This is a genomic window from Thermomonospora catenispora, assembly GCF_006363815.1.
GTDB classification, from domain to species: domain Bacteria; phylum Actinomycetota; class Actinomycetes; order Streptosporangiales; family Streptosporangiaceae; genus Thermomonospora; species Thermomonospora catenispora.
Genome location: NZ_RRYT01000004.1, coordinates 115,344 through 171,326 on the forward strand (window position 1 = coordinate 115,344; position 55,983 = coordinate 171,326).

General features: G+C 73.7%; 55 protein-coding genes (1 of these 55 cut by a window edge). 36 read left to right on the forward strand and 19 right to left on the reverse strand.

Going from position 1 to position 55,983, the window contains the following annotated elements; genetic code table 11:
- The first annotated feature begins 323 nt into the window (after nt 1–323).
- Complete coding sequence (locus EIO00_RS05100) at nt 324–1,439, forward strand: XRE family transcriptional regulator (RefSeq protein WP_241661120.1); 1,116 nt, start codon at nt 324–326, stop codon at nt 1,437–1,439.
- A 151-nt stretch (nt 1,440–1,590) separates the two neighbouring features.
- Nucleotides 1,591–1,935: an NUDIX hydrolase gene (locus EIO00_RS05105; RefSeq protein ID WP_241661121.1), complete on the forward strand. Its 345-nt coding sequence runs from the start codon at nt 1,591–1,593 to the stop codon at nt 1,933–1,935.
- A 300-nt stretch (nt 1,936–2,235) separates the two neighbouring features.
- Here EIO00_RS05105 and EIO00_RS05110 read toward each other — a convergent pair whose 3' ends face one another.
- From EIO00_RS05110 to EIO00_RS05130, 6 genes are all read right to left on the reverse strand, one after another.
- Nucleotides 2,236–2,571 carry a hypothetical protein gene (locus EIO00_RS05110; RefSeq protein WP_140175758.1) on the reverse strand — a complete coding sequence of 112 codons (336 nt, stop codon included), beginning with the start codon at nt 2,569–2,571 and terminating at the stop codon, nt 2,236–2,238.
- A 291-nt stretch (nt 2,572–2,862) separates the two neighbouring features.
- A complete protein-coding gene (locus EIO00_RS05115; RefSeq protein ID WP_140175759.1) occupies nt 2,863–3,684 on the reverse strand; it encodes a WD40 repeat domain-containing protein in 822 nt (273 codons plus the stop codon).
- Nucleotides 3,681–4,043 carry a protein kinase domain-containing protein gene (locus tag EIO00_RS05120; protein ID WP_140175760.1) on the reverse strand — a complete coding sequence of 121 codons (363 nt, stop codon included), beginning with the start codon at nt 4,041–4,043 and terminating at the stop codon, nt 3,681–3,683. Before EIO00_RS05120 ends, EIO00_RS05115 begins: the two co-directional genes overlap by 4 nt.
- Before the next feature lie 283 nt (nt 4,044–4,326).
- Nucleotides 4,327–5,184 carry an SAM-dependent methyltransferase gene (locus EIO00_RS05125; protein ID WP_140175761.1) on the reverse strand — a complete coding sequence of 286 codons (858 nt, stop codon included), beginning with the start codon at nt 5,182–5,184 and terminating at the stop codon, nt 4,327–4,329.
- Nucleotides 5,185–5,518: 334 nt separating this feature from the next.
- Nucleotides 5,519–5,758, reverse strand: coding sequence for a WD40 repeat domain-containing protein (locus tag EIO00_RS25780; RefSeq protein ID WP_338325907.1), 240 nt, complete (start codon nt 5,756–5,758; stop codon nt 5,519–5,521).
- Nucleotides 5,759–5,794: 36 nt separating this feature from the next.
- Nucleotides 5,795–6,481, reverse strand: coding sequence for a GntR family transcriptional regulator (locus tag EIO00_RS05130; protein WP_140175762.1), 687 nt, complete (start codon nt 6,479–6,481; stop codon nt 5,795–5,797).
- Nucleotides 6,482–6,752: 271 nt separating this feature from the next.
- On the opposite strand from EIO00_RS05130, the gene EIO00_RS05135 reads away from it, so the two are divergent.
- The 4 genes from EIO00_RS05135 (at nt 6,753) to EIO00_RS05150 (ending at nt 13,522) form a co-directional block, all read left to right on the forward strand.
- Nucleotides 6,753–8,009, forward strand: a complete 1,257-nt coding sequence (locus tag EIO00_RS05135; protein WP_241661122.1) for a CoA transferase — start codon at nt 6,753–6,755, stop codon at nt 8,007–8,009.
- Entirely contained in the window at nt 8,006–8,851 is an 846-nt protein-coding gene (locus tag EIO00_RS05140) for an HTD2 family dehydratase (protein WP_140175763.1), read from the forward strand. The genes EIO00_RS05135 and EIO00_RS05140 overlap by 4 nt, the downstream gene beginning before the upstream one ends.
- Entirely contained in the window at nt 8,848–10,008 is a 1,161-nt protein-coding gene (locus EIO00_RS05145; RefSeq protein WP_140175764.1) for an acyl-CoA dehydrogenase family protein, read from the forward strand. The genes EIO00_RS05140 and EIO00_RS05145 overlap by 4 nt, the downstream gene beginning before the upstream one ends.
- Before the next feature lie 172 nt (nt 10,009–10,180).
- Nucleotides 10,181–13,522 (forward strand): DUF4132 domain-containing protein, encoded by a 3,342-nt coding sequence (locus tag EIO00_RS05150; RefSeq protein ID WP_140175765.1) that lies wholly within the window; start codon nt 10,181–10,183, stop codon nt 13,520–13,522.
- A gap of 100 nt (nt 13,523–13,622) precedes the next feature.
- On the opposite strand, the gene EIO00_RS05155 is transcribed toward EIO00_RS05150, so the two are convergent.
- Complete coding sequence (locus EIO00_RS05155) at nt 13,623–14,348, reverse strand: hypothetical protein (protein WP_140175766.1); 726 nt, start codon at nt 14,346–14,348, stop codon at nt 13,623–13,625.
- Nucleotides 14,349–14,370: 22 nt separating this feature from the next.
- Nucleotides 14,371–14,709 carry a HEAT repeat domain-containing protein gene (locus tag EIO00_RS24100; protein WP_161602653.1) on the reverse strand — a complete coding sequence of 113 codons (339 nt, stop codon included), beginning with the start codon at nt 14,707–14,709 and terminating at the stop codon, nt 14,371–14,373.
- 553 nt (nt 14,710–15,262) lie between these two features.
- Between EIO00_RS24100 and mbhE the strand changes: the two genes are divergently transcribed.
- The 8 genes from mbhE (at nt 15,263) to EIO00_RS05200 (ending at nt 23,343) form a co-directional block, all read left to right on the forward strand.
- Nucleotides 15,263–18,136 carry a hydrogen gas-evolving membrane-bound hydrogenase subunit E gene (mbhE, locus tag EIO00_RS05165; RefSeq protein ID WP_140175768.1) on the forward strand — a complete coding sequence of 958 codons (2,874 nt, stop codon included), beginning with the start codon at nt 15,263–15,265 and terminating at the stop codon, nt 18,134–18,136.
- Complete coding sequence (locus EIO00_RS05170) at nt 18,133–18,516, forward strand: Na(+)/H(+) antiporter subunit C (RefSeq protein ID WP_140175769.1); 384 nt, start codon at nt 18,133–18,135, stop codon at nt 18,514–18,516. Before mbhE ends, EIO00_RS05170 begins: the two co-directional genes overlap by 4 nt.
- On the forward strand, nt 18,513–20,144 hold the full coding sequence (locus tag EIO00_RS05175; protein WP_140175770.1) for a Na+/H+ antiporter subunit D: 1,632 nt from the start codon (nt 18,513–18,515) through the stop codon (nt 20,142–20,144). The genes EIO00_RS05170 and EIO00_RS05175 overlap by 4 nt, the downstream gene beginning before the upstream one ends.
- Complete coding sequence (locus tag EIO00_RS05180; protein ID WP_140175771.1) at nt 20,141–20,749, forward strand: Na+/H+ antiporter subunit E; 609 nt, start codon at nt 20,141–20,143, stop codon at nt 20,747–20,749. Before EIO00_RS05175 ends, EIO00_RS05180 begins: the two co-directional genes overlap by 4 nt.
- The gene (locus tag EIO00_RS05185) at nt 20,746–21,012 is read left to right on the forward strand and encodes an MrpF/PhaF family protein (protein ID WP_140175772.1); all 267 of its coding nucleotides are present in this window, start codon (nt 20,746–20,748) and stop codon (nt 21,010–21,012) included. The genes EIO00_RS05180 and EIO00_RS05185 overlap by 4 nt, the downstream gene beginning before the upstream one ends.
- Complete coding sequence (gene mnhG / locus EIO00_RS05190; RefSeq protein ID WP_175596135.1) at nt 21,009–21,338, forward strand: monovalent cation/H(+) antiporter subunit G; 330 nt, start codon at nt 21,009–21,011, stop codon at nt 21,336–21,338. Before EIO00_RS05185 ends, mnhG begins: the two co-directional genes overlap by 4 nt.
- Before the next feature lie 10 nt (nt 21,339–21,348).
- Nucleotides 21,349–22,524 (forward strand): AI-2E family transporter, encoded by a 1,176-nt coding sequence (locus EIO00_RS05195; RefSeq protein ID WP_140175773.1) that lies wholly within the window; start codon nt 21,349–21,351, stop codon nt 22,522–22,524.
- 222 nt (nt 22,525–22,746) lie between these two features.
- On the forward strand, nt 22,747–23,343 hold the full coding sequence (locus tag EIO00_RS05200) for an exonuclease (RefSeq protein WP_140175774.1): 597 nt from the start codon (nt 22,747–22,749) through the stop codon (nt 23,341–23,343).
- Nucleotides 23,344–23,365: 22 nt separating this feature from the next.
- Here the strand turns inward: EIO00_RS05200 and EIO00_RS05205 are convergent, their stop codons facing one another.
- The 3 genes from EIO00_RS05205 to EIO00_RS25535 all read right to left on the reverse strand — a co-directional run bounded on the left by EIO00_RS05205 (nt 23,366) and on the right by EIO00_RS25535 (nt 27,406).
- The gene (locus tag EIO00_RS05205; RefSeq protein WP_140175775.1) at nt 23,366–23,977 is read right to left on the reverse strand and encodes a hypothetical protein; all 612 of its coding nucleotides are present in this window, start codon (nt 23,975–23,977) and stop codon (nt 23,366–23,368) included.
- Nucleotides 23,978–23,991: 14 nt separating this feature from the next.
- Nucleotides 23,992–24,180: a hypothetical protein gene (locus EIO00_RS05210; protein ID WP_140175776.1), complete on the reverse strand. Its 189-nt coding sequence runs from the start codon at nt 24,178–24,180 to the stop codon at nt 23,992–23,994.
- Nucleotides 24,181–24,682: 502 nt separating this feature from the next.
- Nucleotides 24,683–27,406 (reverse strand): helix-turn-helix transcriptional regulator, encoded by a 2,724-nt coding sequence (locus tag EIO00_RS25535; protein ID WP_140175777.1) that lies wholly within the window; start codon nt 27,404–27,406, stop codon nt 24,683–24,685.
- 109 nt (nt 27,407–27,515) lie between these two features.
- Between EIO00_RS25535 and EIO00_RS05220 the strand changes: the two genes are divergently transcribed.
- Genes EIO00_RS05220 through EIO00_RS05230 form a run of 3 tightly spaced genes read left to right on the forward strand, consistent with a single transcriptional unit; the run spans nt 27,516 to nt 31,245 of the window.
- Nucleotides 27,516–28,934, forward strand: a complete 1,419-nt coding sequence (locus tag EIO00_RS05220) for an MFS transporter (RefSeq protein ID WP_140175778.1) — start codon at nt 27,516–27,518, stop codon at nt 28,932–28,934.
- The gene (locus tag EIO00_RS05225; RefSeq protein WP_140175779.1) at nt 28,931–29,569 is read left to right on the forward strand and encodes a hypothetical protein; all 639 of its coding nucleotides are present in this window, start codon (nt 28,931–28,933) and stop codon (nt 29,567–29,569) included. Before EIO00_RS05220 ends, EIO00_RS05225 begins: the two co-directional genes overlap by 4 nt.
- Nucleotides 29,569–31,245, forward strand: coding sequence for a multicopper oxidase family protein (locus EIO00_RS05230; RefSeq protein WP_206664037.1), 1,677 nt, complete (start codon nt 29,569–29,571; stop codon nt 31,243–31,245). Before EIO00_RS05225 ends, EIO00_RS05230 begins: the two co-directional genes overlap by 1 nt.
- A gap of 177 nt (nt 31,246–31,422) precedes the next feature.
- On the opposite strand, the gene EIO00_RS05235 is transcribed toward EIO00_RS05230, so the two are convergent.
- The 5 genes from EIO00_RS05235 to EIO00_RS05255 are packed head-to-tail and all read right to left on the reverse strand — an operon-like array spanning nt 31,423 to nt 35,503.
- Nucleotides 31,423–31,968, reverse strand: a complete 546-nt coding sequence (locus EIO00_RS05235; RefSeq protein ID WP_140175780.1) for a hypothetical protein — start codon at nt 31,966–31,968, stop codon at nt 31,423–31,425.
- 37 nt (nt 31,969–32,005) lie between these two features.
- Nucleotides 32,006–33,103, reverse strand: a complete 1,098-nt coding sequence (locus tag EIO00_RS05240; protein ID WP_175596136.1) for an NAD(P)H-dependent flavin oxidoreductase — start codon at nt 33,101–33,103, stop codon at nt 32,006–32,008.
- The gene (locus tag EIO00_RS05245) at nt 33,103–33,855 is read right to left on the reverse strand and encodes a CoA-transferase subunit beta (protein ID WP_140175781.1); all 753 of its coding nucleotides are present in this window, start codon (nt 33,853–33,855) and stop codon (nt 33,103–33,105) included. Before EIO00_RS05245 ends, EIO00_RS05240 begins: the two co-directional genes overlap by 1 nt.
- Entirely contained in the window at nt 33,852–34,697 is an 846-nt protein-coding gene (locus EIO00_RS05250; protein WP_206664053.1) for a CoA transferase subunit A, read from the reverse strand. The genes EIO00_RS05245 and EIO00_RS05250 overlap by 4 nt, the downstream gene beginning before the upstream one ends.
- Before the next feature lie 26 nt (nt 34,698–34,723).
- Entirely contained in the window at nt 34,724–35,503 is a 780-nt protein-coding gene (locus tag EIO00_RS05255) for an enoyl-CoA hydratase family protein (protein WP_140175783.1), read from the reverse strand.
- Nucleotides 35,504–35,981: 478 nt separating this feature from the next.
- On the opposite strand from EIO00_RS05255, the gene EIO00_RS05260 reads away from it, so the two are divergent.
- The 4 genes from EIO00_RS05260 to EIO00_RS05275 are packed head-to-tail and all read left to right on the forward strand — an operon-like array spanning nt 35,982 to nt 39,860.
- A complete protein-coding gene (locus EIO00_RS05260; protein WP_140175784.1) occupies nt 35,982–36,761 on the forward strand; it encodes an SDR family oxidoreductase in 780 nt (259 codons plus the stop codon).
- Between the two features lie 20 nt (nt 36,762–36,781).
- Nucleotides 36,782–37,723 carry an enoyl-CoA hydratase gene (locus EIO00_RS05265; RefSeq protein ID WP_241661123.1) on the forward strand — a complete coding sequence of 314 codons (942 nt, stop codon included), beginning with the start codon at nt 36,782–36,784 and terminating at the stop codon, nt 37,721–37,723.
- On the forward strand, nt 37,723–38,904 hold the full coding sequence (locus EIO00_RS05270) for an acyl-CoA dehydrogenase family protein (protein ID WP_140175785.1): 1,182 nt from the start codon (nt 37,723–37,725) through the stop codon (nt 38,902–38,904). Before EIO00_RS05265 ends, EIO00_RS05270 begins: the two co-directional genes overlap by 1 nt.
- Nucleotides 38,901–39,860, forward strand: a complete 960-nt coding sequence (locus EIO00_RS05275; protein WP_140175786.1) for an acyl-CoA dehydrogenase family protein — start codon at nt 38,901–38,903, stop codon at nt 39,858–39,860. Before EIO00_RS05270 ends, EIO00_RS05275 begins: the two co-directional genes overlap by 4 nt.
- A gap of 95 nt (nt 39,861–39,955) precedes the next feature.
- On the opposite strand, the gene EIO00_RS05280 is transcribed toward EIO00_RS05275, so the two are convergent.
- Complete coding sequence (locus tag EIO00_RS05280; protein WP_206664038.1) at nt 39,956–40,702, reverse strand: TetR family transcriptional regulator; 747 nt, start codon at nt 40,700–40,702, stop codon at nt 39,956–39,958.
- Between the two features lie 128 nt (nt 40,703–40,830).
- Between EIO00_RS05280 and EIO00_RS05285 the strand changes: the two genes are divergently transcribed.
- From EIO00_RS05285 to hypE, 15 genes are all read left to right on the forward strand, one after another.
- Nucleotides 40,831–41,772 (forward strand): ABC transporter ATP-binding protein, encoded by a 942-nt coding sequence (locus EIO00_RS05285; RefSeq protein ID WP_140175787.1) that lies wholly within the window; start codon nt 40,831–40,833, stop codon nt 41,770–41,772.
- On the forward strand, nt 41,769–43,391 hold the full coding sequence (locus EIO00_RS05290; RefSeq protein ID WP_140175788.1) for an ABC transporter permease: 1,623 nt from the start codon (nt 41,769–41,771) through the stop codon (nt 43,389–43,391). The genes EIO00_RS05285 and EIO00_RS05290 overlap by 4 nt, the downstream gene beginning before the upstream one ends.
- A 123-nt stretch (nt 43,392–43,514) precedes the next feature.
- The gene (locus tag EIO00_RS05295; protein WP_241661124.1) at nt 43,515–45,704 is read left to right on the forward strand and encodes a DEAD/DEAH box helicase; all 2,190 of its coding nucleotides are present in this window, start codon (nt 43,515–43,517) and stop codon (nt 45,702–45,704) included.
- A gap of 250 nt (nt 45,705–45,954) precedes the next feature.
- On the forward strand, nt 45,955–47,304 hold the full coding sequence (locus EIO00_RS05300; RefSeq protein ID WP_140175789.1) for a hypothetical protein: 1,350 nt from the start codon (nt 45,955–45,957) through the stop codon (nt 47,302–47,304).
- Nucleotides 47,301–47,798, forward strand: a complete 498-nt coding sequence (locus EIO00_RS05305; protein ID WP_140175790.1) for a hydrogenase maturation protease — start codon at nt 47,301–47,303, stop codon at nt 47,796–47,798. The genes EIO00_RS05300 and EIO00_RS05305 overlap by 4 nt, the downstream gene beginning before the upstream one ends.
- A gap of 1 nt (nt 47,799) precedes the next feature.
- Entirely contained in the window at nt 47,800–48,174 is a 375-nt protein-coding gene (locus EIO00_RS05310; RefSeq protein WP_241661138.1) for a hydrogenase maturation nickel metallochaperone HypA, read from the forward strand.
- The gene (locus tag EIO00_RS05315; RefSeq protein ID WP_140175792.1) at nt 48,171–49,232 is read left to right on the forward strand and encodes an NADH-quinone oxidoreductase subunit B family protein; all 1,062 of its coding nucleotides are present in this window, start codon (nt 48,171–48,173) and stop codon (nt 49,230–49,232) included. Before EIO00_RS05310 ends, EIO00_RS05315 begins: the two co-directional genes overlap by 4 nt.
- Before the next feature lie 33 nt (nt 49,233–49,265).
- Nucleotides 49,266–51,059: a nickel-dependent hydrogenase large subunit gene (locus tag EIO00_RS05320; protein ID WP_140175793.1), complete on the forward strand. Its 1,794-nt coding sequence runs from the start codon at nt 49,266–49,268 to the stop codon at nt 51,057–51,059.
- Nucleotides 51,052–51,606, forward strand: coding sequence for a NifU family protein (locus EIO00_RS05325; RefSeq protein WP_140175794.1), 555 nt, complete (start codon nt 51,052–51,054; stop codon nt 51,604–51,606). Before EIO00_RS05320 ends, EIO00_RS05325 begins: the two co-directional genes overlap by 8 nt.
- A complete protein-coding gene (locus EIO00_RS05330) occupies nt 51,603–52,265 on the forward strand; it encodes a DUF5947 family protein (RefSeq protein WP_241661125.1) in 663 nt (220 codons plus the stop codon). Before EIO00_RS05325 ends, EIO00_RS05330 begins: the two co-directional genes overlap by 4 nt.
- Nucleotides 52,266–52,296: 31 nt before the next feature.
- Complete coding sequence (locus EIO00_RS05335) at nt 52,297–52,506, forward strand: hypothetical protein (RefSeq protein WP_140175795.1); 210 nt, start codon at nt 52,297–52,299, stop codon at nt 52,504–52,506.
- Between the two features lie 45 nt (nt 52,507–52,551).
- The gene (locus EIO00_RS25870) at nt 52,552–52,662 is read left to right on the forward strand and encodes a DUF6893 family small protein (RefSeq protein ID WP_422100026.1); all 111 of its coding nucleotides are present in this window, start codon (nt 52,552–52,554) and stop codon (nt 52,660–52,662) included.
- Nucleotides 52,663–52,669: 7 nt separating this feature from the next.
- Nucleotides 52,670–52,948 carry a HypC/HybG/HupF family hydrogenase formation chaperone gene (hypC, locus tag EIO00_RS05340; RefSeq protein ID WP_140175796.1) on the forward strand — a complete coding sequence of 93 codons (279 nt, stop codon included), beginning with the start codon at nt 52,670–52,672 and terminating at the stop codon, nt 52,946–52,948.
- 11 nt (nt 52,949–52,959) lie between these two features.
- Nucleotides 52,960–54,087, forward strand: coding sequence for a hydrogenase formation protein HypD (gene hypD / locus EIO00_RS05345; RefSeq protein ID WP_140175797.1), 1,128 nt, complete (start codon nt 52,960–52,962; stop codon nt 54,085–54,087).
- Nucleotides 54,084–55,148 carry a hydrogenase expression/formation protein HypE gene (gene hypE, locus EIO00_RS05350; RefSeq protein ID WP_140175798.1) on the forward strand — a complete coding sequence of 355 codons (1,065 nt, stop codon included), beginning with the start codon at nt 54,084–54,086 and terminating at the stop codon, nt 55,146–55,148. The genes hypD and hypE overlap by 4 nt, the downstream gene beginning before the upstream one ends.
- Nucleotides 55,149–55,179: 31 nt before the next feature.
- Here the strand turns inward: hypE and EIO00_RS05355 are convergent, their stop codons facing one another.
- On the reverse strand, nt 55,180–55,839 hold the full coding sequence (locus EIO00_RS05355; RefSeq protein ID WP_140175799.1) for a response regulator: 660 nt from the start codon (nt 55,837–55,839) through the stop codon (nt 55,180–55,182).
- Nucleotides 55,836–55,983: the 3' end of a sensor histidine kinase gene (locus tag EIO00_RS05360; protein WP_140175890.1), read on the reverse strand. Its footprint extends 1,013 nt past the window's final position; only the last 148 of its 1,161 coding nucleotides appear in the window; the start codon falls outside the window, past its right edge; the stop codon is at nt 55,836–55,838. Before EIO00_RS05360 ends, EIO00_RS05355 begins: the two co-directional genes overlap by 4 nt.

Here is a 55,983-nt window from a genome sequence, read left to right on the forward strand (position 1 = left end):
AGACGGTGTCTCTTAATTGAAAGAGTGGTCAGAGTGTCGCTTGTGTTTGCATGCGAGCCGTTCAAGATTTGATCGTGTAGGTCGCAGGCTGGCTAACAGTCAGGTAGCTCAATCGTGAAACAGCAAAACTTTTGCTTGTTGCACGGCGCTCAGGAGTCATGATTTGTAGGGCCGAGGATCTGAGAGTGGTCGCTGCTGGATGGGCAGCATCTCTTCGGTCTGTGCGGCTAGAGCTAAGTACTGGCCAGCCGATCACGCTAGCTGACGCTCGGACCTGTGCGTTCGAGGCCTATGTCAAGCAGTGGGAGTCAGGTAAGGAAAATGTGTCCGGTCCGCGATATCGGGCTGCCTATGCCGAGGTATTCGGCGTTTCCGAAGATGAGCTGTTCAATGGCGGGATGTTGCCGAGTACCGTGAAGGACGGCGTCGATCCCGAGGATGCGGGGGACGACATGAGACGGCGTGCCGCTTTGCACCTGCTGGCCGCGCTCGGAGCCGGGGCCGCGATCCCGCCCGGCGTCCTCGAGGAAGTCCTCGGCGGGGTCGAAGACGCATTGGGCAATCCCCTGGATGTGGACGAGTGGGACCGCACCGTTCATGAGTACGGCCAGTTGCTCATGGTTCGTCCCGCCGGTGCTCTGATCAAGGACCTGACCGCCGATCTCGTGTCCGTCGGTGAGCTGCTCAAACGGAAGATGGCCGAGTCCGAGCGGCGGCGGATGCTGCGGGTGAGCGCCGGTCTGTCGGCGTGCCTGGCGATCGATCTGGGCGATGTGGGTGAGGTGCGTGCCGCACGTACCACCTGGGCCACCGCCAAGCGCGCGGCCGACGCCTCCGGGGACACAGCCCTGCGTGCGTGGGTACGCGGTCGGGCCGCCGAGGATGCGTGCTGGATAGGCCGTCCGGCGAGTGTCATTGACAGCCTGACGTCCGAAGCCGTCGCGATCGCGGGCGGAGCACCGTCCGCCGGTCTGGCCCGCGCGTATGCCGCACGTACCTATGCTGCGGTCGCTCGAGGTGACGTCGCCCAGGCTCGCAGCTCTCTGGCTGAGACTGAACGCGTGTTCGAAGCACTTCTCGGTCAGGATGGGCAGTCGGTGTTCGCCTTCCGGGAGACCCAGATGCGCTGGGCCGAGTCTTACGTGCACACCCTCGTAGGAGACAACCGCTCCCGGGAGACAGTGGCACGGGCCTTGGACCTCTATCCGCCTGCAGCGCACGGTCCTCGCTCGAACCTGGCGCTCATGGACGCGATCGCGCTCATCCGGGAACGGGAGATCGACGCCGGCCTGCAACGTGCCCTCACCACCCTGGAAGATCACCGGGACGCCACGACTGCCGGCAGAGCGGTACTGGTGGGGCACATCCTGCAGGCATTGCCACCCACGGCCCGCCAGCTGCCCGCCGCTCGCGAGCTGCGGGCGTTGACGTCCGCATGACCGTTGGACGGCGACGGGCAAGTGGGCAGGCGACGGGTACGTGGGCAAGAAGACGAGTCGGGCCGACCACTGGAAGGACCCGCACGCTCCGGAACCGACCCCGTGAACCGTCCGCGAGCGCGCTGGTGCGTGAGCGGCCGGGCGGGTGCTGTTGCTTCAGCGCGCCGACAACGGGCTGTGGACCATCCCCACGGGCGGGCTGAAGAAGGACGAGACCATCCGCGGGTGCGCCGTCCGCGAGTGCCGGGAGGAAACCGGCATCGAGATCACGGACCTGGGCGGAGTGTTCACCACCCCCGACCATGTGATCGAGTGCATCAAGGGCGGCAAGGTCACCGAGGTCCGCCGGCCGGTGAGCATCTCCTGCACGCCCGCTCGAACGGCGGGCGGCTCACCGTCACCGACGAGGCCGCCGCCGTGCGCTGGGTCGCTCCGGAAGACCTTGCCGAATACGACACCCATCCGGCGTTGCGCCGCCGCATCGACCACGGCCTGACCAGCACCGTTCCGCACGTCGGCTGATCGCCTGGATGGGAACGGCGGGGTCTGCCGGAGGAGATGTCGGCGCCGGTGGTCGAGTAGGAAGGCGGATTGAGAGGCGGCCGGCGGGCCGCATGGCGCCCGCTGCGAAGATCCAGATGGTGCCGGCCGTTCCGGCGGATGGATGAGACTGCGAGTCCCTCAGTGCTTGAGCATCATTCGGCGGATCAGGAGCTTCACCGCTCCAGGGTCAGGAGCGACCGTGCCGCAGGCAGCCGATGATCGGCACGGTCGGGTCTGCGCAGCTCGGCGGCGTCTATGCCAGGCTTTCGCTGCCGCTCACAAAGGACAGGGCGATTTCGATTGCGTTGCGAAGATGGTGGCGCGCATCCCCTGCGTCAGCTTTTTCGATCAGGATTGAGAGGAAGTCGGAGTCTGGATAGCCTCTGACGTTTTCGTCGTTCACCGCCCACACCTGAGACCAGATGGCGATCATCATCTCGTTGCAGGCCCGAGCCTCTCGCTGCCCATTCAGGGGATCGCCGGTGAACGTGTCACGTGCAGAGATTCCAAGGTGATGCCCCAGGGCTATCAGGAACGTCTCTTTGGAGTCCGAATTCAGGGCCTCTAGAAACTTGGTTCGGATGTTCATTGTCCCTATTCGTCAAGCTCGGGTCTTGCGGAAGGGGCGGCCTCGGTGATGCGGTCGGCACGGTAGGAGCGGCAGCCCGGCCGTCGCAGGTCGGCACTTCGTTTCAGGAGCCGCTCGAATCTCAGACGGGGCACCGATACGACCAGGGCTCACGGTGATGCGCTGCAGGGAGCACCGCCGAGGCCGAAAATGGCTCGTGGCGTCGGCGTTCCTGGGGCCACGGCAGGTCACAAGGGCAGCGGGGCGCAGGCGACCGCCCCGGCCCGGCGGAGCGATGTCACCGGAGCCGCGTCACAGTCGCCACAATTGTACGGCTCCGTGCCGGTCGCCGGCGGCCAAGGTCTCGCCGTCCTGACTGAACGCCACCGATATGACGCTGGCGTCATGTCTGACAAAGAGTATGCCGATCGGCTTGCGGGTGGCCATCTCCCAGAGCTGTATCGTGCCACTCTTATCGGCAGTGGCCAGGATTTTGCCGTCTCGGCTGAACGCCAGCATACAGACGTCATCGATGAGTTCGGCGAGGGGCGTGCCGCTCTGCTTGTGGGAGGTCACATCCCACAACCGCACGGTATTGTCCGCGCTGCCGGTGGCCAGGATCTCGCCGTCCGGGCTGAAGGACATCGCCATGAAGATTTCGGAGTGATCCGACCTTTCGGAGGGAGGCGGCGTGAAGGGATGACCGATCGGTCCATGGGCGGCCGTATCCCACAATTGCAGGGTGCCGTCCCAACTGCTGGAGGCCAAGATCCTGACGTCCGGGCTGAACGCCACCGCACTGACGGCTCCGGTGTGCGTGACGAAAGATGGGCCGAGAGGAGTGGGGTGGACTGTTGTGGTCCCGAGCCTGGCATCGGACGCGGGAAGGGCATAGCAGGAGAGCGGGAGGACGAGGGCGAGACCGGTGGCGCCCGCTCCCATCAGCACCCGCCGGCGGGTCAGGCGGCGCTGCAGCGCGGTGCCGGTGAGGGCGGATGTTCCAGGTGCTGGTTGTCGCCTCTCGTGTCCATGAGCGCCGGATGCAGGGGCGATCAGGCCGGTTTCGATGGCCTGCCGCATCGCCGCCACGCTCGGGGGACGCCGCCGAGGGTCCTTGGCCAGCGCGGTCGTCACGACCTCGTCCCAAAAGACGCCGCCTGCGGGTTCACCCGGGAGGGAGGGAGCGGGGTCTCGTGCAGGTGCCGAGAGGGCACCTCGGCGGGCGAGTCCCCGGTGAACGGCGGGCGGCCGGTGAGCATCTCATACAGCACGCACCCGAGCGAGTACAGGTCGAAGCGGGCGTCGGCGGGTCTGCCGTCGGCCTGCTCGGGCGACATGTAGGCCGGGGCGCCGAGCTGCGTTCCGGAGGCGGCGAGGCGGCCGGCGCTCTCCGAGACCAGCGCGGCGATCCCGAAGTCCATCACCTTCACCCGCACCTGCTCGCCGCTGCGGTGGAGCATGATGTCGGCGGGCTTGATGACACCGTGCGCCACCCCTGTCGGTGGCCGTGGGCCAAGGCGTCCAAGACCGCCACCGCGACCTGCCCTGTCTCGTCCTGGGTGAGCAGCCCCTGCCGCCACCACACCGCCGGCCCGGCCGACCGATCCTCGAGCAGGTGAAGAGCTCTGTGCAGCCCTTCGAGGACCCTTATCGGGCCTGCGGAGCGCGCAGTGGAGCGCGCTGCTCGCCGGAGGCGGGTGTGCCGGGCGGGGGCGCAGGGGCCGGTCTCCTCCGAGCGTCCCCGGGCCGTGAAGGTGAGCCCGCTCTTGATTCGGATTACGGCTTCCTGAGCAGGCCGCCGTACTCGAAGCGGTCCTTGCGGAGCTTGGAGGCCCCCTCGTAGGGCTTCAGCTCCTCGGGGACGGGCGCCAGCGGCGGCTGGTCGGGGTCGGGACGCCAGTTGTTGATGTCGACCAGGCCCGGCTCGACCGGCTCCAGCCCGTGCCCCAGCAGCAGAGCGTCGACCTCCTCGGGGCTGCGGGTCTGCCAGGGCACGCCGCCGGCGTTGGCGATCGCGTCCAGCTCGGCGCGCCGCTCGGGGGAATCGGTGCTCACCACCTGGGTGAAGGCCAGATAGCTGCCGGAGACCGCCCGGTCGATGTAGGTGTACAGGACGCGGTGGGGGTCGTCCTCGTCCTTGATGTGGTGGCCCACCGACAGGTACAGCACGGCCAGCGGCTCATCGAAGTCGATCAGGCGCTTGGTGTCGGGGTGCTCCAGGACGGCCTCGGGATCCCGCATGTCGGCGGTGATGACCACGGTGGAGCCGTCGCCGGCCAGCAGGGCGCGGGCATGGGCCAGCACGATCGGGTCGATGTCCACGTACAGCACCCGGGCGTCGGGGGCGAACTTCTGGGCGACCTGGTGGACGTTGTTCTCGGTGGGCAGGCCGCAGCCCAGGTCGATGAACTGGCGGATGCCGGCCTCGGCCGCCAGGTAGCGCACCACCCGGTACAAAAACAGCCGGTTCTCCCGCGCGGCGTCGACGATCTCGGGGCTGTAGTGGATGTTCTGCAGCGCGAACTGCCGGTCCACCTCGAAGTTGTCCTTGCCGCCCAGAGCCCAGTTGTACATCCGGGCCGAGGTCGGCTTGTCCGTGGGGATCTCGGTCGGGACGGTGCGCTCAGCGTCCAAGGTCTGCTCCCATGCTCCACGGGGATCCTGCACCGGGATCTCGGAATGATCAGACTATCGACACGAACCGGCACCGTGGGTGGTTTTCTTTCGCGTTTCGGACACCATCGGTGGGCAAGTCACCCCGTCCCGAAGGACGAAGGGGCGGCCTCCACGCCGCGGGACGCTCCGAGGCCGGCCCGGGCGGCACGAGAGCGGCGGCGGCCGTGGGCGGCTTGTTCGGAGGCGCCGATCCGATCGTCCGGGACTGCGGCAGGGGCGTCGCCGGCCGGTCCCCCCGGCCTGCCGCGGGGAATCGCCGGTGTCTCGTCGCCTCCGGACCCCTGGGCCGAGTTCAGGCTTCCGTCTGCCACAGCTTCACGGCCTTGTCCCGGCTCACGGTGGCGAGGGCGGTGCCGTCCGGACTGAATGCCGCCGAGATCACCCGGTGCCGGTGTCCCTCGAGGCGGAGCGGAGCAGGAGCGAGCCGTAGTCGACGCCGCCGGCGCGGCGGAGTGCCTCGGACGGGAGCGGAAGGGCGGGGGAGGACCCGTGGGAACCACCCGTGCCGGACGCGGTTGAAGGAGCCGGCGATGGGGCCGACGGGTTGGTCGTCGAGCCGCCGCGGTGGTCACCGCGGCGGCTCCTCCAGGACGCCCCGGGCGCGCAGGTGGTCGATGAGCAGGCGGCCGACGTGGCGGATGTGGGCGGACATGGCGGCGCGGGCGGCCTCGGCGTCGCGGGCGCGCAGGGCGGCCAGGACGGGCGCGTGGTCGCGGGCCGAGGCCTCGGTCCAGCCCTCGACGGTGCCGAAGAACCGCAGCGGCACATAGTGGACGGTCGACGTCAGCAGCGCGGTCAGCCGGTGCGAGCCGGAGGAGCGGTTGATCGTCCGGTGGATCTCGTGGTTGAGCCGGTCGACCAGTTCGGTGTCGCCGTCGCGGGCGGCCCGCTCCAGGCGGGCCTGGAGGTCCTCCAGCCGGTCGAGGTCCTCCTCCCGCAGCGCGGCGGCGGCGCGGGCGGCCAGCTCGCCGGCGAGGTGGGCCTGCACGTCGAACAGGTCGGCGACGTCGCGTTCGGTCAGCGGCAGCACCCGGAAGCCGCGGCGGGGCTCCCAGCGCACCGCGCCCTCGCTGTGCAGGATCATCAGCGCCTCCCGCACCGGGGTGGCGCTGACGCCCAGCTCGGCGGCCAGATGCTCGGTGCGGATGTAGGCGGGGGCGCGCAGCTCGCCGATCATGATGGCCTCGCGCACGTGCCCGGCGACCTGCTCGCTGAGCTGCCGGCCGTCCACGGCGGGGCGGCGCCGCGTCCCCACCGTCCCGGCGGCGGCCCGGGCGCCGTGCGGTCGCGGAGCGGCCTGCTCTCGGCCCGCCCTCGGCCCGGTCGGGCCGGACGGGGGAGGGGGTCCGCCGGAGTCTGTTGGCCTTGTGCCGGGCACCGTCCGTCCTCTCACCGACGCTTCGTCGATTCTGGACCGGCCGAGTCGCCGGTGAGCCCTGGAAAACGTGTGAATATTCTATAGAATCCAGAATTCTTCGAGGCGGTCCCACGCCTCGGAACCGCTCCGGACCTGGGGAGGGACGCCAGTGGCCGGTGAAGTGGCCGGTGAAGCGGTCGGTGAGACGAGCACGCCGGAGGGGCCGAGCGGGCTTCCGCTGGAGGGGATGCGGGTGATCGAGCTGTCCAGCTTCGTCGCCTCCCCGCTGGGCGGGATGACGCTGGCGCAGCTCGGGGCGGACGTGATCCGGGTCGACCAGATCGGCGGCGGTCCCGACATCGACCGCTGGCCGCTGGCCCCGTCCGGGCGCAGCCTGTACTGGGCCGGGCTCAACAAGGGCAAACGCTCGGTCACCGTGGACCTGCGGTCGGCTGAAGGACGCGGGCTCGTCGCCGACCTGATCGCCGCGAGCGGCATCGTCCTCACCAACGCGCCCCGCCGCGACGGGCTGACCTATGAGGAGCTGCGCGAGCGGCGGCCCGACCTGATCCACGTGCAGCTCATCGGCCGGCGCGGCGGCGGCAACGCCGTGGACTACACGGTGAACGCCGCCCTGGGCTTCCCGCTGGTCACCGGCCCAGAGGACCACGACGGCCCGGTCAACCACGTGCTGCCCGCCTGGGACGTGGCCTGCGGGCTGTACCTGGCGGTGGGGCTGCTGGCCGCCGAACGGCACCGGCTGCGCACCGGCGCCGGCCGGCGCCTCGAGGTCGCCCTCAGCGACGTGGCGCTGGCCACCGCCGGCAACCTCGGCTACCTGGCCGAGGCCCAGTTCGGCGAGCCCCGCCGGCGCATCGGCAACGACCTCTTCGGCGACTTCGGACGGGACTTCGCCACCGGCGACGGACGGCGCGTCCTGGTGGTGACGCTGACCGCCCGGCACTGGCGCGACCTGCTCGCCGCCACCGGCCTGGGCGAGGTCGCCGAGGCGCTGGAACGCGCCCTGGGCGCCGACTTCACCAAGGCCGCCGACCGCTACGCCTACCGGGAGGCCCTGTGCGGCGTCCTCGCCCCCTGGTTCGCCGCCCGCACCTGCGACCAGATCGCGAAGGCGTTCGAGGGCACCTCCGTGCTGTGGTCCCGCTACCGCGACTTCGCCGAGCTGGCGGCCGACGACGGCGCCGCGCTGCGCGCCGAGCCGCTGATGGGCGAGCTGGACCAGCCCGGCATCGGCCGCCACCTGGCGCCCGGCTCGCCCCTGGTGTTCGACGGCGTCCAGCGGCCCCCCGGCCCGGCGCCCCTGCTGGGCCAGCACACCGACGAGGTGCTGGGCGAGGTGCTGTCGCTGCCCGAGGACGCCCTGGCCGACCTGCGCGCCCGCCGCGTGATCGGGGAGCGGGAATGACCGGGGGACTCGCCGCGCACGTGGCCGGGTGGCACCCGGAGCCGCAGACGACGACCGACGAGCTGCCGCCCGGGCCGGCCGCGGCGCTGGCCGCGATGCTCGACCGCCCCGGCGACGCCCCCGCCGCCGGGGAGCCGCTGCCGCCGCTGTGGCACTGGCTGTACTTCCTGGAGTGGACGCCGCAGGCGGAGCTGGGGGCCGACGGGCATCCGGCGCACGGGCGCTTCCTGCCGCCGATCCCCGACCGCACCCGGATGTTCGCCGGCGGCAGGCTGCGGCTGCACGCCCCGCTGCGGGTGGGCCGCCCGGCCGAGCGCACCTCGACCCTCGCCGGGGTGAACGTCAAACAGGGCAGGTCGGGAGAACTGGTGTTCGTGACCGTCCGGCACGAGATCCGCCAGGACGGCGAGCCGCGGATCACCGACGAGCAGGACCTGGTGTACCGGGCGGGCGCGGCGCCCGCCCGGCACCAGGTGCAGGACGGGCCGGTCCCCTCCTCGCCGGCCCCCTGGCGGCTGCCGCTCGTGGCCGACCCGCCGCTGCTGTTCCGGTTCAGCGCGCTGACCGCCAACGCCCACCGCATCCACTACGACCTGCCGTACGCCCGGGACGTGGAGGGGTTCCCCGCGCTGGTGGTGCACGGCCCGCTGCTGGCCGTCCTGATGGCGGAGCTGCCGCGCCGCCACGCCCCCGACCGGCGGGTGACGGCCCTGACCTACCGGTTCCGCCGCCCGGTGTTCGCCGGGGAAGGGGTGCTGGTGACCGGCTCCCCGGACGGGAGGCTGGCCGTGATCGACGCCGCCGGGCTGGCCCGGGCGCAGGCGGAGGTGGAACTGTCGTGATCGACTACGAGCTGATCCCCGAGGAACGCGCGATCGTCGAGACCGTCCGGGAGTTCGTCGACCGCGAGGTCCGCCCGGTCGCCCGCGACCTGGAGCACGCCGACGCCTACCCCGAGGACCTCATCGAGCAGATGAAACGGCTGGGGATCTTCGGGCTGGCCGTCCCCGAGCCGTACGGGGAGACCAAGGTCTCCACCCCCTGCTTCGCCCTGGTCACCGAGGAGCTGGCCCGCGGCTGGATGAGCCTGGCCGGGGCGATGGGCGGCCACACCGTCGTCTCCGCGCTGATCCGCGACTTCGGCACCGAGGAGCAGAAAGAGCGCTATCTGCCGCGCATGGCCACCGGCGAGCTGCGCGCCGCGATGGCGCTGACCGAGCCCGGCGGCGGCTCCGACCTGCAGGCGATGCGGACGACGGCGCGGCCGGAGGGCGACCACTACGTCGTCAACGGCGCCAAGACCTGGATCACCAACGCCCGCCGCGCCGGGCTGATCGCCCTGCTGTGCAAGACCGACCCCTCCGCCCGGCCCGCCCACAAGGGCGTCAGCATCCTGCTGGTGGAGAAGGTCCCCGGCCTGACCGTCTCCCGCGACCTGCCCAAGCTCGGCTACAAGGGCGTCGAGAGCTGCGAGCTGACCTTCGACGACTGCCGCGTCCCCCGCGCCGCCCTGCTCGGCGGCGAAGAGGGGCGGGGGTTCGCGCAGATGATGAAGGGTCTGGAGATCGGCCGCATCCAGGTCGCCGCCCGCGCCACCGGGGTCGGCCGCGCCGCCTTCGACGACGCCTTCCGCTACGCCCGGCAGCGGGAGAGCTTCGGCAAGCCGATCTGGCAGCACCAGGCGATCGGCGGCTACCTGGCGGACATGGCCACCAAGCTGACCGCCGCCCGCCGTCTGCTGCTGCACGCCGCCGAACGCTACGACTCCGGCGCCCGCTGCGACATGGAGGCGGGGATGGCCAAGCTGTTCGCCTCCGAGACCGCCATGGAGATCGCCCTCAACGCCGTCCGCATCCACGGCGGCTACGGCTACTCCACCGAGTTCGACGTGGAACGCTACTTCCGCGACGCCCCGCTGATGATCATCGGTGAGGGCACCAACGAGATCCAGCGCAACGTCATCGTCAAACAGCTGATCAGCCGGGGCGGCCTGGTCTGACGCCGCCCGAGGCGGCCGGCGCTCCCTCCGCGGGAGAGCGCCGTCCCGCCCGAGGCGCCGGAGCGGATGACGGCGGGCGCCGGTGCAGGGGGACGCGGTCCTGACGAAGAGCCCGCCCCGCGCACGGGGAGGGGAGGACGATCCTGTCGGTGCGGGATGCCACGATGTCGGCGTGGTCGACGAGGACATCCCGGTATTCCCCGATTCCTGGCTGACGTCGTTGCATCCGCGGCGGGGCGGGGTGAGCGCGCCCCCCGTCACACTGGACGAGGACGCCGTCGCATGGGCCCGAGCGGTCTGCATCGAGCTCCAGGCCGACGTCGAGGAGGCGTTGAGGCACCCCGACAGTGACCCGGTCCTGACGGCCGCCCTGCGCCGGCGGCTGGACGGCGCGGCGGACCCGCTCGGGGCGGCCGTGCAGGCCCTGTTCCTGACCCGCAGGGGCCGGTGGTACGCCGCCTCGCGGGAGTGGACGCGGGTCGTGGACTGGTGGGTCGCCGAGCACGGCCTGCCGTTCGCCGCGCACGCCTGCGCGGAGACCTTCCGGCTCCAGGGCTCCGATCGCGGTGAGCCGATCCAGTGCCTGAAGTTCATCGCACCGGGCGAGGAGTTCCCCGCGCATCTGGGCCTGGAGTACGGCGCGGCCCGGGTGCGGAGGCTGCTCGCCGCGGCCGGAGAGGAGGAGCACCGGCGGGCGGTGGAGCGGCTGGCGGGGTGCCGGGAGCATCCCGCCCAGCGGATCGCCGTGTCGTTCCTGGTCCCGGACCAGCGGGCCTGGGTGGACGAGTGCTGCCAGGACCCTCCTGTGCACGAGCCGCTGGTGAAGATGCTGTGGTGCTCGCTGAGCTCGCCCGACCAGCTCGCCGACTTCCGGACCCGGGACCGGCTGGCGTGGTGGCGATACGACCTGGATCTGCTGATCACGGTCGCCGACGGGCTCAGGGCCGCCGCCGTCCCCCTCCTGACCGCCGCCGCGGAGGGGCACCTGGGGCCGGAGGCCTTCCAGAGGATCTTCGCGCTGCTCGCCGCGCTGCCCTGTGACGAGGCGATGGAGGCCCTGGTGGAGCGCCTGGGCCGCCCGTACGCCCACACCGCGCTCCGGCAGGCGGCGCTCAACCACCCGGTCCGGGCGATGCGGCTGCTGGCGCCCCGGCTGGCCCGGGCGCAGGCGTACCCGACGGGCGAGATGACGCCCGACGCCCATACGGTCGTCGCGGTACGGGACGTCCTGCTCACCTGCCTGCGGGAGCGGCCCGGGCTGGCGGGCGCCCTGCCCGAGCTGCCGGCCGCCGCCCGCGCGGTCGTGCGGACACTGGCCGCCGAGGCGGAACGGGCGCCCACGGCGCCGGTGGAGGAGCTGCCGCCGGTGCTGGCGGACCCGCCGTGGCGGTCGGCCGACCGGGGCGGGAGGCGCGCCGGGCGGAAGGCCGGCAGGGTCGCGAAGGTCGCCGGGTTGGAGCCGCCGGCGGAACGGCGGGTGGTGTGGGGGCCCGGCGAGCGCGAGGCATGGCATCTCACCGCGGGCACCAACCTCGACCTGGAGCCGGGGCTGCGCGCCGCCTCCGACGGGCCGCCGGCGGGCGCCCCGGAGCCGCCGTTCACCCCCGTCCGGCTGCTGCTGTGCCCGGCCGAGCAGGCCGGCCCGGCGCTGCGCGACTGGACGCCGGGCATGGAGGAGACCTGGGCGTTCTCGGACTGGGCCAAGTCGATGGTGGCGCGTTTCGAGGCCGATGCGCTGCCGATCGCGCTCAGCGCCGCGGAGCTGGGCCCGGACTTCCTGGAGGCCCTGCTGCCGCTGCGGAGCGCGGAGACGGCGCGGCTGATGGCCTCCCGGCTCACCAACGGCGTGCAAAAGAGCCGGCGCGTCGTGCTCGACTGGTTCGCCCGGCACGGGACCGAGGCGGTGCCGCTGCTGGTGCCGGACGCGGTCGGCGACGCCGAACCCAAGCTCCGCCGTCCCGCCCAGGCCGCGCTCCGGCTGCTGGCCTCCCGGCACGGGGACGAGGAGGTCGCCGCGGCGGCGCGGGTGCACGGCGAGGAGGCCGCGGAGGCGGTGCGGGCGCTGCTGGCGGCCGACCCGCTGGCACGCGGCAGGCAGCCGAAGATCCCGGAGTGGGCGGATCCGGCGTCGCTGCCGGACCTGCTGCTGCGCGATCGCCGCCGCGCCCTGCCCGAGCAGGCGGTGCGGGATCTGCTCATGATGTTGGCGAAGAGCCGCCCCGGCACCCTCCACCCCGGCCTCGCCCAGGTCGCGGAGGCGTGCGACCCGCGGTCGCTGGCCGAGTTCGGGTGGGCGCTGTTCCGCCGCTGGGAGGCCTCCGCGGCCCAGCCCACACACCGCTGGCCGGCGCCGCAGACGGGCCGGTGGGCGCTGCACCAGCTGGCGTGGAGCGGTGATGCGGAGATCGCCCGCCGCCTGGCCCTGGTGATCCACCGGTGGTCCCTGGAGGGGGAACAGGCGCTGGTGCTGAACGGGCTGGAGGTGTTGGCCGAGTTCGACACCGCCGAGGCCCTCACCCGGCTTCAGGTGCTGGGGCGCCGGCTGCGGAAGAAGACGTTCGTCCGGGCCGCCGAGAAGCACGCGGCGAAGGCCGCCGAACGGCTGGGCCTCGCCCCCGGGCAGGTCCCGGACGCACCGCCGCCCGATTTCGGTCTGGACGCCGACGGCACCCTGACCCTGGACTACGGCCCCCGCCGGTTCACGGTGGTGTTCGACTCCCGGCTCATCGCGCATGTGGTCGACCAGTCCGGGCGTCGTCGCAAGACGCTGCCCAAGCCCGCCGCCGGCGACGATCCCGAGCTGGCGGCCGAGGCCAGAGGTCGGCTGACGAAGCTGCGCAAGGAGACCGCCGCGTTCGCCGCCGAGCAGACCGGCCGGCTGGAGCGGGCGATGCGGGAGGGCCGCCGCTGGTCGGCGGAGGAGTTCGAGGCGTTCGTGCGGCACCCCCTGCTGTGGCACATCGCCGCCCGCCTGGTGTGGATCGTCGAGCCCCCGGCGGGGGAGACGGCCGGAGAGCCGGTGGCGTTCCGCCTGGCCGAGGACCGCACCCTCGCCGACGTGCACGACGAGCTGTACGAGCTGCCGCCGGACGCCCGGGTGGGGGTGTGCCACCCGGTGGAGCTGGGGCCGTCGCTGAAGGCGTGGCAGGAGGTGTTCGACGACTACCAGATCATCCAGCCGTTCCCCCAGCTGCACCGCACCGTCCACGCCCTCACCGACACCGAGCGCCGCACCGGGGTGCTCGACCGCTCCCGGTTCGGTCCCGACGTGCGGATCAGCGAGCCCAAGCTGTACGCCCGGGGCTGGACCAAGAACCACGGCACCGAGGACAACGCCCTGCGGCACCTGCCCGGCGGCCTGGTCCTCCTGCTCCACCTGACGGACCTGACCGTCCACCACGTGGACCTGAGGCCCCACCCCATCGAGGGGATCAAGCCCGGTTTCGGCCCCCTCGATCCCCTCACCGAGACCCTCCTCCTGGAGGACCTCCTCGAGGCGACCGCCGCCGACTGACCCCGGGCGGGCCTCGCTCCGCCGTCGCCGCCGGGCCCCGGCGGGGCGGCCGGAGGAGGCGGTGCGGCCCTGCGGGGCACGGGGCCGCACCGGGCCGGGCTCAGCGGCGTCTTCCGGCGCGGGCTGTGACGCGGGCGCCGCGGAGCCCGGCCCAGCGGCGGCGGTGGAAGATCGGGTCGCAGCCGTAGATGTCGAACTCGATCCCCTGCGGGGCCGCCCCGCCGCCGGTCAGGAGCGGGGTGAGGGTGCCGAGGATCGCCTCGCCGTGCCGGTGGACGGCGCGGTCGCCGGGGATCTGCTCGCCCGCCCAGGTCAGCTCGTCCCCCGCCAGATGCAGCGCCCTGGCGGAGCCGGACAGCACCAGCGCGGTGCCGTGGGCGCGCAGGGAGATCAGCGCGTCCTTCTCCCACGGCCGGGGGGAGCGCGGAGAGCGGGCGGCGGGCGCCTGCGCGGTCAGCGGGCGGCCCCGCGCCGGCCCCTTGTGGATCCGTCGCCGCACCCTCGGCCACGCCGAAGGCCGCAACCGCACGTCGTCGCGGACGATGAGCAGGTCCATCGGCGTCTCCCCGAGGTGCAGCCAGTGCGCCACGAACGCGGGAGGCTCGCCCGCCGGGGCCGGCACGTGCACGGCGCTGTGCCCGCTCACCGCCGCCAGCCGGACCAGCGCCCCGAGCCGCAGCAGGTCCGCCCGCGACCCGACCACCATCCCGTAGCCGCTTTGGTGCGGGGACCGCAGCCACAGGTTCCGCAGCGGCCGGCGCGGCTCGAGCACCCGCCGCAGCTCTCCCGGCCCCGGCGTCCGATAGGAGGTCAGCGGTAGTCGCATGCTCGTCGGCCGGTGCGGCGGGTCAGACGATCAGGCCTTGGGCGCGGGCCTGTGCCAGCGCCCGATGGGCGTCGGGGGTGTCGAGCATCTCCAGGCCCCGCACGGCCCAGAACTGCAGCGGGTCGTCGCAGTCGTCCAGGTGCCGGGTGAACACGGGCAGGGCCTTGGGGTCGCGGGCCTCGGCGATGAGCTCCAGGAGCAGGCGGCGGAAATCGGGGTCCTCCTCCCCGGTGAAGGCGGCGATGAGGTCCTCGACGTAGGAGTCGGCGTGTTCGCGCAGGAAGTCGAAGCCCTTCTCGCGTTCGGCGGGGTCCTGGCTGCGCATGCGTTCCAGGGCGCGCGCGACATGGGGCTCGGGCACCTGCTCCTCCCGGCGTTCGGCGACGTGGGGAATTGTCGCAGAAGGTCGCAGAAGACGCGGTGTTCGCGCGATGCCGGAGAAGTGTCGCGGTCGGGGAGACGCCAGGTCGAGGAGACATCGGGCCGGAGAGGCGCCGGACCGGGGAGACGTCGGGTCGGGGAGGCGGCGTTCGACGCTCGGATCCGGCGGGGGAGGGAACGGCGGGGCGATGTGGGGGAGGCGGGGCGAGGAAGGCCCCGGTGGGTGGGGCGACACGGTCCCGGGGCCAAACCGGGTACTCACGTTTCCCCGGCGAACAAGATCATAGACGTTTCGGGTGGCTTTTGGGGATGTCCCTAAAACAAACATCGGTATGAACCGAACAGGGCATCGGTTCCCGTGTGAAGGGCCCTGCCCGACCGTTGGGTCGGCAGGCCGGGGCGGGCGGTGAAGAACGGACCGAAGGACGGCGACCGCGCCCCGGCGACGGGGGAGATCCGCCGTCGCGGGGACGGCGGACGGAGCGGCCGGTCGCGCGCCGGACGAGGGGGGATGCGGTGAAGGGCCTGCGGCCATGGTGACGCTCGTGGTCTTCCACGCGGTCGTCGCGGTGGCGGTGCCGTGGGCGCTGCGGTGGGACCGGCGGCTGATGGCGCTGGTGGCGGCGCTGGCCCCGGCGGTGACGGTGCTGTGGACGCTCCGCCAGGCCGGCACGGTGGCCGGCGGCGGGCAGCCCGCCGAGATGATCGAGTGGGTCCCCGAGCTGGGGCTGGTCCCGCAGTTCCGCCTCGACGGCCTGGCCTGGGTGCTGCTGCTCCTCATCGGTGCGGTCGGAGCGCTGGTCCTGATCTACTCGGCCTGGTACTTCCCCGCACCGCCCACCCTGGGCGTCGGCGTGCTGGTGGCGTTCGCCGGGGCCATGACCGGCCTGGTGCTGGCCGACAACCTGCTCATCCTGTACGTGTTCTGGGAGCTGACCACATTGTGCTCCTACCTGCTGATCGGCGGGTTCGCGCCCCAGGACGCCCAGGCCCGGCGGGCGGCCAACCAGGCGCTGATCACCACCACCGGGTTCGGGCTGGTGATGCTGGCCGGGCTGATCGTGCTGGGCCAGCAGGCGGGCACCTTCACCCTCTCGGCGCTGCTGGCGGACCCGCCCCGCGGCCCCGCCACGGAGCTGGCGCTGGTGCTGATCCTGCTGGGGGCGTTCGTCAAATCGGCGCAGATGCCGCTGCACGCTTGGCTGCCCTCGGCGATGGTCGCGCCCACCCCGGTGAGCGCCTACCTGCACGCGGCGGCGATGGTGCAGGCGGGGGTGTACCTGGTGGCGCGGCTGGCCCCGGCGTTCGCCGACACGACGGTGTGGCGCCCCCTGGTGATCGTCGTCGGCCTGGTGAGCCTGATCGCGGCGGGCTGGCACGCCCTGTGGCAGGACGACCTCAAGCTCCTGCTGGCGTACGGGACGATCAGTCAGCTCGGCCTGCTCATGGTGCTGTGCGGGGCCGGGACGCGCACGGCCGCGCTGGCCGGACCGGCGCTGCTGCTGGCCCACGGGCTGTTCAAGGCCCCGATGTTCCTGGCGGTGGGCGTGGTGGACCGCACCTATGGGACGCGCCTGGGCAGCGCGCTCCACGGGGTGGGACGGCGCATGCCCTGCCTGGGGCTGGCCATGGCCGCCGCCGTGGCGTCGATGGCGGGCCTCCCCCCGTTCCTCGGCTTCACGGCCAAGGAGGCGGCGCTGGAGGCGTTCGCCCACCCGGGCCCGGACCTGGCGGTGTTCACGGGCGTCGCCGCCGGCTCGGTCCTCACCGTGGCGTACGGGATCCGCTTCCTGCAAGGCGCCTTCGGCGGGGACGTCGGCGGAACCGGCGACAAGCCCCCCTCGCGGAGGGCGTTCTCCCCCGCCCACCTGAGAGGAGTCCTGACCGCCGGACCGCGGGACCCCGTCCCCGGCCTCGCCTGGTGGCCCATCGCCGTCTTATCGGCCGCGGGCCTCCTCGCGGGGCTGATCCCCGGGGCGTGGCAGGACCTCATCGGGCCGTACGCCGACCGGTTCACCGCCGCCGCCCCCTATAAGCTCGCCCTCTGGCACGGGATCGGCCCGCCGCTGGCGGCCTCCGCGGCGATCCTGGCGCTGGGGGTCGGCGTCTACTTCACGGCCCCCCGCGCCCTGCACGAGGCCACCGGCCGCCTCCCCACCGCACAGGGCGGCTACCGCGCCGCCCTCAAGACGCTGTTCGCGGCGGCCCACCGGCTGACCCGGCGCACCCAGGTCGGCTCCCTCCCCGCCTACCTGGCGGTCATCGTCGCGACCGTCCTCGCCCTCCCCGGCACGGCCCTGGTGGCGGGCCTCGCCGGGGAGACCGTCCCGCCCCTGCGGAGCGGAGGGCTGACCCTGTGGGACGACCCCGTCCAGGCCGTGCTCGGCCTCATCGCCGTCACCGGGGCCCTCGCCGCGATGCGGATGCACCGCAGGCTGTCGGCCGTGCTCCTGCTCGGCGCGGTCGGCTACGCCATGGTCGGGCTGTTCATCCTGCACGGCGCCCCCGACGTGGCGCTGACCCTGCTGGTCGTGGAGACCCTCACCCTGATCGTGCTGGTGTTCGTGCTGCGCCGGCTGCCCGAGGACTTCCCGCGGCGTCGCCGCTCACGCCGGCTGCAGTTCCTCTCGGGGCTGCTGGGGGCCGCCGCCGGCGCGTTCATCGCGTCGCTGCTGGCCGTGATGACGCTCAGCCGGCGCGACCCGCCGGTCGGCCCCGGCTACGTCGCCCAGGCCCGCGCCGAGAAGGCGGGGAACGTCGTCGACGCCATCCTGGTCGACCTGCGCTCCCTGGACACCACCGGCGAGATCGGCGTGCTCGCCGTCGCCGCGGTCGGCGTGACGGCGCTGATGCTCGCCGGCATGCACCAAGGCCGCTTCGAACGCCCGCCGCAGGACCCCGGCGGGGGCCGCTGGCTCGCCGCCCCCGGCCCTCCACCGCTCGGCCCGCCCTCGGTGCTGCTGGCGATCACGGCCCGGCTGCTGATCCCGACGATCCTGGTGTTCTCGATCTACCTGCTGGTGGCGGGGCATGTGCAGCCCGGCGGCGGATTCGTCGGCGGGCTCGTCGCCGGATCGGCGTTCGTGCTCCGCTACCTCGCCGGGGGCATGCGGGAACTGGCCGCCGCCCTCCCTTGGCACCCGAACGTCCTCATCGGCGGCGGTCTGGGGCTCGCGCTGCTCACCGGGGCGGTCCCCTGGGCCGTGGGCGGGGCGTTCCTGGAGTCGGCCGCGGCGGAGTGGACCTGGCCGCTGCTGGGGCACGTCGAGGCGCCGAGCGGCCTGGTGTTCGACCTGGGCGTGTACCTGCTGGTGCTGGGGCTGGTGCTGAGCCTGCTGCGGTCCCTGGGCACCAGCCTGGAGGAGGAGCCCGACGTCCCGGACGCGTCCCGAGGCGAGGCGCGATGAGCCTGGTGCTGCTGATCGTGATCGGGGTGCTGTTCGCCGTCGGGTTCCACCTGCTGCTGCAGCGCTCGCTGATCCGGATCGTGGCGGGGTTCGTGCTGCTCGGGCACGGCTCCACCCTCGCGCTGCTGGTGGCGGGAGGCCCCGCCGGGGACCCGCCGCTGCTGGGGCGCGTCCGCCGGGGCCCGATGACCGACCCGCTGCCGCAGGCGATGGCGCTGACCGCGATCGTCATCACCTTCGGGGTGACCGCGTTCCTGCTGGCCCTGGCCTACCGGAGCCGGGTGTTCCTCGGGGAGGACGAGGTGCCCGACGACGTGGAGGACCGCCGGATCGCCGCCGAGGCCCGCCGCGGGGACTACGACGAGGAGGGCGGCGGATGAGCGACGTCCTGCTCCCCCTCCCGTACGCGATGCCGCTGGCCGGCGCGGCGCTCGGGCTGCTGCTGTGGCGGTGGCAGAACGCGTTGCGCCTGCTGGGCCTGGGGATCCTCGCCGCCACCGTCGCCGCCGCGATCGGGGTGCTCATGGCCGTCGCCGACCGCGGCGTGATCGCCGTCCAGATCGGCGGCTGGCCCGCGCCGCTCGGCATCACCCTCGTCGCCGACCGGCTGTCGGCGCTGATGCTGCTGGTGTCGAGCACGGTGCTGCTGGCGATCCTGCTGTACGCGGTGGGGCAGGGCGTCGTGGGGCACTCGGAGGCCGAGCCGAACTTCTTCTACCCCGCGTACCTGACGCTGGCGGCGGGCGTGTGCCTGGTGTTCCTGGCCGGGGACCTGTTCAACCTGTTCGTGGCCTTCGAGGTCATGCTGGCCGCCAGTTACGTGCTGCTCACCCTGGGGCCCAACCCGGCCCGCATGCACGCCGGCATGACCTACGCGGTGGTCAGCCTGACCTCCTCGATCCTGTTCCTCACCTCGGTCGCCGTCACCTACGCGGCCACCGGCACGGTCAACCTGGCGGACCTGTCCGTGCGGACGGCGAACCTGCCGGAAGGGCTGCGGACCGTCCTGGCGCTGATGTTCCTGGTGGTGTTCGGCATCAAGGGGGCGGTGGCGCCGCTGCACCTGTGGCTGCCCGACAGCTACCCGGCCGCCATCACCAAGATCACCGCGGTGTTCGCGGCGCTGCTCACCAAGACCGCCGTCTATGCGCTGATCCGCACCCAGACGCTGCTGTTCCCCGACGGGCGGATCGGCACGGTGCTGCTGGTGCTGGCGGCGGCGACCATGCTGATCGGGCTGCTGGGGGCGCTGACCCAGCAGGACATCCACCGGGTGCTGTCGTTCGCGCTGGTCGGCCACATCGGGTACCTGGTGTTCGGGCTGGGGCTGCTGTCGGTGGCGGGCCTGACCGGCGCGATCGTGTACCTGGTCCACCACATCGTGGTGCAGGCGACGTTGTTTCTGGTCAGCGACATCATGCAGGACGAGACCGGGGAGACGTCGCTGGAACGGCTCGGCGGGCTGGCCGGGTCCTCGGCGTTCCTCGCCGCGCTGTTCTTCGTGCCCGCGATGAGCCTGTCGGGCGTGCCGCCGCTGTCGGGCTTCGTGGCCAAGCTCGCGCTGCTGGAGGCCGGATTCGGCTCGGACCGGACGCTGGGGCGCGCGGTCGCCGCCGTCGCGGTGCTGACCGGGCTGCTGACCCTGATCGCGATGAGCCGGGTGTGGACGCTGGCGTTCTGGCGCCCCCACACCCCCTCCGGCGAGCCCGGCCCCGCCCCGGAACCCGGCGAACGGCCCGACCCGAATCCCGGCGGGCGGCCCGACCCGGATGCCGGCGGGCGGCCCGACCCGCCCCTCGGCCCGGAGCCCGGCGAACGGCCCGGCCTGTCCCGCCCCCAGCGCTACAGCCGCGGCCTCGTCCGCGCGGTGACCGCCGGGATGGTCGCCCTCGGCCTGGCGATCGCGGTGTTCGCCGGCCCGCTGACCTCCTGGAGCCTGCAGGCCGCCGCCGACCTGGTCGACCGGACGGCTTACCGGCAGGCGGTGGGGGAAGGAAGGAACCCGTGAGGAGGGCATCGGACGACCGCGACGGACCGTCGGCGGGACGAGGCTCGCCCGGCGCCCCCTCCCCGGGCGCCCGCGGATCCGCCGCCTCCACGGCGTTCTCCCGCCTGGCCATGGCGGCCTGGCTGCTGCTGGTGTGGACGGCGCTGTGGGGACGCGTCGGCCCGGCGGTGGTCGCGGGCGGGATCGCGGCGGTCGCCGTGACGCACGCGGCGACCCGCCTGCCCGCGCTGCCGGTGGCCGCGGGGCGGGTGCACGCGGGGGCGCTGGCGCGGGCGCTGTGGGCGTTCCTCGCCGACCTGGCGGTCTCCAGCGTCGTCGTCGGCTGGTACGCGCTGCGCGGCGCGCACGCCGTGCGCGGCGGGATCGTCCGGGTCCGTTTCCGCACCCCCTCGGAGGTGATGCTGGTCATGGTCGTCAACAGCATCTCGCTGCGGCCGGGCTCGCTGGTGCTGGACGTCCGCCGGGACGAGTCGTCGCTGTACATCCACGCCATGCCGGTGCACGACCGGGCCGGGGCCGAACGGGTGCGCGAAGGGGTGCTGGACACCGAACGCCGGCTGATGCGCGCGTTCGGCCACCCGCTGGAGCCGGAGGACTCCCGATGAGCGCCGTCTCCGCCCTCGCCCTGGCGCTGCTGTCGGCGGCGGGCCTGCTGACCATGGCCCGGCTGGTGCGCGGACCCACCGCGCTGGACCGCATCCTGGCGCTGGACGTGCTGTCGGTGCTGCTGGTCAGCGGGGTCGCCGTGGACGCGGCGAGACAGGGCGGCACCGCCTACGCCGACTCCCTGGTGGTGATCGCGCTGCTCGGCTTCGTCGGCACGGTCGCCGCCGCCCGGCTGGCCGGGGAACGGGGGCGGCGCCGATGATCCTCGCCGACCTCCTCACCGCCGTGCTGCTGCCCGCCGGGGCGGGGTTCTCCCTGCTGGGCGCGGTGGGACTGGTGCGGTTCCCCGACATCCTGACCCGGCTGCACGCGGCCACCAAGCCGCAGACCATCGGGCTGCTGCTGGTCCTGATCGGGGCCGCCGTGCAGATGGAGTCGATCGCCGACGTCACCCCGCTGCTGCTGGTGGCGATCTTCCAGCTGACGACCTCCCCGGTGGTCGCCCAGACGGTGGGCGCGACCGCCTACCGGTCCGGCGCCGAGCACCCGGCGTTCTTGGTCGTCGACGAGTCGGGCGAACGGGGGTGAGTGCCGCTCCATGCCGTTCCGCAAACATCCCAAGGACGCCCCGCCGCAGCCCGCGCCGAAGCGGCCCCACACGACCGGCCTGGCCGGGGAGGCCGCCCGCGTGCAGCACGACGGGGCCGGGGTGCCCGCCGGGCTGCGGGTCGCCGCCGTCACCGGCGCCTACCTGCTGATCATCGCGCTCGCCGTCTACCTGGTCGTCACCGTGCTGGTGCGGCTGGCGCCGCTGACGCTGGCGATCGTGGCGGCCTTGCTGACGACCGCGCTGATGCAGCCGGTCGCCGGCGGGCTGCGGCGGCTGCGGGCCCCGGCCTGGGCGGCCGCGCTGGGCGGGGTGCTGACCCTCCTGCTGGCGATCGCGCTGCCGTTCACCCTGATCACCAACCGGGTGGTGGGGCAGTGGGGCCGCCTGCGGGAGCAGACCGAGCAGGGCCTGCTGAGGATCCGCCAATGGCTGGTCGAGGGCCCGCTGCCGGTCTCCCAACGCCAGCTGGACGCCGCCCTCGACGGGATCATCGCCGGGGCGCGCAACGCCGCCCCCGACCCGGTCGGCGGGGCCACCGCCGCGGCCGAGGTGCTGACCGCCGTCGTGCTGGCCCTGGTGCTGATGTTCTTCCTGCTCAAAGACGGCGAGCAGATGGCCCGGTGGACGCTCGACCTGGTGCCCGACCGGCACCGCTCCCGGGTGGCCGCCGCCGCGGCCGCGGGCTGGCGCACCCTGGTCTCCTACATCCGCGGGACGTTCATGGTCGCCGCCGTCGACGGCATCGGCATCGGCGTCGGATTGGCGATCATCGGCGTCCCGCTGGCCCTGCCGCTGGGTCTGCTGACGTTCGTGTCCGCGTTCATCCCGATCGTCGGGGCCACCCTCGCCGGGGCGGTCGCGGTGCTGGTCGCCCTGGTCAGCAACGGCGTCACCGACGCCCTGCTGGCGCTGGGCGTGGTGCTGGCCGTCCAGCAGGCCGAGGGCAACCTGCTGCAACCGCTGATCATGGGCCGGGCGCTGCGTCTCCACCCGGCCGTCATCCTGGTCGTCGTCACCGCCGGGACCCTCCTGGCCGGGGTGGCCGGGGCGGTCGTCGCCGTCCCGATCGTCGCCATCGCCTACCGCGTCGCCCGCAGCCTCCGCGAGACCAGGGAGGCCCCTGCTCAGGAGCCCGCCGAGCCCGTCCCGGACGCTCCCGGGTGACCGCCATGGGCGGGCGCCGCGCCGGGGCGGGGCGGGCGCCGTGGTCGGGACGATCGTCGCACCGGCCGGCCTCGGCGGCGGTCGCGGACGATCACGGGTGGTCGCGGTGCCGGGCCGATCTCACGGATCGCTCACGAACCGGCGCGGCCGCCGTCGAGCGACCGCGGGCGATCGCGGACGGCCGCGTTGCCGGGGGAGCGTCGGACGCCTAGCGTGCTCGGCATGTCCACGCTTCCCGAGCTCTACATCGCCACCGACGTGGAGGCCGACGGGCCGATCCCCGGGCCCTACAGCATGCTCTCGCTGGGCATGGCGGTCGTCGGACGTCCCGACCTGGAGTTCTACACCGAGCTGAAGCCGATCTGTGAGGACTACGTTCCCCAGGCGCTGGCGGTGTCCGGCCTGGACCGCGACCGGCTGATGCGGGAGGCGCCCCCCGCCGAGGAGGCGATGGCCGCCGCGGCGGCCTGGATCAACGGGCTGCGCACGATCGGCCGTCCCGTCTTCCTGGCCGGCCCCGCCGTCTTCGACGGGATGTTCGTGCACTGGTACTTCATGCGCTTCCTCGGCAAGAGCCCGTTCAGCGCCAGCGGCGCGGGCATCGACCTGCGCAGCTACTGGATGGGCCTGACCGGCTCCGAGTGGCGGGACACCCGCAAGAGCTCCATCAAACGGCAGCTGGAGATCACCGGCGTGCCGCACACCCACCACGCCCTGCAGGACGCCCACGAGCTGGCCCAGGTCTTCGAGGCCGTGCTGAAGGCGGGGGAGCGGATGCGCGCACCCGACCCGTCGCGCACCGACGCCCCGTCGCGGTGACGCGCGGCGGGGCGCGACGGCGTCAGGGGCGGCGGGCGGCGACGCCGGGCGGGCCGCCTACTCGTGGCACCGCCACTGGTCGTTCTCTTGGCGTGCCTTCAAGTCCGCCTTGTTGTACTGCCAGGTCGTACTGCAAGCTGCAGGCGAGATCCTTGTTGATCCCCAACAGGCACATCCGGTCCCTGCCGTTGGGAACGTCTGCGGTGACGCCGTTGACCTTGCCGAAACGCTGTCGGCAGCAGCCGGTCATGTCGTCTATGCCGCCGTGGTTCCCGCCACGGCGGTCGACGCATTCTCCGCTGTAGGGGCGGCCCTTCTCGATCTCGATGTGCAGGTCCCTCCTGCCCTTCTCCCAGTTGCAGACCTCGCTCAGGGAGGGGACTTTCCAGGAGCAGCGCTCGGTGTCGTTGGAGGGAAGGCCGTAGGACCGGCAGCACCGCGTCAGGTCCATTCCGCCGACCGGGTGGTATCTGACGAGCTTCCCCGGCTCGGCGAGGAACCGCACCGCCGACGCGACCACCCCGAAGAAGAGGGCCGCGGCCATGGTCCTGGACGGCCCTCTCCACCGGATCGCCGCCATGCACTCCCGCAGCGAGCGCTGAGCGATCGAACCCGCGATCCCGTCGATGAACACGGCGACGACGGTCGTCAGTGCGAAGGTGAATGAGAAAGCGCCATCGCGCCCGGGAGCGCCAGCCGGCCCGCGGTGCCTCGGGGCGGCGGGGAGCGCGGTACGAGGGCTTCGCCGACGACGGTGCACAGTCCGATGAAGATCGCAACCAGCGCGATGACCAGGATGTAATGACGAACCCCGACCTCGCGCCTCTCCTCGGTCATCGTTGCGTCTTTCCGCGACTGGCGATCCGGTGAAAAGCCTGCCGTCAGTACGCCTCGGTGGAATAAGTCGACACAATGTGTCACGTTCGGCTGTGATGGAAGTGCGGCTCCGCGTCGTCGACGTCGAGGAACAACAACGGCGGGCGCCGCGAGCCGGTCACGCCCGCACGATAACACGTACGATCACGGGCATCCGCGGTTTCATCAGGAGGCTCCAGCCCTTTCCCGCCGCATCAGGAAAAACGCTTTCCGGCGGGGCGTCGGCCGTGACATCGTCCCCCGGAAAAGGCGCGATGGAGGTCGCGTTCTTCGAGGGCGTCCACGGTGCGCGCCGCACGCACCGGGTGCCGCTCGGGAAGGGACGGGAATCGGCTCGACGCGTCGATCCGGGCGGGGGATCCGGGCGCGTCCCTCGCCTGAACGACGACATGAGGCCGGCCGGCGGTTCGAGGCGGACGACCCCACCCGGCACGGCCCGCCCGGGCCCGGGCGCCCCCCGGATTCAGAACAGGCCGAGGCGGTGGGCGAGGGCGGCGGCCTCGCCCCGGCTGCCGACGCCGAGCTTGGCGAGGATGTTGGAGACGTGCACGCTGACGGTCTTGGTGGAGATGAACAGCTCCTCGCCGATCTGGCGGTTGCTCTTCCCCGCCGCCACCAGGCGGAGGACCTCGGCCTCGCGTTCGGTGAGGCCCAGCCGTTCGAGGGCGGGGGCCTCGTCGGGGACCTCCTCGGCGAGGGACAGGCCGGAGCTGCGCGCCAACAGGCGGACCTCCTCGGCGAGAGCGTCGGCCCCCAGCCGTTCGGCCTGCTCGGCGGCGGTGCGGAGCAGATCGCGGGCGGCGGAGCGGGCGCGTTCGGCCAAGGCGGCCTCGGCGGCGCGCAGCCGGGCGTGGGCGGCGGGGAACGGACGCCCCAGCGCGTCCCAGGCGGCGACCACCTCCGTCCAGGGGCGCTCCCCCCGGGCGGCGGCGAGCTGGGCGGCATAGGCCGACCAGACGGGGGTGCTGGTCGGCAGACGGGACGCGGCCTCGGCCGCCTCGGCGGCCAGCTCGGGCATCCGAGCCGCCGCCGCCAGCAGCGGCCAGTCCTGCACGGTCCCCGTCAGGGCCTCGCCCAGCGCGGGGGCGGTGTTCTCCGCCAGCGCCAGCAACGCCGCCTGGCGGAGCACCGGTGCGGCGGACTCCTGCAGCGAACGGGCGGCCGCCAGATGCTCCCGGGCCATCTCGATGCGGCCGCGGGCCAGCGCCAGCCCCGACAGCAGGGCGTGCAGCTCGGCGCCCTGGACCCCCGGCGGATCCAGGTTCAGCGCCTCGCGGCCGACCCGCTCCGCCTCCGCCCAGCGTCCGGCGTCCGTCAGCACCGCCACCAGCCGGGCCGTCGCCCGGATGCCCAGCGAGCGTTCCACCCCGGCGTTGCGGCACGCCTCCACGCAGATGCGCGCCACCTGCTCGGCCTCGGCGTCCCGGCCGAGGTCGTGCAGGGCCCCGGCCAGGTTGAGGGCGGCGCGCGCCACCGCCTGGTCGTCGCCGTCGCCGCGGGCCAGCTCCAGCGCCCGCTGCAGCGACTCGACCGCTGGCTCGTACTCCCCCAGCTCCCACAGCGCCCACCCGTGGGTGATCCGGGCGTTGGCCTCCAGCGGGGTGCCGGCGGCCAGCTCGGCGGCCTCCCGGGCGGCCTCCCGCCCCCGCACCGGCTCCCCCGACAGGGTCAGCACCGCCGCCGCCAGATCCAGCAGCTGCGCCCGTTCGGCGTCGGGCACCGGCAGCGCCAGGGCCTCGTCCACGGCGGTCACCGCGCCGGGCCGGCCCAGCCCGGCCAGCGTCAGCCCGCGCTGGGCCAGCAGGATCGCGGTCCGGCCGGGCTCGCGCGACCGGTCGGCCTCGGCCAGCGCCCGGTCGATCAGCTCCAGCGCGTGCAGGCCCTCGCCGGCCCAGCTCGCCGCCATGATCGCCGTCTCGAACAGCCCCAGCCGGTCCACCTCCGCGGGCGGCTCGGGCACCTCCTCCCACAGGTCCAGGGCGCGTTCCAGCAGCTGCGCCCGCTCGGCGAGGGCGTGCAGCCGGCCGGCGACGTCCGCGGCCCGCAGCGTCGCCTCCAACGCCCGGTCGGCCGCCCCCGCGCCGTGCCAGTGGTAGGCCAGCTCGGCGGCGTGCCGGTCCGGATCCACCAGCCCCGGGTCGGCGGTCAGCGCGTCGGCGTAGGCGCGGTGCAGCCGGGCGCGTTCGGCGGGCAACAGCTCGGTGCGGATCGCCTCCCGCAGCAGCCCGTGCTGGAACACATAGCCGTCCCCCTCGGGGATCAGCACCCGGGCGTCGGCGGCGGCGCGCACCCCCGCCAGCAGCGCCGGCTCCGCCAGCCCGGCCGTGGCGGCGAGCAGCCCGTGCGGCACCCGCCCGCCTCCGACCGCCGCCACCCGCACCAGGCGGCGGGCGTCCTCCGGCAGCCGCTGCACCCGCCCCAGCAGCAGGTCCCGCAGCGTGTCGGGCATCTCCTCGCCGCCCGCCCGGGCCAGCTCCTCGGTGAAGTAGGGGTTGCCGCCCGCGCGCCGGAACACCCGCTCCACGAACCGTTCGTCCGCCCCCGGCTGCAGCCGCCGCACCAGCTCCGCGGTCTCCGCCCGCGACAGCGGCTCCAGCTCGGTGCGGTGCACGTTCGGCAGCCGCCCCCACTGGGCCAGGAACGGCCGCAGCGGATGGGCGCGGTCCAGGTCGTCGGACCGGTGGGCCGCCACCAGCAGCACCCGCGCCGCCGGACCCAGCGTCCGCACCAGCACGTCCAGCAGGTCCCGCGTCGAGGGGTCCGCCCACTGCAGGTCGTCGATCAGCAGCAGCACCGGCCGCCGCTCGGAGAGCCTGCGCAGCAGCGCGGCGAACAGGTCGAACGTCCGCGCCCTGGGCTCGGGCCCCCGCCCTCCGGCGTCGAACTCCGGCAGCAGCCGCAGCAGCCCGTCCACCCCCGGCAGCATCCGGGACAGCTCCTCGGGGCCGGGTGAGGCCGTCAGCTGGCGCAGCATCGCCGTCACCGGGGCCATCGGCAGCCCTTCGGCGCCCAGCTCCACGCACGCCCCGCGCAGCACGAGCCGGTCGGAGGCGCGCGCCGCCACGTGCTCCAGCAGCCGGGTCTTGCCGATCCCCGCGGGCCCGCCGACCACGACGATACGGAAGTCCCCGCGCGCGGCGTCCTCCTCGATCCGCGCGACCAGCTCCCGGCGTCCCACGAACAACATCGGCCTAAGCGTAGGGGCCCGGCATATCTGAGGTAGCGGATAAGCCACCTTACCGAGGCGCGACCCGGCGTCTCAGCACGACCGTGGTCATCGTCAGAAAGGAGTGGCGATGACGACAGTTCAGCGGGCGGCGGGTCCGCCGCAGACGGCGGACCCCAGACGCTGGGCGGCGCTGGCGATCGTGCTGCTCGGCGTGTTCATGGACCTGGTCGACATCACGATCGTGCTGGTCGCCGCGCCGGCGATCCAGACGGATCTGGGCGCCGGGCACTCGTCGATCCAGTGGGTGGTGGCCGCCTACGCCCTCGGGCTCGGGCTGCTGCTGATCACCGGGGGTCGGCTGGGAGACCTGTTCGGCCGCAAGCGGATGTTCCTGACCGGCGTCGCCGGCTTCACCGCCGCATCGATGGCCTGCGGGCTCGCCCAGGGGATCGGGATGCTGATCGCGGCGCGCGCGGTGCAGGGCGCGGCGGCGGCCATGATGGTGCCGCAGGCGCTGGCCACCATCCAGGTCGCCTTCTCGGTGGAGGAGCGGCCCAAGGCGTTCGGCATCTACGGGGCGGTCAACGGCGTGGCCGCCGCGGCGGCGCCGATCATCGGCGGGCTGCTGGTCGGCGACGACCCGACCGCCTGGCGCTGGGTGTTCTGGGTGAACGTGCCGATCGGGGTCATCGCGTTCATCGGCGCGGCCGCCCTGATGCGCGAGTCGCGGGCCGAGCGACGGCCCCGGCTGGACGTGCTGGGCGTGCTGATCGTGACCCTGGGCCTGCTGCTGGCGCTGTACCCGCTGGTGCAGGGGTCGGAGCTGGGCTGGCCCTGGTGGGGCTGGGCCATGATGGCCGGTTCCCTGCCGGTGCTCGCGGTGTTCGCCTACACGCAGGCGCGGCGGGAGCGGGCCGGGGGCATGCCGCTGGTGCCGACCTCGCTGTTCCGGCTCCGGTCGTTCGTGGCCGGGCTGGTGATCATCGTGGCGGTGTTCTCCTCGATCTCCGCCCTGTTCCTGGTGCTGACCTGGCAGCTGCAGCAGGGGCACCACTTCACCGCGCTGCGCACCGGACTGACCTTCCTGGCCTGGCCGGTGGGGCTGGCGGCCACCTCCGGCATGGCGGTGCAGCACGCCGCCAAGGCCGGGCGGCGGCTGGTGGCCATCGGGACGGTGCTGCTGGTCCTGTCGATGTCGACGCTGGTCGCCACGATCGGGCTGGCGGACGACCTGACGTCCTGGCACCTGGTGCCGGGTCTGCTGCTCGGCGGCATCGGATTCGGGATGGTCGCCCCGATCCTGGTGCACATCGGGCTGTCGGGGGTGCCGGAGGAGAACGCCGGTGCGGCCTCCGGGGTCGCCAACACGGTCGTGCAGGTGTCCGGGGCCGCCGGGATCGCTGTGGTCGGCTCGCTGTTCACCACCTTCCTGGACCACGGCACGGACCGGGCGGCGCAGCTTTCGTTGGGATTCGTCGCGGTGGCGTTCCTGGTCGGCCTGGTGCTGTGCCGGGCGCTGCCCAAGACCGCACGGAGCATGTCATGACCGTCAAGAACACGCCGGACGGCGTCATCATCGCGATGCCCGAGGACCAGGAGCAGCAGGGACGGTCGGTGGCCCGGCTGAGCTTCGACAACGGGCTGCAGCACGTCACCCTGCGCGCCGACGCGGACATGACCGACCTGGTGCAGGCCGACTTCACCGGACCGCGGCCGGACGTGTGGGCCGACGGGCGCAACGTCCACATCGAGTACCCCCACCGGTTCCCGCTGCCCCACCGCACCCGGCGCGCCACCGTCCGGATCAACGCGAACGTCCCGTGGGCGCTGGACGTGCACGGCGGCGCCTCCCACCTGGACGCCGACCTGACCGGGGCGGCGGTGCGGTCCGTGGCGATCCACTCCGGCGCCGCCCAGGTGCGGCTGGCGCTGGGCCGCCCGGACGCCTCCCGCACCATCCGGCTGGCGTCGGTGCGGGACCTGGTGATCGAGCGGCCCGCCGGGGTGCCGGTGCGGCTGGAGATCACCGGCGGGGCCACGAAGGTCGCCCTGGACGACCGCTGGTTCGGAGCGGTGGGCGGCGGGCTGACCGACTGGACGCCCGGTGACCGGAACGCGCCGTCGTACTCGGTGGTCATCGCCGGCAGCGCCGCCGGCGTCGCCATCAAGGAGAGCACCTGATGAACCGCCACGTGCAGCGGTCGGCCCCGGCGGAGCCCGGGGCCGACCCCCGTCCCGCCCCGGCGGCCTCCGCCGGGGGCGGCGGGACCCCTGAGTCCGCAGAAGCCGCCGGGTCCGCCGAGGGCGCCCGGCCCGCCGAGTCCGCCGGAGCCGGGCGGAAGGGGCGGGTCACCCGGCGCACCCTGCTGAAGGCCGGGCTCATCGGGGTCCCGTCCGCCCTGGCCGCCGGGGCGGGCTGGGCCGGATGGCAGTGGGCCTCCGCCGACATCGACACCGCCGGGAAGGTGGCGTTCACCGACCGGCTGCACGTGCCGCCGCTGGCGCGTTCGGTCCGGGGCCCGGACGGACGGCGGGTGTTCGACCTGCGGGCCATGCCCGGTCGGCGGCGGCTCCGGCCGGGCCGCCCCACCGCGACGTGGGGGCTGAACGGGCCGATGCTGGGGCCGACCCTGCGCGCCGCCCGCGGCGAGACCGTCCAGATCAACGTGCGGAACGACCTGCCGGAGACCACCACGATCCACTGGCACGGGATGCACCTGCCCGCCCGCATGGACGGCGGTCCCCACCAGCCGATCGCGCCGGGCGCCACCTGGTCGCCGCACTGGACGATCGACCAGCCCGCCGCGACGCTGTGGTACCACCCGCACCCGCACGGGCGGACCGCCCGGCACGTGTACCGGGGACTGGCCGGGATGTTCATCCTCGACGACCCCGAGGCCCGGGAGGCCGGGCTGCCGTCCCGGTACGGGGTGGACGACATCCCGCTGATCGTGCAGGACGTGCTGCTGGACGAGGCCAACCGGCTGGTCGAACGCCGCGGCCCGATGAACGGCGTCGGCGTCCTCGGCGACCGGGTCCTGGTCAACGGGGTGCTGCACCCCTACCACGAGGTGACGACGGAGCGGGTCCGGCTGCGGCTGCTCAACGGGTCGGGGGCGCGGACCTACCGGTTCGGGTTCACCGACGGGCGGTCGTTCGCGGTGGTCGGCAGCGACGGCGGGCTGCTGCCCGCCCCGTATGAGACCGACCGCATCCAGCTGTCACCGGGGGAGCGCGCCGAGATCGTCGTGACGTTCCGCCCCGGGCAGCGGGCCGTGCTGCGCAGCTACCCGCCGGACCTGGGGGTGGACGTGTGGAACGCCCGGTTCTCCGGGGGCGACGACACCCTCGACATCATGGAGTTCCGCCCGGCCGCGCGGCTGGAGCCGGTCCCCGCCCCGCCCGCCCGGCTGGCCGCCGCGCCCGCCCTGGCCTCGCCGTCCGCCCCGGTCACCCGGACGTTCGAGCTGGCCGGGTTCAGCATCAACGGGCGGCGCATGGACATGAACCGCATCGACTTCGGGGTGGTGCGGAACACCACCGAGGTGTGGGAGATCGTCACGATCGACAACAAGCCCCACAACTTCCACGTCCACGACGTGCAGTTCCAGGTGCTGTCGATCGACGGCGCGCCGCCCCCGCCGCAGCTGCGCGGCTGGAAGGACACCGTCTACGTCCCCAACCAGAAGCCGGTGCGGATCGCGCTGCGCTTCGGCGAGCACACCGACCCGCGCACCCCGTACATGTTCCACTGCCACCTGCTCTACCACGAGGACCAGGGGCTGATGGGGCAGTTCGTCGTCACCGAGCCCGGCCAGGCCCCGCAGGCCCCGCCGAGCGGGCATCACCACCACTGAGCGCGCCCGCCTCGGAGGGACCCCGCGGGCGGGACCGGAGCGCGCCCGCGGACGGCGTCGGGGCGTCACCCGCGGACGCCCGCCGATCCGTCCCCGCCGGGCCGTCGCCGGCGGCATCCCGTCCGAGGCGCCGCTGACGGCTCTCCTCCGGGCCGGCCGGCGGCGGGGATCCGCGGCTCACCGGACGGGGCGGGGGTCCGGCCAGGTGAAGATGAGGCTCTCCCCGACCTTCAGGGAGTTCCACAGCGGGGCGATCTCCTCCAGCCGGGCCACGATCCGCTCGACCGCCGGACGGTCCTCCTCGGGGATCTCCGGCGGCGTCACCCACGGGGGACGTCCGCCCTCGAGCGCCGGGGCGTGGCGCATGCGCCACACCGCGTCGCACAGGGCCGTCAGGCGTTCGGACCGGTGCATGTCGGCCGGGCCCGCGTGATCCCGCCGGCGCAGGTGGGCCTCGCGGCGGGCGGCCTTGCGGTGGAGACGGCGCCGCTGGCGCCGCCCCGGCAGCTCGCCCCGCGGCAGGAAGCTCCCGCCGCCCTGCGCGGCCCGGCCGTACAGCCCGCCCGACAGCCTCAGCTCCGCCTCCACGATGTAGTGGACCAGGTCGTGGGGGATGTGGTCGTCATAGCCGGGGGCCGGGTCCATCCCCCTGGGCATCGACTGCGGGCCGGTGACGGTCACGCCGTAGCGGCGCTCGCCCGTGCGGGTGAAGACGACGTCCATGGCCCCACGGTAGGCCGGGGCGCATGCCGTGAGCAGGTCATTTTCCGCCCAGGCGGGCCAGGACGGCCTCGGCCTCGGCGATGATGCGCTCGATCAGCTCGGCGACCGTGGGCAGGTCGTCGACGACCCCGGCGACCTGGCCGGTGGGCAGGACGCCCGCATCAGGACGGCCCTCCACCAGCGCGGCCCTGATCAGCAGCGGCACGTTGGCGGCGGCGGCGACCTGGAACGGCGTCCGGCCCCGGCGGCGCATCACCAGCCCCTCCCGCAGGGCCTGCATCGGGGTCAGTCCGGTCAGCTCGCGCAGCCGGGCGCTCGCCCGCAGGATGCCCAGGCCGCGCCGCCAGGGCGCCCGCCCGGCCAGCCGGTCGACGAAGTCCGTGGCGATCACCCGCTGAGGGAGGCCGTCGACGGCCGTGGTGACGACCGTGGAGGTCACGTCGGCCTTCAGGTACTCCCGCTTGACCCGGTCGGGGACGCGGCTGTCGGCGGTCAGCAGGAAACGGGTCCCCATGGCGATCCCGTCCGCCCCGTACGCCAGCGCCGACACCAGCCCGCGGCCGTCGTGGAAGCCGCCCGCCGCCAGCACCGGGACGTCCGCGCCGACCGCGTCCACGACCTGGGGGAGCAGCAGCGAGGTGGGCACCGGGCCGGTGTGCCCGCCGCCCTCCCCGCCCTGGGCGATCACCGCGTCCACCCCGAGCGCGGCGACCTTCTCGGCGTGCCGCCGCAGGCCGACGGTGACCATGCACAGCACCCCGGCGTCGTGCAGCATCGCCACGGTGTCCCGGGCGGGGGCGCCGGCGAACGACACCACCCGCACGCCCTCGGCGGCCAGCGCCTCGACCCGTTCGGCGAGGTCGGGCTGGTCGGGCCGCAGATTCACCCCGAACGGGGCGTCGGTGCGCTCCCGCAGCTCGCGGACGGCCGTGATCATCCGCTCGGGCGACATCGTGACGGCGGCCAGGATCCCCAGCCCGCCGGCCCGGGCGGTCGCCGAGGTCAGATGCACGCCCGACACCCAGCCCATCCCGGTCTGCACGATCGGATACCGGATGCCGAACAGCTCGCACGCCCGGGTCCGCAGCGCCGGATGCGTCGGGCGCTCCGCCTCCGGGCCGGCGCCGGCGCCCATCAGGACGGCACCTCGCGATGGCGCAGGCCCTCGGGGTCCAGGCGGTCCAGGACGGCCAGCTCCTCGGGGGTGGGCAGGCGCGTCTGCGGGACCTCCCCGTCGATCGCCAGCTCGAAGCCCGTCGCCGCCTGCACCTCCTCCACCGTCACCCCGGGGTGCACCGAGCGCAGCCGCATCCGGCGGTCGGGGGTCTCGAAGTCCAGCACCGCCAGGTTCGTCACCACCCGGCGCAGCTCGTGGAACCGCGCCGCCGCGCCCACCTGCGCGGCCCGGTCGTAGCCGATCCCGCACACCACGTCGACCTTCTCCACGAACACGCGGGTGCTGTGGCGGGGGATCCAGTAGCTGGTCGGGTTGTTGATCGTGTTGCCCGGGGCGCCCCGGAAGCCCAGCAGCTGCCGCATGGGCCGATCCGGGTCGGCGCCGATCGACGCGATGTTCTGGTTGCCGTACCGGTCGATCTGGGCGGCGCCCATCATCACGTGCCGACGGCCGCCCCACACCACGTCGAACATGCGCCGGTAGGGGTTCCAGCCCGCGATCACCGCGGGCGCCTCGCCGAGCGGGGGAGTGTCGCCGATCAGGCACGCCTCCCCGTCGGTCATCACCAGCCGCGGCTCATGCAGCTCGCGCGCCAGCCGCCCGCCCAGCGTCGGCAGGGTCCCGATCGGGTTGGCGAGGATCTCCCCGTCGCCGCGGAAGCAGTCGGCGATGGCCACCGCGCACACGTCGGCCCGCGCCACGTCCGTCATCGCTTCACCTTCTCCTGGTAGGCGCGCTCGTCCAGGCCGTCGATCCACTCCTTGCGGAAGGCGTCCCACCCGCCGGGCTCCGCGGCCGAGGCCGCATAGTCCCGCTGGAACGCCTCATCGCGCGGATAGTCCGGGACGCAGGAGGTGGGGTGCGCGCCGCCGGGGGCCTCCACCACGCCGTCCACCATCAGCGGCGTCACCCTGATCGACTGCACCGGCCCGGACGCGGTCAGCTCGGCGGTCGGCACGATCCGCTCGCAGGTGAGGAACCGCTGCGCGGCCGCCTCCAGGAACAGGTCGTCGAAGTAGGGGTCCGGTCCGAGGATCTGCCCGCAACCGTTCTCGTCGGCCCGGTTGACGTGCACGATCGCCGCGTCCAGATGCAGCGCGGGCACCGCCACCAGCTCCTCGTGCACGCCGCCCGGCCCCGGGTAGGGGGAGGTCACCGTGCGCAGCTCGGGGTCGATGCGCAGCAGGTCCGAGCCCAGCCCCGCCCGGGTCGGCAGGAACGGCACCCGCCACGCCGCCGCCTGCAGGCCGAGCAGCATCATGCCCTCGTCCATCTGCCGGGCGGCCACCGCGCCGGACTCGCGGGCCCGCCGGAAGTACGGCTCCAGCGGGATGGTGTCCAGCGACACGAACGCGAACACCACCCGCCGCACCTTGCCCGCCGCGCACAGCATCCCCACGTCCGGGCCGCCGCAGGAGACCACCGTCAGGTCCCGCAGCGACGACCGGCAGATCTCCCGCACCACCGACATGGGCTTGCGGCGGCTGCCCCACCCGCCGATCCCGACGGTCATCCCGTCCGCCAGCCGGGCGACGACGTCCGCCTCCGACATCCGCTTCCCGCTCACCGGGCACCCCTTCACCGATCGGACCGGGCCGCACGGCCCTCCACGAACGCGGCGCGGGCCTCGTCGGAGACGCCGGAGAGGTTGAGCTCGAAGGTGAAGCCCTGCTCGTAGCGGTAGCTGCGGCGCACGTCCCACAGGTCGATGCCGTTCAGCGCCTCCTTGGCCGCCCGGATCACCCGCCCGTGCTTGGTCGCGATCCGGCGCGCCACCGCGAACGCCTCCTCCCGCAGCCGCTCCGCCGGCACCACCGACAGCACCGATCCCCAGGCGTGCAGTTCCCGCGCGGTGACGGGCTCGGCCGTGTAGACCATCGCCCGCATCCGGTGCTGCGGCACCAGCCGCGCCAGATGGGTCGCCGCCCCCAGCGCCCCCCGGTCCACCTCCGGCAGCCCGAACGTGGCGTCCTCGGCCGCCACCACGATGTCGGCGTTGCCCACCAGGCCGATCCCGCCGCCCAGACAGTGGCCGTGCACCGCCGCGATCACCGGCACCGCGCACTCGTACACCGCCGCGAACGCCGCGAAACAGCCCCGGTTGGCCCCGATCAGCGCCTCATGGCCCGGATCCGCCTGGATCTCCTTCAGGTCCACGCCGGCGTTGAACCCGCGTCCCTCGGCCCGCAGCACCACGACCCGCACCGCCTCGTCGGCGCCGAGCCGCCGCACCGTCTCCGCCAGCTCGAACCATCCGGCCACGGGAAGCGCGTTGACCGGCGGCCGGTCCATCACGACCTCGGCGATCCCGTCCTCGTGGACCTTCCAGGCAACGGCCTTGCCGCCCGTTCGCTGCACACCGCCTCCTCACTCAGGCAGTGGCCAGCATCGACCCTTCCCGCCGGGCCCGTCCGCCCCCGTCCCACTCAGTGGATCACCCCGGGGCGCCGGGGAGGGCCGCGCGTCCGCGGAGCGGAGAGGCCGGCGGTCCCGTTCCGCGCAGGCGGGGAGGGCCGCGCACCGCGGGCCGGCGAGGGGGCCGCCTTCTCGACCGGGCGCGACCGAAGGCGGCCCCCTCGCCGGCCCGTCGTCCACGGCCCGTCCGGGGCGCGGGCCGTCGTCGGGTCCCGGGCGTCGCGGTGCCCGGCCGGTCCACGGCGGCCCGGCCGCACCCGGCCGCGGGCCGGACACCGTCCCGGCGGACGCTCCTACTGGATGGGACGGGCGCGGGACCGGCCGCCGGCGGCGTGCGACAGTTGCCCGGCCACGGTGGTCGCGCGACGTCGCCGGTCGCCGTCGCGGCCGCGGCCGTGGACGCGGCCGTGACCGCGGCGGGATGTCGCCGGGATGCAGGGGTGAGGCAGTGGGCGGCTTGCTCGACGGCAGGGTCGTGCTGGTCACGGCGTCGGCCGGGGCCGGGCTCGGCTGGGCGACGGCCCGACGGTGCGCCGAGGAGGGGGCGCGCGTGGTGCTCAGCGACGTGCACCGGCGCCGCCTCGCCGAGGCGGCGGACCGGCTGGCCGAGGTGACGGGGGAGAAGCCGACGGCCATCCCCTGCGACGTCGCCGACACCGGGCAGGTGGACGCGCTGATCGAGCAGACCGTCGAGGCGGAGGGGCGGATCGACGTCCTGGTCAACAACGCCGGGCTCGGCGGGGACCGCCGCGTGACGGAGATGACCGACCGGGAGTGGGAGCGGGTCCTGGACATCAGCCTCACCAGCGTGTTCCGCGCCACCCGGGCGGCGCTGCGGCACATGCTGCCGCGCCGCAGCGGAGTGATCGTCAACATGGCGTCGGTGACGGGCTGGCGGGCGCAGGCCGGACAGGCGCACTACGCGGCGGCCAAGGCGGGCGTCATGGCGTTCACCCGATGCGTCGCGATGGAGGCCGCCGAGGCGGGGGTGCGGGTCAACGCCGTCGCGCCCAGCCTGGCCATGCATCCGTTCCTGGAGAAGACGGTCAGCCGTGCACTGCTGGAGGAGCTGACCCGCCGGGAGGCGTTCGGCCGCGCGGCCGACCCGGCGGAGGTCGCGAACGTGGTCGTCTTCCTCGCCAGCGACCTGTCCTCGTACATGACCGGCGAGGTCGTCTCGGTCAGCAGCCAGCACCCGTGACCGGCGGAAAGGGACAGTCGATGACCGAGAGAGCGAACCCGGCCCCCCGGGCCGGGGCCGAGGCGGGCCGGCGGTCGGCCCCGCCGCCCGGGAGGCCGGGCGGGGACGAGGCCGGCCCGGTGGTGCGCTATGAGCGGCGCGGCCGGGTCGCCGTCGTCACCATGAACCGGCCGAAGTACCGCAACGCCCAGAACTCGGCGATGACCTACGCCCTGGACGAGGCGTTCTACCGGGCCGTGGACGACGACGAGGTGGCGGTGATCGTGCTGGCGGGCGCCGGGCCGCACTTCTCGGCCGGGCACGACATCGGCACCCCGGGCCGCGACGCCGACCGGACCTTCGACCGCAAGGCCACGCTGTGGTGGGACCACGTCGGCAAGGCCGGCGGGGAGAGCCGCTACGCCCGCGAGTCCGAGGTGTACGTGGGGATGTGCCGGCGGTGGCGGGAGATCCCCAAGCCGACGATCGCGATGGTGCAGGGGGCGTGCATCGCGGGCGGGCTGATGCTGGCCTGGGTGTGCGACCTGATCGTCGCCTCCGACGACGCGTTCTTCGCCGACCCGGTGGTGCGGATGGGCATCCCCGGCGTGGAGTACTTCGCCCACCCGTGGGTCATGGGGCCCCGGCAGGCCAAGGAGTTCCTGTTCACCGGCGAGCGCATCGGCGCCGCCCGCGCCCTGGAGCTCGGCATGATCAACCGGGTCGTGCCGCGGGACCGCCTGGAGGAAGAGGTCATGGCGCTGGCCGAGAAGATCGCCGCCATGCCGCGGTTCGGGCTCGCGCTCACCAAGAAGGCGATCAACCAGGCCGAGGACCTGATGGGCCTGCACGCCGGGATGGACTCGGTGTTCGGGCTGCACCACTTCGCCCACGCCCACAACGCCGAGGTGGGCGGCGGCGACTCCCTCGGCGGGCAGGACGCCCGCTCCATGGCGGCCCGCAACAAGGCGGAGGGCGCCTGATGGACCTGGCCTACACGCCCGAGCAGGAGGCGTTCCGCGCCGAGGTCCGCGCCTGGCTGGAGGCCAACGTGCCGGCCGAGCCGCTGCCGTCGCTGGACACCCCTGAGGGCTTCGCCGCCCACCGGGAGTGGGAGCGCAGGCTGCACCAGGCGCGCCTGTCGGTGGTGACCTGGCCGGAGGAGTACGGCGGGCGCGGCGCCTCCCTGGAGGAGTGGCTGATCTTCGAGGAGGAGTACTATCGGGCCGGCGCGCCCGCCCGGGTGGGGCAGAACGGGATCTACCTGCTGGCGCCCGCGCTGCTGGAGCACGGCACGCCCGAGCAGCGGCGGCGTTTCCTGCCGCCGATGGCCTCCGGGGAGGAGGTGTGGGCGCAGGGCTGGTCGGAGCCCGAGGCCGGGAGCGACCTGGCGGCGGTGCGGTCCCGCGCGGTGCGCACCGATGGGGGCTGGCTGCTGTCGGGGCAGAAGACCTGGAGCTCCCGGGCGACCTACGCGCACTGGCTGTTCGGGCTGTTCCGCACCGACCCGGACTCCAGGCGGCACCACGGGCTGACGTACTTCCTGGTGCCGTTGGACGCCCCGGGCGTCACCGTGCGGGGGATCCGGCAGCTGGACGGGGAGCCGGGGTTCGCCGAGGTGTTCTTCGACGAGGTGTTCGTGCCCGACGACCAGGTGCTCGGCGGGGTCGGGGAGGGCTGGCGGATCGCCATGTCCACCACCGAGTCCGAGCGCGGCCTCCTCCTGCGCTCGCCGGGCCGCTTCATGGCCGCCGCCGACCGGCTGGTCGCGCTGGCCCGCGAGACCGAGGGCCTGGGCGAGGCCGAACGGCTGGAGGTCGCGCGCGCCTGGATGAACGCCGACGCCTACCGACTGTTCACCTTCCAGACCCTCGCCCGGGCGCGGGAGGGCGCCGGCATCGGTCCCCGGTCCAGCATCAACAAGATCTTCTGGTCGGAGATGGACCTGCACCTGCACGAGACCGCGCTGCGGCTGCTCGGCCCGCGCGCCGAGCTGACCGGCGCCGCGCCGGACGCCGCGGCGGGCGGACGCTGGCTGGACGGCTTCCTGTTCGCGCTGGCCGGCCCCATCTACGGCGGCACGAACGAGATCCAGCGCACCATCATCGCCGAACGCGTCCTCGGCCTGCCCCGCGAACCCCGCCCCGCCGAGGAGGCCCGATGAGGTTCGGCCTGACCGAGCAGCAGCGGCAGTTCGGCGCCGTGGCCGCCGAACTGCTCGCCGACCCCGACGTCGACCACTGGGCCGCCCTGGCCGGGCTGGGCGTCCCCGCCGTCCTCGTCCCCGAACGGCACGGCGGGCTCGGCGGGGACGAGGTCGACCTGCTGGCCGTGCTGGAGGAGGCCGGCCGCGCCGCGCTGGCCGGCCCGCTGGTGGAATCGCTCGTGGCCGCCCGGCTGCTGGCCGGCCTGGGCGGGGAGTGGGCCGAGAAGTGGCTGCCCGGGATCGCCTCCGGCGAGGCCCTGGTGGTGTTCGCCGACGGCCCCTACGTCCCCCACGGCGAGCGCGCCGACCTGATCCTGATCGAACGGGACGGCGCGATCTGCACCGCCGGGCCCGGCCGGGCCCAGCCGTCCGTCGACCCGGCCCGCGCGCTGACCTCCGCCGTCGACCCCGCCCCCGTGGCCGAGGGCGCGCGGGCCCGCGCCCTGCTGGCCGAGGCCCGCGACCGGGGCGCCGCCCTCACCGCCGTCTACCTGGTGGGGGCGGCCCGCCGCATGATCGACATGTCGGTGGAGCACACCGGGGAACGCACCCAGTTCGGCCGTCCCGTCGGCTCCTTCCAGGCCGTCAAGCACCGTCTGGCCGACGCGCTGGTGGCCGTGGAGTTCGCCCGCCCGCCCGCCCACCGGGCCGTCTGCTCCCTGGCCGCGTCCGCCCCCACCGCCTCCCGGGACTGCTCGATGGCCAAGGCCATGGCCTCCGAGGCGGCCCTGCTGGCCGCCCGCACGGCTCTCCAACTCCACGGCGCCATCGGCTACACCCTCGAATACGACCTGCATCGCTGGCTCCGCCGGGCCTGGACGCTCGGTGCCGCCTGGGGCGACGCCGCCCACCATCGGCGCCGGGTGGCGTCGCTGCTGCTGGAGGGGGAGGGGACGCCCGAGCGGTTTCCCTGACGCCCGGGCGCGGGACGCCCGGCGGACGCCCCGCCGACTGTCTCATAACTGTCTCGAAATGTGTCGCACAATCGTGTGCGAAATTCGGCGCCGCCTCAGTCCGCCGACTCCGCCAGATGCCGGTAGACGGTGGCCCGCGACACCCCCAGCGCCTCGGCGATCTCGGTGACGGTGTGGGTTCCGGCCGCGTACAGCCGGCGGGCCTCGGCGGCCCGGGCGGCGTCCAGCGCCGGAGGACGGCCGGCGCGCCGGCGCCGCGCGGCCCGCCCCGCCGACGCGGACGGCGGGCCCTGCAACAGGGTGCGCACCCCGGACAGGATCTCGGCGCGGAGCCGGTCGTCGGGGACGTCGGAGAGGAACACCACCGGGTCCCCGAGCATCGAGATGGCCTGCACGGCGCGCACCCGCCCGGACAGGTCGGCGTCGGGGCCGGCGACGATCTGATGGATCCGCTCGGCCAGGTCCACGAACCGCTGAAAGGCGTGGTCATGGGCCAGCACGGTCAGATCGTGCGTCAGGATCCGCAGCAGCCTGCGATGCCGCAGATAGGTGTCCAGCAGCGACTCGATCAGCAGCCAGCGGGCGCGGTCGGGGTCGCCGGCGGTCTCCGCCGCGTACAGGGCGTCCTTGATGGCGACCTCCATGTCCTCGATCAGCGGCTCGCCGAGCGAGGCCAGCAGCTGGGCCTTGGCGGGGAAGTGGTAGAAGACCGCGGCCTTGGTGATGCCCAGCCGATCGGCGATCTCCCGCATCGACGTGCGCTGATAGCCCTGCTCGGCGAACAGGTCCAGCGCGGTCTCCAGGATGCGCGCGCGGGTGTCGGGATTCGTGGCGCCGTCCACGTCCCCACCATAGGGGCCGGTGGCGGAGAGGACGCGGATGCGCTTAAGCTGGGCACTGACCGACGGTCAGTGCGGAGGGGTCATCCCCCGCCCGCACGCCCGCACCTACGGCGACGAGGACGACCGCGATGACGGATGCGATCCAGGTGGTCAACCTGACCAAGACCTTCGGCGACGTGCGCGCCCTGGACCGGCTCGACCTCACCGTGCGAACCGGCGAGGTCCACGGGTTCCTCGGCCCCAACGGCGCCGGCAAATCCACCACCATCCGGATCCTGTTGGGACTGCTGCGCAAGGACTCCGGCGAGGTCAGCGTGCTCGGCGGCGACCCGTGGCGGGACGCGGTCGCCCTGCACCGCCGCCTGGCCTACGTGCCCGGCGACGTCAATCTGTGGCCCAACCTGACCGGCGGTGAGGCCATCGACCTGTTCGGCGCCCTGCGCGGCGGGCTGAACCGGCGCCGCCGCGACGAGCTCATCGAACAGTTCGCCCTCGACCCCACCCGCCGCTGCCGCACCTACTCCAAGGGCAACCGGCAGAAGGTCGCGCTGATCGCCGCGTTCGCCTCCGACGTGGAGCTGTACATCCTCGACGAGCCCACCTCCGGCCTGGACCCGCTGATGGACGCGGTGTTCCGCGAATGCGTCCAGGAGGCCAAGCGCGCCGGCCGCACCGTGCTGCTGTCCAGCCACATCCTCGCCGAGGTCGAGGCCCTCGCCGACCGGATCAGCATCATCCGCGAGGGCCGCATCGCCGAGTCCGGCACGATGGACCAGCTGCGCCACCTGACCCGCCTCACCGTCACCGTGGAGACCGCCCGCCCCCTCACCGGCCTGGACGCCCTGCCCGGCGTCCACGACCTGCACCTGGACGGCACCCGCGCCCGGTTCGAGGTCGACCCCGAGCACCTCGGCCGCGTCCACCGGCACCTGGCCGACCTGGACGTGCGCAGCCTCACCAGCACGCCGCCCACGCTGGAGGAGCTGTTCATGCGCCACTACGGCGAGGTGCCCGCGCAGAACGGCGAGCAGGCCTCCCGGCCCGCGGCCGCATCGGGGGAGCGGCGATGAACTCCTTCACCGGCACCCTGCGGCTGGCCCGGCTGGCGGCCCGCCGCGACCGCGTGCAGCTCCCGGTCTGGGTGCTGGCGCTCACCGGAGTGGTCGCCGCCAGCGCCTCCAGCATCCAGAGCCTGTACCAGACCGAGCAGGAACGCCTCTCTTATGCGATGTCCAACGCGGGCAGCGCGGTCGCCCGGGTGTTCAACGGCCCCGTCGCCGACCCCACCGCCGGGTCCATCACCATGACCGAGACGTTCAGCTTCACCGCCGTGCTGGTCGCGCTGATGAGCTCGATGGCGGTGGTCCGGCACACCCGGCAGAACGAGGAGACCGGCCGGGCCGAGCTGATCGGCGCGGCGGTCGTCGGCCGCCACGCCATGCTCACCGCCGCGCTGCTGGTCGTCGTCGCCGCCAACGCGGTGCTGGCGCTGCTGATCGGCGGCGTGTTCCTCGCCCTGGGACTGCCGGCGGCCGGATCGCTGGGCGCCGGAGCGGCGTTCGGCGCGGTCGGGGCGGCGTTCGCCGCCGTCGCCGCCGTCACCGCGCAGATCGCCCAGACCGCCCGAGGGGCCAACGGCCTGGCCGGGGCGGTCCTCGGCGCCGCGTTCCTGCTGCGCGCCCTCGGCGACGGGCTCGCCCGGCCCGCCGGCGACGGCGTCACGGTGGAGAGCCGATGGCCGAGCTGGCTGTCCCCGCTCGGCTGGGGCCAGCAGCTCCAGCCGTTCGCCGGCGGCCGCTGGTGGGTGTTCGGCCTGTTCGCGGCGCTGCTGGCGGCCGGGGTGTGGACGGCCTACCGGCTCACCGACCACCGCGACGTCGGCACCGGCATGCTGCCGGTCCGCCGCGGCCCCGCCACCGCCGCCCGCACCCTGCTCAGCCCGCTCGGCCTGGCCTGGCGGCTGCAGCGCGGCGTGCTGCTCGGCTGGGCCGTGGGCGTGCTGCTGATGGCCGTCTCCATGGGGCCGCTGGGCGAGGAGGCCGAGGAGCTGCTGGCCACCAGTGAGGAGCTCAAGCAGTACTTCGCCCAGCTCGGCGGGGGCGGCGCGGCCCTGCTGGATGCGTTCTTCGCCGCCGTGATGGGCATGTTCGGCATCGCCGTCGCCGGCTACACCGTGCAGGCCCTGCTGCGGATCCGCACCGAGGAGACCGGCCCGCTGGAGGCGGTGCTGGCCACCGCGGTCAGCCGCCCCCGCTGGATCCTCGGCCACATCCTCTGCGCCGTCGCCGGCACCGCCGCGCTGCTGCTGCTCACCGGCGCGGGCGTCGGCGTCTCCTACGGGCTGGCCTCCGGGGAGACGGGCCGGACGGGCGAGCTGATCGTCGCCGCGCTGGCCCAGCTCCCCGCCACGCTGGCGGTGGCGGGCGCGGTGGTGGCGATCCTGGGGGTGCTGCCGCGCCGGGCGATCGCCCTGTCCTGGTCGATCCTCATCGCCTGCCTGCTGATCTCCCAGCTCGGCCCCGTCCTGGAGCTGCCGCAGGCGGTGATGAACGTCTCCCCGTTCACCCACGTGCCGTTCCTGCCGGTGGCCGACCTTGCGGTGACGCCGCTGGCGGCGCTGCTGGCGGTCGGGGCCGCCCTCACCGCCGGCGGGATCGCCGCGTTCCGCCGCCGCGACCTGGCCCTGTGACCCCGCCTCTTCGCCGCCGGCCGCCCCGCCCCTCCTGACGCGGGGCCGGGAGACCCCGGCCGTTCGCCCCGGTGCGCCGGGCCGCTCCCTGTCACCATGGGAGCGGTCCGGTGCACGTGAGATGTGGCGATTGGCGGGGTCATGTACGAAGGGCTGCCGGAACGATCACGGGCCGAGGTCAAGGAGATCGTCCGGGAGGCCGAGAAGCTGCTGACGGCCGCCCGGGCGGTGCGCGAAGACCACGCACGGGCCTGCGCCCAGGTGCGGGAGGCGATCGAGCCGCTGCGGCAGGAGGCCGCCCGCCGGGAGCTGGAGCGGATACCGGCGGCGCGGCTGAAGGACGTCACCGAGGGACGGCTGCGGCTGGGCGCCCTGGAACAGGCCGGCTACCGCACCGTCCGGCAGGTCCTCGACGCCGGGCCGTACGGGCTCCAGCAGGTCCCGGGGATCGGGCCGCAGACCGCGCTGCAGGCGCACGCCGCCGCCGAGCAGATCGCCCGGGCGGTGCGCGAGACGGTGGCGGTGCGGATCGACATCGACCGGCAGGACGACCCGGCGATGACGGCGCTGGTGGTGGCGCTGCACCGGCTGGTGACGGCCGGGCCGCGGCTGCCGCGGGCGGTGCGGGCCGCCGCCTCGGCGGAGGAGACCCTGGCCCACTCGCTGCCCGCCGCCCGGACGCTGGCCGGCAGGCTGCGCAGGCTGTTGGCCGGCCGCGCCCGCCGGGAGGAGGCGCGCCGCGCGCTCGCCGCGATCGAAGGGGTCCTCGCCTGGGCGCGCGGCGAGGACGCGGCGACCTGGTTCGCGCAGACCTCGGTGGACCTGCTGCGGCCGCCGGTGCCGGGGATCGAGGCGTGGACCGGCTACGAGCACGACGCGCCCGCCTACCACGGACTGCTCGTCGAGATCGCCGGCATGGAGCCCGACCGGGCCTCCAGCGAGGGCTTCCTGCCCGACGAGATCGCCGAACGGGTCAAGGCCCAGCCCCTCGACGAGACCCACCTGAAGGTGTCGCTGCGCGGCTACCAGGCGTTCGGGGCGAGGTTCGCGCTGGCGCAGCGGCGGGCGATCCTCGGCGACGAGATGGGGCTGGGCAAGACCGTGCAGGCCATCGCCGCCCTGGCCCATCTGCGCGCCGAAGGGCGCACCCACTTCATGGTGGCCTGCCCCGCCAGCGTGCTGGTCAACTGGCTGCGGGAGATCGAGCAGCGCAGCACCCTGCGGCCGGTGCGCGTGCACGGGCCCGACCGCGCCGACGCGTTGGAGGACTGGACCGCCCGCGGCGGGGTCGCGGTGACCACCATCGACGGCCTGCACGCCCTGCCCGTCCCCGAGCGGGCGCCGCTGGGGATGCTGGTGGTGGACGAGGCCCACTACGTCAAGAACCCTCAGGCCCGCCGGTCGCGCGCGGTCGCGGCCTGGGCGCGGCGCACCGACCGGGTGCTGTTCCTCACCGGGACGCCGATGGAGAACCGGGTGGGGGAGTTCCGCGCCCTGGTCGCCCACCTGCAGCCCGACCTGGTCGAACGGATCGACGACAGCGCCGGGGCGGCCGGGCCGCAGGCGTTCCGCCGCGCCGTCGGCCCCGCCTACCTGCGGCGCAACCAGGAGGACGTGCTCACCGAGCTGCCCGACCTGACCTGGATCGACGAGTGGGAGGACTTCACCGCCCAGGACCGGGCCGCCTACCGGGAGGCCGTCGCGTCGGGCAACTTCATGGCGATGCGCCGCGCCGCCTTCTGCCACCCCGGCCGCTCCGCCAAGCTGGAGCGCCTGCGCGAGCTGGTCGGAGAGGCCGCCGACAACGGCGCCAAGGTCGTGGTGTTCTCCTACTTCCGCGAGGTCCTCGACATCGTGCAGCGGACGCTCGGACCCGACGCGCTCGGCCCGCTCACCGGCTCGCTGCCCGCCGCCCGCCGCCAGCGGCTCGTGGACGACTTCGCCGCCCGGGACGGGCACGCGGTGCTGCTCAGCCAGATCCAGGCGGGCGGGGTGGGGCTCAACCTGCAGGCCGCATCCGTGGTGATCATCTGCGAGCCGCAGGTCAAACCCGGCACGGAGCAGCAGGCCGTGGCCCGCGCCCACCGGATGGGCCAGGTCCGCAAGGTCCAGGTGCACCGGCTGCTGTCCACCGAGGGCGTGGACGTGCGGATGCTGGAGATCCTGCGGCGCAAGAGCGACCTGTTCGACGCCTACGCCCGCCGCAGCCACGTCGCCGAATCCACCCCCGAGGCCGTCGACGTCTCCGAAGCCTCCCTGGCCCGGCGGATCGTGGAGGACGAGCAGCGCCGCCTGGCCGGCGACGCGGCCTGAACGCGGGTCATCGAAGCGCCCAGGGCGGACAAAACCCCCTTGGCGCCCCCTTGACGCTCCTCCCGCGGGCCCGCGCGGCGCACCGCCGCCGACCCCGCGCCCACGCGGCCTTCCGGCCTCCCCGCCGCCGGGACAGGCCGGCGAGGGGACGCCGGGCACCTAGGGGGCGGCAGCACTTACCGAGGCGGGGGAGGGCTGGTTATACCGGGGACGGTCGCCGTTCAGCAGGGTTCAGCAGGAAGGTCCGTCCATGGAGACGCAGACGCCGGTCGCCGCCGAAGGGCTCGACGCCGTGCGGGCGGTGGCGGACGCCATCCTGTACGAGGGGTACCTGCTGTACCCGTACCGGCGGTCGTCCGGCAAGAACAAGGTCCGCTGGCAGTTCGGGGTGCTGCTGCCGCCGGCGTGGGCGCGGGCGCACGGGCTGACCGACGAGGGCGTCGCCGGGGCCGCGGAGTCCTGGTGGCAGCGGACCGAATGCCTGGTGCAGGCGCCGCCGGACGCCGTGATCGAGGCCCGGGTGCGGTTCCTGCAGGTGCAGTGGCGCTCGCCGGAACGGCTGCGACCGGACGGCTCGCACCGGCCGGTCGACCGGCTCGACGCCGGCGGGCGGCTGGAGCTGGAGTTCGACGAGGCCGTCCCGCAGGAGTTCGAGGTCCGGGCGCGCGTCGCCGACCTGCTGGCGGGCGAGCACCGCCGGCGGCTGCTCGCGCCCGGCGGGGAGTTCGCCGAGCCGATCACCGACGAGGAGGGCCGCCCGCTGGGCCGCGTGGTGCGCCGCCGCCGGCCGGTGGAGGCCGCGGTGACCATGTCGATGCACGCCCTGCCCGCCGCGCACCCGCTGCACCGGTTACGGATCCGGGTGGAGAACGCCGGGGAGGCCACCCCGGCCGACGCGCCCCGGGACGAGGCGCTGCGCAGCGCGCTGATCGCGACGCACACCCTGCTGACGGTCGAGCCGGGGACGTTCCTGTCGCTGCTGGACCCGCCGGCCTGGGCCGAGGAGGCGGCCCGCGAGTGCGTCAACGTGCACACCTTCCCGGTACTGGCGGGCGAGGCGGTGCTCTCCTCGCCGATCCTGCTGCAGGACCACCCGAAGATCGCCCCGGAGAGCCCCGGCGACCTGCACGACGCCACCGAGATCGACGAACTGCTGGCGCTGCGCACCCGCACCCTGACCGACGCGGAGAAACGCGAGGCGCGCGCCACCGACCCGCGGGCCGCCGAGATCCTCGACCGGGTCGAGACGATGCCGCCGGAGGTCATGGCCCGCCTGCACGGCACCATCCGCGAGCGGACCTGGAACCCGGCCGGCGACCCCGGCGTCTCGCCCGAGACCGACGCCGTCACCGTGCGGGGCGTCCCCGTCGCCAAGGGCAGCCGGGTGCGCCTGCGCCCCCGGACCCGCGGCACCGACCCCCAGGACCGCTTCCTGGACGGCCGGACCGCGCTGGTGGAGGCGGTGCTCCGCGACGTGGAGGGCGCGGTGCACCTGGCCGTGACGGTGGAGGACGACCCGGCCGCCGACCTCCACCAGTGGCACGGCCGGTTCCGCTACTTCGCCCCCGGCGAGGTCGAGCCGCTGGAGGACCCGTCATGACGGACCGGGTCCTGGTCGCGGGGATCGGCAACGTCTTCCTCGGGGACGACGCGTTCGGCGTCGAGGTCGTCCGGCGGATCGACCCGGCGACCCTGCCGCCCGGGGCCGAGGTCGCCGACTACGGCATCCGCGGCGTCCACCTGGCCTATGAGCTGCTGGACCGCCGGCACGAGACGCTGATCCTGGTCGACGCGATGCCGCTGGACGGGCCGCCGGGCACCCTCGCCGTGCTGGAGGCCGACCCGTCGGGCGAGACCGGGCCGCCCTCCCTCGACGGCCACGGCATGCACCCCCAGGCCGTGCTGCACCTGCTGCGCACGCTCGGCGGCGCCGTGGACCGGGTGCTGATCGTCGGGTGCAGGCCCGCCGACGTCACCGAGCGGATGGGGCTGTCGGAGCCGGTCGCCGCCGCCGTGGACGAGGCCGTCGGCCTGGTCACCGAACTCGTTCACCAGGTCCTGTCAGATCGAGGAGCGGAGTACGCCAGTGCATGAGATGGGGCTGTGCGAGGCCATCGTCGACGCCGTGCTGCAGCGGGCGGAGGGCCGCCGGGTGCGCTCGGTCCGGGTCCGGGTCGCCGGTCACCCGGTCGTCCGGGAAGTGGTGGACCAGGGCTTCGCGATGGCGGCGGCCGGGACCGTCGCCGAAGGGGCCGAGCTGGAGCTGGTGGTGGAGCCGCCCGGGGTGGTGTGCCGGGCCTGCGCCGAGTGGTCCCCGGTGACCTCCGCGCGGGCGCTGGTGGCCTGCCCGCGCTGCGGGAGCCTCGATGTGGCCTCCGCCGAAGACGAACGGCTGGTCGTGGAGGAGATCGCCTTCTCCGCCGAGACCGCCGCACAACCCGCTGCCGAGACCGCCGGAGGACGCCGATGACCACGCAGACGGCGGGAACCGCCGAACGCCGGGCCGGATTCGACGAGATCAGCATCCTGTGGATCTCCGAGGGCATGAGCTGCGACGGGGACACCGTGTCGGTGACCGCCTCCGGGCAGCCGGCCATCGAGGACGTGGTGAACGGGGTGATCCCGGGCCTGCCCAAGGTCAACCTCTACAACAAGGTGCTGTCGCCGACGCTGGGCGGGGAGGAGTTCTTAGCCCCCTTCCGCGCCGCCGTCCGCGGCGACCTCAGCCCCTACATCCTGGTGGTGGAGGGCTCGATCCCCAACGAGAAGGTCAACGGGGACGGGTACTGGACCTCCTTCGGCAACGACCCCGACACCGGCGAGCCGGTCACCTTGAACTGGTGGATCGACGCGCTCGCCCCCGGCGCCTGGGCGGTCGTGGCGATCGGCACCTGCGCCACCTACGGCGGCATCCACGCCATGGCCGGGAACCCGACCGGCTGCATGGGACTGGCCGACTACCTGGGCTGGGACTTCCGCTCGGCGGGGCGGCTGCCGATCGTGAACGTCCCCGGCTGCCCGGTGCAGCCGGAGAACTTCATGGAGACGCTGACCTGGCTGCTGTACCACGCCGCCGGGGCCGCGCCCCCGCCGCCGCTGGACGACAAGCTCCGCCCCACCTGGCTGTTCGGCAAGACCGTGCACGAGGGCTGCGACCGCGGCTCGTACTACGAGCAGGGCGACTTCGCCAAGGACTACAACTCGCCCAAGTGCCAGGTGAAGATCGGCTGCTGGGGCCCGGTGGTCAACTGCAACGTGCCCAAGCGCGGCTGGATGGGCGGCCTGGGCGGCTGCCCGAACGTCGGCGGCATCTGCATCGCCTGCACCATGCCGGGCTTCCCGGACAAGTTCATGCCGTTCATGGACCAGCCGCCGGGCGCCAGCCTGTCGAGCCTGATGATCAAGCCGTACGGGGCGTTCATCCGGCGGATGCGCGGCATCACCAACCGGACGGTCAACAAGGAACCACGCTGGCACCACAACCGCGAGGAACTCACCACCGGCTTCGACCCGCGGTACCGCCCATAGCACCCGGACAAGCACCCGGAAAGGCGAACTCAGATGGCGATCACCGAACAGCAGTCCGCCGCGGCGCGGCCCGAGCAGCTGGTGGAGATGTCCTGGGACCCGATCACCAGGATCATCGGCAACCTGGGCATCTACACCAAGATCGACTTTGCCAACCGCAGGGTCGTCGAGTGCCACAGCACCTCGTCGCTGTTCCGCGGCTACTCGGTGTTCATGAAGGGCAAGGACCCGCGCGACGCCGGGTTCATCACCAGCCGGATCTGCGGGATCTGCGGCGACAACCACACCACCTGCTCGGTGTACGCGCAGAACATGGCCTACGGGATCAAGACGCCGGTGCTGGGCGAGCTGATCCTCAACCTCGGCGAGGCCGCCGAGTACATGTTCGACCACACGATCTTCCAGGACAACCTGGTCTTCGTGGACTTCTGCGAGGCCATGGTCAAGGACACCAACCCGAGCGTGCTGCGCCGGGCCGAGTCCACCGAGGCCCCGCGGGGCCACATCCACGGCTACCGCACCATCGCCGACATCATGCGGGGCTACAACCCCTTCGAAGGCGAGGTCTACAAGGCGGCGCTGCGGATGAGCCGGCTCACCCGGGAGATGTTCTGCCTGATGGAGGGCCGGCACGTGCACCCGTCCACGGTGTACCCGGGCGGAGTGGGCACCCAGCCGACCCCGACGCTGTTCACCGACTACCTGACCCGGCTGATGCAGGTGGTCGACTTCGTGAAGAAGGCCGTCGCGATGAACGACGACGTGTTCGACTTCTTCTACGAGGCGCTGCCGGGCTATGAGGAGGTCGGACGGCGACGGATCCTGCTGGGCTGCTGGGGGGCGTTCCAGAACCCCGACGTCGTCGACTACCGCTACGAGACCATGAACGAGTGGGGCAAGGCGATGTACGTCACCCCCGGCATCGTGGTCGACGGCGAACTGGTCACCAACGACCTGGTCGACATCAACCTCGGCATCCGCATCCTGCTCGGCTCCTCCTACTACGAGGACTGGGTGAACGAGGAGCCGTTCGTCACCCACGACCCGCTCGGCAACCCGGTCGACATCCGGCACCCGTGGAACCAGACCACCCTGCCGGCGCCGCAGAAGCGCGACTTCAACGACAAGTACAGCTGGGTGATGAGCCCCCGCTGGTACGACCGGCGCACCGGGGAGCACCTGGCGCTGGACACCGGCGGCGGCGCGTTCGCCCGCCTGTACGTGACCGCGCTGTCGAACCTGGTGGACACCCCGTACGTGCGCGCCACCGGCTCCGGCGTGCAGATCCACCTGCCCAAGGGGGAGTCGCTGCCGGAGACCACGCTGGAGTGGCGGATCCCCAAGTGGTCCAACGCCATCGAGCGCAACCGGGCGCGGGTGTACTTCGTCGCCTACGCCGCCGCGATGGCGTTCCACTTCATCGAGCAGGCCCTGGAGCGGGTGCGGGCCGGCGACCAGAAGGTCTTCCAGGACTTCGACGTCCCCGACGAGGCCATCGGGGTGGGCTTCCACGAGGCGGTCCGCGGAGTGCTCTCGCACCACCTGGTGATCCGCGACGGCAAGATCGCCAACTATCACCCGTACCCGCCGACCCCGTGGAACGCCAGCCCGCGCGACCACTTCGGCACCCCCGGCCCGTACGAGGACGCCGTGCAGGACATGCCGATCTTCGAGGAGAACGGGCCGGAGGACTTCCGCGGCGTGGACATCATGCGGGCGGTCCGCAGCTTCGACCCCTGCCTGCCCTGCGGCGTCCACATGTACCTCGGCAAGGGCCGGGAGCTGCGCAGGATCCACTCCCCGATGTTCGGCGCCGACCATGGCTGAGGGGCCGCCGCGCCTGGACGCCGCGGCGGTCGCCGAACGCCTGACCGCGCTGGAGGACCTGCTCGCTTACCTGGAGCGGGTCCCCGGCGCGACCGCCGAGAAGGCCCTGGACGCCGTCGCCCTGATGACCGAGCTGTACGGCGAGGCCCTGGCCCGCGTCCTGGACCGCCTGCCGCAGGAGACGGCCCGGCCGCTGATGGAGGACGAGCTGGTGGGCCATCTGCTGGTGCTGCACGGCCTGCACCCGCTGCCTGCGGAAGAACGCGCCGCCCGCGCCCTGGAGCGCCTGCGCCCGGCCCTGCGGGAACACGGCGCCGACGCCGAACTGATCGGCATCGAGGACGGCGTGGCCCGCGTCCGCCTGAGCGTCCGCGGCTGCGGCTCGGCCCTCGGCCCCGCCCGGGAGGCCGTGGAGGCCGCGCTGACCGCCGCCGCGCCCGAGCTGAGGGGGGTCGAACCGGTCCGGCCGGCCGCCCCGGCCGCGTTCGTCCCGGCCGACTCCCTGCTCCGCCGCCCCGCCGCGAGCGCCGCGGAAGGCCCGGCATGACCGCGGCCCGCCACCGCGCTCCCGGCGCCCCGCCCGCCCGGGCGGACGCGCCGCCGCGGGAGGGGGCCGCCGGGCCGGCCGCCGGGTCGACGGCGTTGGGACGGGCGATCGCCCGGGCGCGGTCGCGGGAGGAAGGGGAGCGGTGCGACCTGTGCGGGCTGGGCATCGGGGACCGGCACGCGCACCTGCTGGACGAGGAGCGTCAGGAGCTGCTGTGCGCATGCCGGGCGTGCGCGCTGCTGTTTGAGCGGGACGCGGCGGTGCAGGGGGCCTACCGGCCGGTGCCCCGGCGGCGGGTGCGGCTGACCGGGGTGTCGTCGGCGGAACTGGGCGTCCCGGTGGGGCTGGCGTTCTTCGTGCCCCGGCCGGACGGCACGGTGACGGCGCACTGCCCCAGCCCGCTGGGGGCGACCCGGTTCGCCGTGGACCCCCGGGTGTGGGAGCGCGTGATCGCGGAATGCGACGTGTTGCAGACGATGCGGCCCTCGGTCGAGGCGCTGCTGGTCAACACGGCCCGGGGGGCCGACGAGCGATGGCTGGTCCCCATCGACGACTGCTACCGGCTGGTGGCGCTGGTCCGCGACCACTGGCAGGGGCTGTCGGGAGGGACCCGGGTGTGGAAGGAGGTCGCCGAGTTCTTCGCCCGACTGGCCGAGTGACGGCCGACCGACGCATGTGAAGGAGCAGATCATGGCGCAGATCCGAGTGGGCAGGCCGGACACCGCCCCCGACGCGCCCGCGCACACGCCGGGCGTGCGGGAGGGCAACGCCAAGGGCGCCTACCGCCACCAGGCGGGACACCGCAAGGACGACACCGTGGACGCCCGCAAGTCGACCGGCATCCGGCCCAAGGACCGCAACCCGATCCTGCCCTCGATGCCCAACCTGCCGCCGGGATGACCGATGACCCGACGCACGAGAAACCTTGAGGAAGGAGGCGCACGGATGCGCCTGACGAAGAAGACGCTGACGCTGACGCTCCTCGCCGGACTCGCCGTGGTGTTCTGGCGGGAGCTGCCGGCGATGAAGCGGTACATCAAGATCTCGAGGATGTGAGCGCCTGATGTGCCTGGGCATTCCCGGGGAGATCGTGGCGCTGGTCCCGGACCGCGCCGACCTGGCCATGGTGGAGATCGCGGGCGTCCGGCGGGCCGTCAACATCGGCCTGCTGGGCGGCCCCGCCGGCGGCGTCGGGGTCGGCGACTGGGTGCTGGTCCACGTCGGCTTCGCCATGTCCAAGATCGACGAGGCGGAGGCGGCGGCGACGCTGGCGCTGCTGCGGGGACTGGGCGAGGCCTACACCGACGAGCTGAACGCGCTGGCGGGCTCGGACATCACCTAGAGAGGACCCGAATGCGGTTCGTCGAGGAATACCGCGACGCGAACCGGGCTCGCGCACTGGCGGAACAGATCGCCGCCCTGTGCGAGCCCGGTCGCCAGTACAAGTTCATGGAGGTGTGCGGCGGCCACACGCACACCATTTACAAACACGGACTGCTCGACCACCTGCCCGAATCGGTGACCTTAGTGCACGGGCCCGGCTGCCCGGTGTGCGTGATCCCGATGGGCCGGGTGGACGACGCGATCGCCATCGCCCGGCAGCCGGACGTGATCATGACCTCGTTCGGCGACATGATGCGGGTGCCCGGCGGGAGCGGATCGTTCCTGGACGCCAAGGCCGCCGGCGCCGACATCCGGATGGTGTACTCGCCGCTGGACGCCCTCAAGATCGCCCGGCAGAACCCCGACCGCCGGGTGGTCTTCATGGGCATCGGTTTCGAGACCACCGCCCCCTCCACCGCGATGACGGTGCTGCGCGCCGCCGCCGAAGGGGTGCGCAACTTCTCGGTGTTCTGCAACCACGTCACGATCCTCCCGGCGATCAAGGCCATCCTGGACTCGCCCGACCTGCGGCTGGACGGCTTCCTCGGCCCCGGCCACGTCTCCACGGTGATCGGCTGCCGCCCCTACGGCTTCATCGCCCGCGACTACCACAGGCCGGTGGTGGTGTCGGGCTTCGAACCGCTGGACGTCCTCCAGTCGGTGCACATGCTGCTCACCCAGCTCGCCCAGGGCCGCTGCGAGGTGGAGAACCAGTACACCCGCGTCGTGCCGTGGAACGGCAACCCCCGCGCCCTGGAGGCGATCAACCGGACGATGGAGCTGCGCCCCTACTTCGAATGGCGGGGCCTGGGCTTCATCTCCCACTCGGCGTTGCGGCTGCGCGAGGAGTACGCCGCCTTCGACGCCGAACGCATCTTCCAGATCCCCGGCGTGCGAGTGGCCGACCCCAAGGCCTGCCAGTGCGGCGAGGTGCTCAAAGGCGTGCTCAAACCCTGGGAGTGCAAGGTCTTCGGCACCGCCTGCACCCCCGAGACCCCGATCGGCACCTGCATGGTCTCGTCCGAGGGCGCCTGTGCCGCGTACTACAACTTCGGCCGCTTCACCCGGCGGCGCACCGAGGAGGTCACCCGCGCATGATCACCGAGGAGCAGGTCCTCGAACGCATCCGCCGCGCCCGCGAACGCCGACCCAGGCTCCGCGACGAACGCATCACCCTCGCCCACGGCGCCGGCGGCAAGGCCACCCAGTCCCTCATCGAGTCCACGTTCCTGGAGGCCTTCCGCAACCCCGCCCTGGAGCGGCTGGCGGACGGGGCCGTGCTGGAGGCGGACGAGGCGCGCCTGGTGCTGACCACCGACGGCTATGTGGTCTCGCCCCTGTTCTTCCCCGGCGGGGACATCGGCGACCTGGCCGTGAACGGCACCGTCAACGACCTGGCCGTCATGGGGGCCCGCCCGCTGTACCTGTCGGCCGCCTTCATCCTCGAAGAAGGCTTCCCCACCGACGACCTGCGCCGCATCGTGACCTCCATGGCCGAGGCCGCCGCGGCCGCCGGAGTCGACATCGTCACCGGCGACACCAAGGTCGTCGGGCGGGGGAAGGCCGACGGCTGCTACATCACCACCACCGGCGTGGGCGTCGTGCGGCACGCCCTGTCGGTCGACCGCGTCGAGCCCGGCGACGCCGTCCTCGTCTCCGGCCCCATCGCCGAACACGGCGTCACCGTCATGCTCGCCCGCGGCGAACTCGACATCGAGGCCGACCTCACCTCCGACACCGCCCCGCTGCACGACATCGTCGCCGCCCTGCTGGAGGCCGTCCCGCAGACCCGCATGCTCCGCGACGCCACCCGAGGCGGCGTGGCCACCGTCCTCAACGAGATCGCCAAGGCCTCCGGCACCGCCGTCGTCGTGGACGAGTCCGCCGTCCCCGTCCGCCCCCAGGTGGGCGGAGCCTGCGAACTCCTCGGCATCGACCCGCTCTATGTGGCCTGCGAAGGCCGCTTCCTGGCCGTGGTCCCCGCCGAATGCGCCGAGGCGGCCCTGGACGTTCTGCGCTCCCACCCCCTGGGCGCCGGCGCCGCCCGGATCGCCACCGTCCAGGACGACCCCCCGGGCCTGGTCCTGGGCCGCACCGCCTTCGGCGGCACCCGGGTCATCGACACCCTGGTGGGCGACCCGCTGCCCAGGATCTGCTGAGTCGGGGAGGCCGCACCCGCCGGAAGCACGGTCATCGGCGGCGCGGGGTGACCAGGCCGGACTCGTAGGCCAGCACCACGAGCTGGGCGCGGTCCCGCGCGCCCAGCTTGGTCATCGCCCTGCTGACATGCGTCTTGGCGGTGGTCGGGCTGATCACCAGGTGGGCGGCGATCTCGTCGTTGGACAGGCCGCGGGCCACCAGCGCGGTGACCTCGCGCTCGCGGTCGGTCAGCACCTCCAGCGCCGGAGGCGCGGTCTCGGGACGGCGGGCCACGTACTCGCCGATCAGCCGGCGGGTGATGGCGGGGGACAGCAGCGCGTCGCCGCGGGCGGCGACCCGGACCCCCTGCACCAGATCGGCGGGCTCGGTGTCCTTGACCAGGAAACCGCAGGCGCCGGCGCGCAGCGCATGGAAGACGTACTCGTCCAGGCCGTAGTTGGTGAGGATCACGACGTGGACGCCGCTCAGCCGCTCGTCGGCGGCGATCAGCCGGGTCGCCTCGATGCCGTCCAGCACCGGCATCTGAATGTCGAGCAGGACGACGTCGGGCCGGTGCTCGCGGGCGAGCGCGACGCCCTGCTCGCCGTCGGCGGCCTCGGCCACCACCTCGATGTCGTCCTCGTTCTCCAGCAGCGCCCGGAAGCCGCCGCGGATGAGCGCCTGGTCGTCCACCAGCAGCACCCGGATCATGACGTCCCGCCCAGCGGAAGCTCGGCGCGCACGGTGAAGCCGCCCTCGGGGCGGGGCGCGGCCCGCAGCCGGCCGCCCAGCGCCGCGACGCGCTCGCGCATGCCGAGCAGACCCGTGCCGGGCACGGGCGGGGCGTCGGGGCGG

Coding starts and splice junctions, on each gene's coding strand:
- EIO00_RS05110 (WP_140175758.1), bottom strand. CDS start 2,571: ATGAACATCCGAACCAAGTTTCTAGAGGCCCTGAATTCGGACTCCAAA.
- EIO00_RS05140 (WP_140175763.1), top strand. CDS start 8,006: ATGACCGGGGGACTCGCCGCGCACGTGGCCGGGTGGCACCCGGAGCCG.
- EIO00_RS05155 (WP_140175766.1), bottom strand. CDS start 14,348: ATGCGACTACCGCTGACCTCCTATCGGACGCCGGGGCCGGGAGAGCTG.
- mbhE (WP_140175768.1), top strand. CDS start 15,263: ATGGTGACGCTCGTGGTCTTCCACGCGGTCGTCGCGGTGGCGGTGCCG.
- EIO00_RS05170 (WP_140175769.1), top strand. CDS start 18,133: ATGAGCCTGGTGCTGCTGATCGTGATCGGGGTGCTGTTCGCCGTCGGG.
- EIO00_RS05175 (WP_140175770.1), top strand. CDS start 18,513: ATGAGCGACGTCCTGCTCCCCCTCCCGTACGCGATGCCGCTGGCCGGC.
- EIO00_RS05185 (WP_140175772.1), top strand. CDS start 20,746: ATGAGCGCCGTCTCCGCCCTCGCCCTGGCGCTGCTGTCGGCGGCGGGC.
- mnhG (WP_175596135.1), top strand. CDS start 21,009: ATGATCCTCGCCGACCTCCTCACCGCCGTGCTGCTGCCCGCCGGGGCG.
- EIO00_RS05195 (WP_140175773.1), top strand. CDS start 21,349: ATGCCGTTCCGCAAACATCCCAAGGACGCCCCGCCGCAGCCCGCGCCG.
- EIO00_RS05200 (WP_140175774.1), top strand. CDS start 22,747: ATGTCCACGCTTCCCGAGCTCTACATCGCCACCGACGTGGAGGCCGAC.
- EIO00_RS05210 (WP_140175776.1), bottom strand. CDS start 24,180: ATGACCGAGGAGAGGCGCGAGGTCGGGGTTCGTCATTACATCCTGGTC.
- EIO00_RS25535 (WP_140175777.1), bottom strand. CDS start 27,406: ATGTTGTTCGTGGGACGCCGGGAGCTGGTCGCGCGGATCGAGGAGGAC.
- EIO00_RS05220 (WP_140175778.1), top strand. CDS start 27,516: ATGACGACAGTTCAGCGGGCGGCGGGTCCGCCGCAGACGGCGGACCCC.
- EIO00_RS05225 (WP_140175779.1), top strand. CDS start 28,931: ATGACCGTCAAGAACACGCCGGACGGCGTCATCATCGCGATGCCCGAG.
- EIO00_RS05230 (WP_206664037.1), top strand. CDS start 29,569: ATGAACCGCCACGTGCAGCGGTCGGCCCCGGCGGAGCCCGGGGCCGAC.
- EIO00_RS05235 (WP_140175780.1), bottom strand. CDS start 31,968: ATGGACGTCGTCTTCACCCGCACGGGCGAGCGCCGCTACGGCGTGACC.
- EIO00_RS05240 (WP_175596136.1), bottom strand. CDS start 33,103: ATGGGCGCCGGCGCCGGCCCGGAGGCGGAGCGCCCGACGCATCCGGCG.
- EIO00_RS05245 (WP_140175781.1), bottom strand. CDS start 33,855: ATGACGGACGTGGCGCGGGCCGACGTGTGCGCGGTGGCCATCGCCGAC.
- EIO00_RS05250 (WP_206664053.1), bottom strand. CDS start 34,697: ATGTCGGAGGCGGACGTCGTCGCCCGGCTGGCGGACGGGATGACCGTC.
- EIO00_RS05260 (WP_140175784.1), top strand. CDS start 35,982: ATGTCGCCGGGATGCAGGGGTGAGGCAGTGGGCGGCTTGCTCGACGGC.
- EIO00_RS05265 (WP_241661123.1), top strand. CDS start 36,782: ATGACCGAGAGAGCGAACCCGGCCCCCCGGGCCGGGGCCGAGGCGGGC.
- EIO00_RS05270 (WP_140175785.1), top strand. CDS start 37,723: ATGGACCTGGCCTACACGCCCGAGCAGGAGGCGTTCCGCGCCGAGGTC.
- EIO00_RS05275 (WP_140175786.1), top strand. CDS start 38,901: ATGAGGTTCGGCCTGACCGAGCAGCAGCGGCAGTTCGGCGCCGTGGCC.
- EIO00_RS05285 (WP_140175787.1), top strand. CDS start 40,831: ATGACGGATGCGATCCAGGTGGTCAACCTGACCAAGACCTTCGGCGAC.
- EIO00_RS05290 (WP_140175788.1), top strand. CDS start 41,769: ATGAACTCCTTCACCGGCACCCTGCGGCTGGCCCGGCTGGCGGCCCGC.
- EIO00_RS05300 (WP_140175789.1), top strand. CDS start 45,955: ATGGAGACGCAGACGCCGGTCGCCGCCGAAGGGCTCGACGCCGTGCGG.
- EIO00_RS05305 (WP_140175790.1), top strand. CDS start 47,301: ATGACGGACCGGGTCCTGGTCGCGGGGATCGGCAACGTCTTCCTCGGG.
- EIO00_RS05310 (WP_241661138.1), top strand. CDS start 47,800: ATGGGGCTGTGCGAGGCCATCGTCGACGCCGTGCTGCAGCGGGCGGAG.
- EIO00_RS05315 (WP_140175792.1), top strand. CDS start 48,171: ATGACCACGCAGACGGCGGGAACCGCCGAACGCCGGGCCGGATTCGAC.
- EIO00_RS05320 (WP_140175793.1), top strand. CDS start 49,266: ATGGCGATCACCGAACAGCAGTCCGCCGCGGCGCGGCCCGAGCAGCTG.
- EIO00_RS05325 (WP_140175794.1), top strand. CDS start 51,052: ATGGCTGAGGGGCCGCCGCGCCTGGACGCCGCGGCGGTCGCCGAACGC.
- EIO00_RS05330 (WP_241661125.1), top strand. CDS start 51,603: ATGACCGCGGCCCGCCACCGCGCTCCCGGCGCCCCGCCCGCCCGGGCG.
- EIO00_RS05335 (WP_140175795.1), top strand. CDS start 52,297: ATGGCGCAGATCCGAGTGGGCAGGCCGGACACCGCCCCCGACGCGCCC.
- EIO00_RS25870 (WP_422100026.1), top strand. CDS start 52,552: ATGCGCCTGACGAAGAAGACGCTGACGCTGACGCTCCTCGCCGGACTC.
- hypC (WP_140175796.1), top strand. CDS start 52,670: ATGTGCCTGGGCATTCCCGGGGAGATCGTGGCGCTGGTCCCGGACCGC.
- hypD (WP_140175797.1), top strand. CDS start 52,960: ATGCGGTTCGTCGAGGAATACCGCGACGCGAACCGGGCTCGCGCACTG.
- hypE (WP_140175798.1), top strand. CDS start 54,084: ATGATCACCGAGGAGCAGGTCCTCGAACGCATCCGCCGCGCCCGCGAA.
- EIO00_RS05355 (WP_140175799.1), bottom strand. CDS start 55,839: ATGATCCGGGTGCTGCTGGTGGACGACCAGGCGCTCATCCGCGGCGGC.